The following is a 57,671-nucleotide window of genomic DNA, read 5'->3' as shown; positions in this document are numbered from 1 at the left end:
CGTGGGCGCCAGCAAGCCGTTCAAGCACCGCGAGGCACTGGCTGTGGACAACTTTGGCCACGCCTCGCTGAACACCTTGCTGGAGGGTAATTTTGTCCCGCGTGAACTGCTGCCGGCGTTCGAGTCCGTGGCCCGCGATCTGCTCAAGCGGGTGGAGGACATCTACGCTCGCACACCACACCAGCTCATCCGCCTGCACGGCGACCTGCACCCCGGCAACCTGATGCACCGTGACGACGTGTACCACGTGGTCGACCTCGACGACTGCCGCATGGGCCCAGCGGTGCAAGACCTGTGGATGATGCTGGCCGGCAACCGCGAGGAGCGCCTGGGGCAACTGGCCGAGCTGATCGACGGCTACAACGAGTTCCACGACTTCGACCCGCGCGAACTGGCCCTGATCGAGCCCCTGCGCGCCCTGCGCCAGCTGCACTATAGCGCTTGGCTGGCAAGGCGCTGGGACGACCCCGCGTTCCCGCCCAGCTTCCCTTGGTTTGGCCAGCCACGCTACTGGGGCGATCAGATTCTCGCCTTGCGCGAACAGATGGCGGCGCTGGATGAAGCACCGCTGAAATTGTTCTAGAAGCACGCCCGCCTCTGTCTACAATAGGCGTCGCTTTATTTAGCAACCTAAGCAAGGATTCTGCATGCACGCCGCAAACCCGCGTCGCGGATACATACTGGGCTTGAGCGCCTACATCATCTGGGGCCTTTTCCCCCTCTACTTCAAGGCAATCCAGAGCGTCCCGGCGGTGGAAATCATTGTCCACCGGGTGCTCTGGTCAGCACTGTTCGGCTCGCTGCTGCTACTGGTGTGGAAACACCCCGGCTGGTGGCGGGAACTGCGCAACAACCCGCGCCGGCTGGGCATCCTGGCACTGAGCGGGGCACTGATCGCCGGTAACTGGCTGACCTACGTGTGGTCGGTGAACAACGGCCGTATGCTCGAGGCCAGCCTGGGCTATTACATCAACCCGCTGATCAACGTACTGCTGGGCATGCTGATTCTTGGCGAGCGCCTGCGCCGCCTGCAATGGCTGGCGGTGGGCATGGCTGCCGTGGGTGTGGCGCAGCAGGTGTGGCAAGTGGGCAGCCTGCCGTGGGTGTCACTGGTGCTGGCGTTGAGCTTTGGCTTCTATGGGCTGATCCGTAAGCAGGCGCCGGTGGCGGCACTGCCCGGCCTGGTGGTGGAAACCTGGATGCTGGTGCCGCTGGCCCTTGGCTGGCTGCTGCTGCACCCGGCCGCGATGAGTGCCCAGGGCGCGTTCTATACCAGCAGCGAGGCGCTGTGGCTGATGGCGGCCGGGCCGGTGACGCTGGTGCCGCTGGTATGCTTCAACGCCGCCGCACGGCACTTGCCGTACACCACGCTGGGCTTCCTGCAGTACCTGGCACCGACCTTGGTGCTGTTGCAGGCTGTAGTGCTGTTCGATGAGCATTTGTCGTCGAGCACCCTGGCGGCCTTCATGTTCATCTGGGCAGGTTTGGCGATTTACAGCGTCGATGCATGGCTGAACTTGCGCAAACGTAGCTGATCAGAAAACGATCAAAACTCTGCAGGCCATGTAGCGCCTGGCCTGCAGAGACATCTCCATAGGTTATCCACACCCTCGTCCCCGCGCTTTGTGCACAAGCTGCTGATAATTGGGCATTTTTTGAGCAAAACCGTACAAGGCACGTGATACCTGGGCTGGAGAGGTACACCCCCAGGTTATCCACAGGGCCTTCCCCGTGATATCGGGATAACCGCAGGTGGCCGCTTCGCACCCCATCGCTACACAAGGCCGCCCCGCATTTGTCCGGTGTACGCAGGACCATGTGGGAAGCGGCCTTGTGTCGCGATTGGGCCGCAAAGCGGCCCCGGCAATCTCTGATCAATCCTCTGCCCGCAGCTTCAACTCCACCATCAAGTCATCCGCCAGGCTCTCCAGCCGCTGCTGCAGTTCTTCCAGCGGCAAGGTCAACGGCAACGCCAGCAATGCGTCGGCGTGGAACAACGGTTCACTGCTCATCGGCGCCGGCCGCACTTCTGTGGAAAACCGCTCGACGTTTACCTGCAGCTCAGCCAGCAAGCGAGTAATGTCCCGCACGATCCCCGGCCGGTCGTTACCCACCAGCTCCATGGCAATTGGCTTCCAGGTGCACGACGGCTCGATCCCGCTCTCGGCAATCAGCACGCGAATGTCATACCTGGCCAGCCCCTGCAGCGAGGCCACAAGCTCGGCGTAATTCTCTGCCGGCACCGCCACCCGCAGAATGCCAGCAAACTGCCCGGCCATACGCGACATGCGGCTTTCCAGCCAGTTACCACTGTGGTCGGCGATGCACTGGGCAATACGTTCGACCTGGCCGGCCTTGTCAGGGGCAATTACAGTCAGTACAAGATGATCCACAAGCCCTTCCTCGTGTCGGACCGCGCCGGGCGGCAGAAAATCGGGGGATCGAGTCAGTATAGGCAAGGCGCGGCAACCTGCCGCAGGGCAATCTGCACAGCCAATCGTGTACTGTTTCAAGATTTATCTGGAACAATCCACCTGTTTTTTGCGAACATACCCTCTCCCAGCGTGACCATACGCGACCAACGGGTCGCATAACGGCGCTTTTAGTCTGATTTTGCCCCGCCTACTGCTTCATGTAGTATCCCGTGGCGCGGACTACAAAACGTCGTTTGGATGTCTGCCAAGGCGCCTGTGAAAATACGCACACTGCCCGCCAGCCTGTCTGGCAGGCCGCACCCAGCCGCCCCCGAGCAAAACCGGGAGCATGCACTGGTGCCGTGTTTAGAGAAGCGCTACAGGCTTAATACAGAAGAGCGAAATAGCTGAGCAGAGTGAGGCAAGCAATGACTGGATACGTTCAAGTCGGTGGCCTTCAGGTCGCCAAGGTCCTGTACGACTTCGTGAACAACGAAGCCATCCCCGGGACCGGCATCGTCGCCGAGCAGTTCTGGGCGGGTGCAGAGAAGATCATCAATGACCTCGCTCCAAAGAACAAAGCCCTGCTCGCCAAGCGCGACGAGCTGCAAGCCAAGATCGACGCCTGGCACCAGGCACGCAAAGGCCAGGCCCACGACGCCGCAGCCTACAAAGCATTCCTCCAGGAAATCGGCTACCTGCTGCCACAAGCCGACGATTTCCAGGCCACCACCCAGAACGTGGACGAAGAAATCGCCCACATGGCCGGCCCACAACTGGTCGTGCCGGTGATGAACGCCCGCTTCGCCCTGAACGCCGCCAACGCCCGCTGGGGTTCGCTGTACGACGCCCTTTACGGCACCGACGCCATCAGCGATGAAGGCGGCGCCGAAAAAGGCCAGGGTTACAACAAGGTACGCGGCGACAAGGTCATCGCCTTCGCCCGCGCCTTCCTCGACGAAGCCGCGCCACTGGCCGCCGGCTCGCACGTTGACTCCACGGGCTACCGTATCGAAGGCGGCAAGCTGGTTGTTGCCTTGAAAGGCGGCAGCAACAGCGGCCTGCGCGACGATGCGCAACTGATCGGCTTCCACGGCGACGCCGCCGCGCCGACTGCCGTGTTGCTCAAGCACAACGGCCTGCACTTCGAAATCCAGGTCGATGCCAGCACCCCCGTCGGCAGCACCGACGCCGCTGGCGTCAAAGACATCCTGATGGAGTCGGCACTGACCACCATCATGGACTGCGAAGACTCGGTTGCAGCCGTAGACGCTGACGACAAAGTCATCGTCTACCGCAACTGGCTGGGCTTGATGAAAGGCGACCTGGCCGAAAGCGTGAGCAAGGGTGGCAAAACCTTCACCCGCACCATGAACCCGGACCGCGAGTACGCGGCGCCTAACGGCGGCAGCGTGACCCTGCACGGTCGTTCGTTGCTGTTCGTGCGCAACGTTGGCCACCTGATGACCAACCCGGCGATCCTCGATGCCCAAGGCAACGAAATCCCCGAAGGTATCCAGGATGGGCTGTTCACCAACCTGATCGCCCTGCACAACCTCAACGGCAACACCAGCCGCAAGAATACCCGCAGCGGCAGCGTGTACATCGTCAAGCCGAAGATGCACGGCCCTGAGGAAGTGGCCTTCGCCGCCGAGATCTTCAGCCAGGTCGAAGACCTGCTGGGCATGCCGCGCAACACCGTCAAGGTCGGCATCATGGACGAGGAACGCCGTACCACGGTCAACCTCAAATCCTGCATCAAGGCAGCCGCCGAGCGCGTGGCGTTCATCAACACCGGCTTCCTTGACCGCACTGGCGATGAAATCCACACCTCGATGGAAGCCGGCGCCGTGGTGCGCAAAGGTGCCATGAAGAACGAGAAGTGGATCGGCGCCTACGAAAACAACAACGTCGACGTTGGCCTGGCCACCGGCCTGCAAGGCCGTGCGCAGATCGGCAAAGGCATGTGGGCCATGCCTGACCTGATGGCCGCGATGCTCGAGCAGAAGATCGCCCACCCGCTGGCCGGTGCCAACACCGCCTGGGTACCGTCGCCAACTGCCGCCACCCTGCACGCCCTGCACTACCACAAGGTGGACGTACAGGCGCGTCAGCGTGAACTGGCTTCACGTACCCCGGCGTCGGTGGACGACATTCTGGCCATTCCGCTGGCTGCCGACACCAACTGGTCGGCCGAAGAGATCCGCAACGAGCTGGACAACAATGCCCAGGGCATTCTCGGCTACGTGGTGCGTTGGATCGACCAGGGCGTGGGTTGCTCGAAGGTGCCGGACATCAACAACGTCGGCCTGATGGAAGACCGTGCCACCCTGCGCATCTCTGCCCAGCTGCTGGCCAACTGGCTGCGCCACGGCGTGGTCAGCCAGGAGCAGGTGCTGGAAAGCCTCAAGCGCATGGCCGTGGTGGTCGATCAGCAGAACGCTGGCGACGCCCTGTACCGCCCGATGGCGCCGAACTTCGACGACAACGTGGCGTTCCAGGCGGCTGTAGAACTGGTAGTGGAAGGTGGCAAGCAACCGAACGGTTATACCGAACCGGTACTGCACCGCCGTCGCCGCGAGTTCAAGGCGCGTAACGGGTTGTAAGTAACATCTGCGCCAGGGGGCCGTTTTGCGGCCCCCTCGGCGCATCAACCCATTTTCAGTTCTTTCCTCACCAGCTCCAACAGCTTGACCAAATCCACCGGCTTGAGCAGGAAGTCCACCACCCCCAGGTGCATCACATCCACTGCTTCTTCCACATCGGTGTCACCCGACACCACAATGATCGACAACGCCGCCCGCTCCGACGCGCGAATTGTCCTGATCAAGTCCAGTCCACTTTCAGGCTGCATGCGCAAATCGGTAATCATCAACCCGATACGCTTCTGGTAGTGCAGGTACAACCTGGCTTCCTCGGCCCCATCCGCCCCCACCGCATCAATGCCCCGGCTTTTCAGGTACAGGATCAGCGCCTCACGGTTCACCGCGTTGTCATCCACCACCAGCACCAACGGTCTGGCTGCCACAGGCGCACTTTGGTTTATCACGGCCAAGGCCTCGCGCTCGGCGTCGCTCAGGATGTCGGTGTGCTCGGGCATGCTTTTCTCGTCAAAATAATTCCGCTTCAGCATTAGGACCGCATTACTTGCGTAACCCGTTTCGCCTTTCGTCGGGTCTTTGACAAGGGCGCTCATAGACTTACGTCCAATGGGCACCACCCCGCCGCAAGCCGACCATGGAGGCAGAGAACAACATGGCCGGTACCTATATATAGATATATATAGTTCGGCATAGCGATACGGTCAGTTTCATGAGCAAAAAGGACGCCTACAGCCAGGCGGGCAAGACAGCGGTACTGCAAAACATCCAAGGCACATTGCAGTTCCTGCAGCGCTTTCCGCCGTTCAATCAGATGGAGCACAGCCACCTGGCCTTCTTGGTCGAGCAGTGCCAGCTGCGCTTCTACGCCTGCGGTGAAAGCATCGTCAAACCTGCCGACGGGCCGGTCGAGCACTTCTACATCGTCAAGCAGGGCCGCGTGGTTGGCGAGCGCCAGCACCTGGCCAAACCGGGTGTCGAAACCACGTTCGAGATCACCAGCGGGGAGTGCTTCCCGCTGGCAGCCCTGCTGGGTGAGCGGGCAACCCGCACCGAGCACCTGGCTGGGGAAGACACCTTCTGCCTGCAACTGAACAAGGCCGCATTCATCCGCGTGTTCTCGATGTCTGAAGTGTTTCGGGATTTTGCCCTGCGCGGTGTCAGCAGCCTGCTTGATCAGGTCAATCAGCAAGTACGCCAGCGCGCTGTGGAAACCCTCGGCACCCAATACTCGCTGAACACCCCCCTGGGTGAACTGGCCATGCGTCACCCGGTGGTGTGCAGCGCCCATACGCCCCTGCGCGAAGCCGTGCGGCTGATGCACGAGCAACAGGTGGGCAGCATCGTGGTGGTCGACCCGCAGCGCTACCCCATCGGTATCTTCACCTTGCGCGACCTGCGCCAGGTGGTGGCGACAGTAGATGCCGACCTGGGCGCCGCCATCGACCGGCACATGACCGCCAAACCGTTCTACCTCCCACCCCAGGCCAGCGCCTTCGATGCCGCCATGGCCATGACCGAGCGGCATATTGCCCATGTCTGCCTGGTGGAAAACCGGCGCCTGTGCGGCGTGGTTTCCGAGCGCGACCTGTTCTCCCTGCAACGGGTCGATCTGGTTCACCTGGCGCGCACCATACGCCATGCGCCACGCCTGGATACGTTGGTTTCACTGCGCGGCGAAATCAGCCAGCTTGTAGAACGCATGCTGGCCCATGGCGCATCGTCGACGCAGATCACCCAGATCATTACTTTGCTCAACGACCATACCGTGTGCCGGGTCATCGAACTGGCCCTGGCCGAACGTGGCGACCCGGGCGTGCCGTTCAGCTGGCTGTGCTTTGGCAGCGAAGGGCGACGCGAGCAGACCCTGCACACCGACCAGGACAACGGCATCCTCTTCGAAGCGGTCGACAGCGCCGAGGCCGACGCCATCCGCGCTCGCCTGCTGCCGCTGGCGCAATACATCAACCAATGCCTGGCCCAGTGCGGTTTCACCCTGTGCATGGGTAACGTCATGGCCGGCAACCCCGAACTGTGCCTGTCGCGCAGCGAGTGGGCGCGGCGCTTTGCCGGGTTTGTTCGCGAAGCCAGCCCGGAGAACCTGTTGGGCTCGAGCATCTACTTCGACCTGCGGGTGGTGTGGGGCGACGAGCAAGGCTGCGAGCAGCTGCGCCAAGGCCTGCTGGCACAGGTAGCCGACAACCGCATCTTCCAGCGCATGATGGCTGACAACGCCCTGCGCCAACGCCCGCCGGTGGGCCGGTTGCGCGAGTTCGTGCTGACACGCCAGGGCAACGACAAGGCGGCGACCCTCGACCTCAAGGTCCAGGGCCTGACGCCCTTCGTGGATGGTGCCCGTTTGCTGGCCCTGGCCAATGGCATAGCTGCCTGCAATACCCTGGAGCGCCTACGCCAACTGGTGGCCAAGGGCGTGATCGAGCCGTTGGACGGCGCCGCCTATGAAGAGGCCTACCACTTCATCCAGCAAACCCGCATGCAGCAGCACCAGCGCCAGATACGCGACAACCTGCCTTACTCCAACCGGGTCGACCCGGACAGCCTCAACCACCTGGACCGGCGCATCCTGCGCGAGTCGCTGCGCCAGGCCCAGCGCCTGCAAAGCAGCCTGGCCTTGCGGTATCAGCTATGAGCCTGTTCGCCTGGCTGCGCCCCAGCGCGCCCGAGCTGGACCACGCCAAGCGCCAGCGCCTGGCCCGGTTGCCCAAGCCCGTGCCGCTGGGGGTATGTACCCTGCGTGAGCAGCGCTGGGTGGTGCTGGACCTGGAAACCAGCGGGCTCAACCCCAACCGTGATCAGGTACTGTCGATTGGGGCGGTGGCCATCGAAGACGGTGCCATCGACTTTGCCCAGCAGTTCGAACGCACATTGCACCGGCCTTTGCAGAAGACCAACGCCAGCGTACTGATCCACGGCTTGGGCCCCAGCGCATTGGCCGCCGGTTGCGACCCGGCCGAGGCCTTGCTGGATTTACTCGATTTCATTGGCAACAGCCCGGTGCTGGCGTTTCACGCGCCATTCGACCAGCGCATGCTGGCCCGTGCGCTGAAAGAGACCCTTGGGCATCGCTTGCAGTCGATGTTCCTCGACGTTGCCGAACTGGCACCGATGCTCAACCCAGACACGGTACTGCGCGAGGCCGGGCTGGATGACTGGGTGGCACGGTTTGGCTTGCAGGTTGAAGAACGCCATCATGCCAGTGCCGATGCCCAGGTGACTGCAGAACTGGCGCTGATCCTGTTCAGCCAGGCCCGGCGCCAGCAGCTGGACAGCCCGCTGCAGCTGGAGCAACGGTTGCGCGGGTGGCGACGGCGCAAGATGCAGAGTCATGGTTTGTAGGGCGTGGGATTTGCAGCGCCGGTGAGATCGAGCGCCGCCCGTGCGGCGCATCGCGAGCAAGCTCGATCCCACCGGCGCCACATAACTCAAACCAAGCCCCATGATGGCAATCCGATAAGCGTCCATTGCACCCACCCCCTCCCCTCTGCAACAATCGAGAATAATTATCGTTAGTTAATGCATTCGTTCCGGGGGGACGCTGCTTGTCTTCTGCACAAAGCCCACACGCCGATCTGGTCGGTGCGCTGTACCGCGACCACCGCGGCTGGCTGCTCGCCTGGCTGCAACGCAGCATGGCCTGCCGCCAACGTGCCGAAGACCTGAGCCAGGACACCTTCGTGCGCCTGCTTGGTCGTGAGCAACTGGAAACACCCCGCGAACCCCGCGCGTTTCTGGCCGCCGTGGCCAAGGGGCTGATGTTCGACCACTTCCGTCGCACCGCGCTGGAACAAGCCTACCTGGCCGAACTGGCATTGATCCCTGAAGCCGAACAGCCCTCGCCAGAAATGCAGCACCTGATCCTTGAAGACCTCAAAGCCATCGACCGCCTGCTCGGCAAGCTGTCGAGCAAGGCTCGCGCGGCGTTTCTGCACAGCCGCCTGGACGGCATGGGCCATGCCGAGATTGCCGAGCGCCTTGGCGTTTCGGTGTCGCGGGTGCGCCAGTACATCGCCCAAGGGATGCGCCAGTGCTATGTAGCCCTGTATGGGGAGCCGACGTGAGCAACGTCCCGGTTTCGTCCCGGGTCCTGGAAGCCGCGATTGCCTGGAAACTCAGCCTCGGCGACAGCAGCAACACGCCTGATGAGCGCAATGAATTCATGCGCTGGCATGCCGCCAGCGAAGAGCACGCACGTGCCTGGCGCCAGCTCGGCGCCATGGACCAACGCGTTAGCGCGGCGGCTGGCCCGGCACGCCAAGCGCTGCTGCAATCACGCGCCAGCCTGCGGCGACGCATTGGCAAGGTTGGCGGCGGGCTGGCTGGCACGTTTCTGCTCGGCGCGCTGCTGGCATGGGGCGGCGCCCCGTCGCTGGCACCCAGCTACTGGCTGGCTGACCAGCGCACCGCCACGGGAGAGTTGCGTACCTTGCGCCTGGAAGACGGCACACTGCTGAGCCTGAACACCCACACCGCCGTGGACATCGACTACGCCGGCGCGCAACGGGTGATCGTGCTGCACCAAGGCGAAATCTCGGTCGAAACCGGCCACCAGGACTCGCGCCCGCTGCTGGTACGCACTGAAGACGGTCGCTTGCGGCCACTGGGCACGCGCTTCCTGGTGCGCCGCGAAGCCGGCGGTACGCGCCTGGAAGTGCTGCAAGCCTCGGTTGCCGCCATGCCGCATAACAGCGGCGACGAACAGGTGCTGCGCGAAGGCCAGCAGGTGTTGATGAACGCCAACGGCCTCGGCGAGGTTGGCACGGTGCCTGCCGGTGCCGATGCCTGGACCCGCGGCATGCTGGTGGTCGACAACGTACGCCTGGGCGACCTGCTCGCCACACTGGGCCAGTACCGCAGCGGCTACCTCGGGGTGGATGCCAAGGTCGCCGACCTGCGTGTGACCGGCAGCTTCCCGCTGACCAACACCGACCTGGCGCTGGCCTCGCTGGTGCCGGCGTTGCCGGTGAAGATCGAGCGGCATACGCAGTGGTGGGTGAACGTCACGTCCAAATAGGCCGGGCCTGCTGACCAATTTCCACCCGCCGTTCACCGTTGCCGCCACCACCGTATTCGCGGGTAAACCCGCTCCTACCACGGTGGTGGGCACACATCACGGTCGTCGTAGGAGCGGGTTCACCCGCGAAGAGGCCGGGCCTGCTGACCAATTTCCACCCGCCGTTCACCGTTGCCGCCACCACCGTATTCGCGGGTAAACCCGCTCCTACCACGGTGGTGGACACACATCACGGTCGTCGTAGGAGCGGGTTCACCCGCGAAGAGGCCGGGCCTGCTGGCCAATTTCCACCCGCCGTTCACCGTTGCCGCCACCACCGTATTCGCGGGTAAACCCGCTCCTACCACGGTGGTGGACACACATCACGGTCGTCGTAGGAGCGGGTTCACCCGCGAAGAGGCCGGTGCTGGCAACCCACCTTTTAAATAATTCTCAATATTTTTCAGATTCACCCTGTCACTTTTCAGATCTCGCTCGGCAAGGAAGCAGCAAGCACTTACCCGTCGAGGAACCGCCGCATGTCCCGTGCCGTTGATCATATTCTGCGCCCCAGCCTGATGGCCCTGGCCATCGGCCTGGCTGCCCCGCTGACCAGCCCTGCCTTGTTCGCCGCCGAGCAATCCATGTCGCGCGCCTACAACCTGCCCAGCGCGCCACTGGCCACCACCCTCAACCAGATCGCCAGCCAGGCCGGCATTGCCTTGGCCATCGACCCGGCACTGGTCAGCGGACGCACCTCGGCCCCGGTAAGCGGCCAATACGACGGCCTGGGCGCCCTGCAAGCCGCCCTGAGCGGTACCGGCCTGCAGTTGCAGCAGAGCAGTGCGGGCAGCTACAGCCTGGTGGCCGTGCCGGATGGCACACTGGCCTTGCCGGAAACCACCGTGAATGCCACCAGCGCCAGCGAAAGCGCCTGGGGCCCGGTTGAGGGCTACGTGGCCAAGCGCACTGCTGCTGGCACCAAGACTGACACGGCACTTGTGGAGGTCCCCCGCTCCATCTCTGTGGCCACCCGCGAGCAAATGAAAGACCGCGGTGTACACAGCCTGGATGATGCAGTGCGCTATATGCCAGGTATCGTCTCCGCCAGCTTCGGCAGCGATACGCGGTATGACTGGATGCGCGTGCGCGGCTTCGAACCAACGCAATTCCTCGATGGGCTGCCGCTGCCACGCGGGGTGTATGCCAACCCGAAAGCCGAAACCTGGAACCTCGACCGCCTCGCCCTGCTGCGCGGCCCGGCCTCTTCGATCTACGGCCAGACCCCACCTGGCGGCCTGCTGGACATGGTCAGCCGCCGTCCGCAAGCGGAAAGCGCTCACGAAATCGAGCTTCAATACGGCAGCGACAACCATCGCCAGATCAACTTCGCCAGCACCGGCAAGATCGACGATGAAGGTCGCTTTCTCTATGGCGTCAGTGGCGTTATCCGTGACAGTGGCACCCAGATCGACCACATCGACAACAAGCGCTACAACATTGCCCCAAGCCTGACCTGGAACATTGACGAAGACACGACGCTGACCTTCCTGACCCAGTTCACCCGTGACGATACCGGTGCCACCAGCCAATTCCGGCCCATCCAGGGCACCAAGATCGACATGCCGTTCGGCAAGATCTCGCACCACAAGAACCTGGGTGACCCGGATTACGAGTTCTACGACCGTACTTACTACGCGCTGGGTTACGCCTTCGAACACCGCATCAACGACGTCTGGCAGTTCCGCCAGAACCTGCGCTACACCAAGTCAGACCTGTCGTTCCAGACCATCACCCCTGGCAGTTACTACGAGCCCGGCGGCCCGGTCAAAGACGATGGCACTGTCAGCCGCATGTCTACCAACACCGATGAAGACATCAGCCAGTTCGCGGTGGACAACAACTTCCAGGCGGACTTCGCTACCGGGGACATCAACCACACGCTGTTGATCGGTCTGGACCACCAGCGCATCAACACCAACTACCTGTCGATCTTCGACTTCACCGTGCCGGACAGCAACGTCAACAACCCGGTCTACGGGCTGCCGATCACTCGCCCGGATCGCTCGACCGCGTTTTACGACTACAACCAGAAAACCCGTCAGACCGGCCTGTATGTGCAGGACCAGATGGCGCTTGGTAACTGGCGCCTGACCCTGGGCGGTCGTGAAGACTGGGTGCACACCGGCACCAAGTTCTTCAACCAGGGCGATGCCACCAATACCCAGCGGGACAAGAAGTTCAGCGGCAACGCAGCCATCAGCTACGTGTTCGACTCGGGCTTCGTGCCGTACCTGTCCTATGCCGAGTCGTTCCAGCCGTCCAGCAATGCCAGTGTGTCAGCCTCGGACTCGTTCAAGCCCACCGAAGGCAAACAGTGGGAGCTGGGCGTGAAGTATCAGCCGCCGGGGTCCAACACCCTGTTGTCGGCAGCCGTGTACGACCTGACTCAGAAAAACGTCTCGGTCACCAACACGGTCGGTGGTGTGACCATCACCAGCCAGACCGGTGAAGTGAAAGTCCGCGGCCTTGAGCTGGAAGCGGTTTCCGATGTGACCGACAACCTGAAGGTAATTGCCGCCTACACCCTGGCCAAGTCCGAGGTGCAGGATGGCGATTTCAAAGGTAACCGCCTGCAACTGATGCCTAACCAGCAAGCGTCCATCTGGGGGGACTACACCTGGCACTCAGGCGTACTCGACGGCTTCGGCATCGGCCTGGGCGCGCGTTACACCGGTAATACCTACGGCGACCAAGGCAATACCTACCTGGGCAAGGCCAAGGCCTACACCGTCTTCGACGGGTCGGTGCATTACGACCTGGGTCGCCTGAACGGCAGCCTGAAGGGCGCGTCGGTCGCGGTCACCGCCACCAACCTGCTGAACAAGGACTACCTCTCTACTTGTGATGCGTACTACTGCTACTACGGCGATGAGCGCAGCGTTGTCGCCAGCGCCACTTACAAGTTCTGAGTGAGCTGGGGCCGCCTTGCGGCCCCGGGTTCCAACCGACAACAATCGGTACCGTGATGAAGAGCCCCACCATCCGCCGCTGGTCCTTGATCCACACCTGGAGCAGCCTGGTCTGTACCCTGTTCCTGCTGTTGCTGGCAGTCACCGGCCTGCCGCTGATCTTCCACCACGAACTCGAACACCTGCTAGGCGACGCCCCTGAACTGCGTGAAATGCCGGCAGGCACCCCGCACCTCGACCTGCAGCAACTGGTGCTCAAGGCCGAACAACATCGCCCCGGCGAGGTCATGCAGTACTTCGGCTACGATGAAGACGAGCCCAACGGCGTGGTCGCCATTACCGCCGCCACCGCCGGCACCGACCCCAACCTGTCGCACACCTTCATGCTCGATGCACGCACCGGCGAGGCGGTGGCCATGCCGGCCGCCAACGGCGGTTTCATGATGGTGATGCTGCGCCTGCATGTGGACATGTTCGCAGGCCTGCCGGGCAAGCTGCTGCTGGCCTTCATGGGCGTATTGTTCATTGTCGCGATTGTCTCCGGCACCGTGCTCTATGCGCCGTTCATGCGCCGCCTGGAATTCGGCACCGTACGCCACAAGAAGTCCCGCCGCCTGCGCTGGCTCGACCTGCACAACCTGATCGGCGTGGTCACCCTGGCCTGGGCATTGACGGTGAGCGTGACCGGGGTAATCAGTGCCCTGTCCGACCTGGTCATCGCAGCCTGGCGCAACGACAGCCTGGCTGCGATGGTTACCCCCTACCGCGACGCCCCGCCGCTCGTCGAGCGCGCCCCAGCCACTCGCCTGCTGGACATTGCCGAACAGGCCGCGCCGGGCATGCGCCCGGACTTCATCGCGTTTCCTGGCACGCGTTTCTCCAGCGAGCACCACTATGCGGTGTTCATGAACGGTGCCACCCACCTGAGTTCGCACCTGTTCACGCCAGTACTGATCGATGCTCGCACCCTTGAAGTGACTGCCGTCGGCAACCGTCCCTGGTACATGGATGCCATGGGCCTGTCGCAGCCACTGCATTTCGGCGATTACGGCGGGCGACCGATGCAGATCCTCTGGGCGTTACTGGACGTGCTGACAATCATCGTGCTCGGCAGCGGCCTCTACCTGTGGTGGGGCAAGCAGCGCAAACCCAGGGAGGCACGCGCATGAGCCACAGGTCGCAACCCACTGCACGCCTCTTCGCCTGGCCAGCGTTGATTGCCCTGCTTGGCTTCCTGGGCCTGTTCGCCGCACTGCTCGGCGACGGTGGCTGGGACGTTCTGGCATGGGCCGGCCTGGGCCTGCCGGCCCTGCTGAGCCTGCGCGGGCTGCTCTGGCGTCGGGGGCGCTAGCCCGCTACCACCCCGCAACCGCAGGTATTGCCAAGCATGGGGTTTTCCTCAACCAAGGAACCGCCCCATGCGCCCCCTCGAACAACTGGAACAGATCGACCGACAAATCGGTGACTTGCTCGACGGCCTTCCGACCCTCGACCTTCAACACCCCATCAACCCCGACACGCGCACCTGGCTGCACGGCGAACTGGCCAGCTTCTGGACCACGGCCGATGAGCAAGGCGAAACCCCCAGACAAAAGCTGCTGGCACTGCGCAAGGCGCTGATGTTGGCCGAGGTTGAACTGCGCCTGGGCGACGAGACCTTGGGCTACCGCTCAGCCGATCAACTATGGGCCTGCCTGCAACAGCCACTACCCTCCCAGCGCAGGCATATGCCCCTGGCCAAAAGGCCACAGGTCTACCGCGTTCTGCTGGAAGGCCTACGGCCCAACTGGCGAAGCTACCTGCCAGGCACACTGATCATCGTTGCCGGTACCGCCGAAGGCCCTATGCTCACGCCTCAGGATGCCGCAGGCGCTGCTTTGCTGTGCAGCCTGTCACAAGGCATCGAGGCTTTCGACTCCCTGGGCGCACTGCACCAGGAGCTTTGCGAACGCCTGGAAGACCCACTCCAGAGCAGACCGCTGCTGCATCTGTACACTGACACGCAGGCGGACCGCGCTCGCCGGTCACAGCGCCTGCGCTATGACTGGTACGCCGACAGCCTGCTGGAGGCCCAGATCGACAGTGTGATAGAAGCCCAACGCCAACGCCTGAGTGACACCGGCTTGTGGAGCAACGGCTCACCCGACCAGCACACCCGAATACATAAAGCCCTGGCGCTATGGCCCGAAGTCGGCGCCAAACCCATCCTGCAAACACGCTACTCTCAATTGCTTGAGAAGAATCTGCCCAACTGGCTGCGCAATACATCTGCGCAAGGCCTGAGCCATATGATGCAGGCCATGCAAACGCTGGTGGCAATCGCCGAGCAGGCTGCTGCCCCGGGAGTGCTGAGCCTTAACGACTTCAAACAACGCAATAGCCTGCTGGCCTGGGCCAACGCACGCCTTCGCGAGCACCTGAGCCATGACCTGGGGTACGACACAGATCCTCGCGAGATCAAGATCGTGGTCGTACGCGCCCGCCGCACGGGCGCCATCATGCATCCCTTCGCCCTCTCATCCTATGTCACCTATGTAGGCATGCGACGCGTGGGCCACGAGATGGTGGAGATGGTCGAGGAAATCAACACCCTCGAAGAGATCGCCCTCAAGAACTTGCCGTGGTTCGATACCGACTACTGGCTGACTGCCCGGGTGATCCATGCCCACGGCAAAGTCATGCCCGCCGGGCTCACGCCGCAGTATGTCAAGCACATGGTCCGGGAACTGAACGTGGGTGACAGCTACGCAAAGTACCTGCACACCCAACTGATCAGTTCCAGAGCAGGCAAATGGCGCCTGACTGCGCACAGCAAGGTCAACCATGCACGCATGCACGCTGAAGCCGTGAAGGCGCGCTACGCCGGACACTTTGGCGAAGACCCTTTCGAACATGGCTACAACTGGGTGCGCGCAGTGCTGGACCAACCACACAATGCCTTGCGTGCGCCAGTAGCAGGCTACCCGGTCACTGTTCGGCAGTTGAACATCATGGGCCATACCCTGCAGGGCGTGCTTCTGCTCAACAGCCTCCCCTACAAGTCTCCGGCATGCGTGCTGTACACCCCGGATGCCCCGGACCGCAGGGCCTGGCGCCGTTTTCGCACGACCCGCGAACTGCTTCGCACATTGCGCCAACAGCCCACGTTGAGAGCATACGTAGCCCAGCGCCTGCCATTGCTGCCTGCCGCCACGGTGCAGCGGCTGCTGGAGAAGGGTCGCATGAGCACACATTTGACGACACCCGAGATCAAGGACGACCTGTTCTTCGTCTACTACATGGCCGAAGCCCGGGCGCTGATCGCTCAGGCCGATGCCGAAAGCATGACGACCAGGGAAGTGAATGTGGAGTCGGTCATGGCGCTGAGCTGGCGCTTACTGGACTTCATCAGCCTGCTGCTGCCGAACCGTGCGCTGCTGGTGCTGTCGATCGGCCGCATGGCAATCGATATCTGGGACGGCGCCGAGGCTTTCAAGCAAGAGGATGTCGAAGGGGTGATACGGCATGCCTATCAGGCGCTTAGCCACATCAACGATGCGGGAACCAGTTTTCTGGGTTCCAGAGTGCTACGCCGATCCCTGCGCGGGATCCCCAAACCACCGCCACTGCCGCTGCCCGCACGCCTCCAGGTACAACCGGGCAGCAGCAGCCTGCGCTATCGCATAGACGGTATCTACGGTGAAGGTGTCTACGAGCAAAGCTCGGCGTTTGGTGGGCAATCGCTGTACTTCGTCAAGGACAACGACAACCGCTATTACCGGGTCAGCTTCGACGGCTACCGCTGGCGAGCCATCGACCCTGACCAGCCAGATGCCTATCTGCAGCAACCGCTCAAGCGCAAAGCCGACGGGCAGTGGGTGATCGACTCACCGGTGCTCTGGTACGACGGGCTGCCCGACCTGACGCAACTACTGCAGGACTGCTATCTGCAAGCGCCTGTGGCCGGCCTGCCGGTAAACACCGAACAAGGGCTTTTTCAGGCTGACGATCAGCTGTACCTGGCGCTCAAGGACGGGAAGTTGCCTGTGCGCCGCCACTTGCTGCCGGATCATTACCACTTGCAGCTTGCCGTTGCCAGCAACGCCGGTGTGGTGCCGTGGGCGGTGCTGCGCCACGAAAACGGCCAGTGGCTGATACGCGTTCGCCAGGCAGGGCGCAGCAGTGACTGGCTGACATTGCCAGATCAACCACCGCCGGCCCACTGACAGCCGGAACCGGCGGCCTCAGTCGACCAGTTTTGGCAACAGCCGGTCCAGCCGCTGATGCAAGGCACTGCCATTGGGCCAGTTGCGCAGCAGCCGCGCCCGGTCACGGGCATAGGCCGGAGCGAAGCTGAGCTGGGTGGCGTGCTGGCACATGGCATCGAGGTCGATCAGCGACCACTGGCCGTTGTGCCAGAACAGGTTATGGCCTTTGAAGTCGCCGTGGCTGATGCGTTCGCGAATCAGCTGCTGCATCACGTGCACCAAAGCATCCACCTGCTCCTCGGGCGCATCGCCGCTTTCGACGTAGGGCGCGAAGCATGCCGTCAGGTCCGGGCCGTCGACATACTCGGTGACCAGGTAAGCACGGCTGCGCAGGCCCAGCACCCGCTGCTCCAGCACCGCGAGGGGGCGTGGCGTGGCGATGTCGAGGAATTCCAGGCGGTGGCCTTCAATCCAGGAATGCCAGGCTCGGCTCGGGCGCCAGAAGCGCTTGAACCAATGTGCGGTGTTCTTGATGTTGTAGCGCTTGATCACCAACGGGCGACCATTGACCTCGATGCGCGCCACGCTGGCAGCGCCACCGGTCTTGTACAAATGGCCCTTGTCGATCAGCGCATCGGCCTGCTCCAGTACAGGCTGCATGGCCTGGACCTCACTGCGGCGGATCGCCTGCAAGCCCGAGAGGGTGCGCTGGACGCTGAACAGGCTGCACTCGCGGCCAGCCTTGTCCAGATAGTCCTTCTGCCGCCAGTGGCGCACCTTGTCCACCTGTTTCTGCAGCGCTTCCAGCGGCAACGCATGCTCGGCATTGGCCAGCAGGTAATGCACCAGCAGCTCTTCGATGAACGGCTCCAGGCGCTTGGGCAACTGGGCGAAGAACACCCCGAGGTTTTCCAGCACGCGTGGACGCGACAACTGCTGACCGGGTGTTTCCGCCCTGATGCCCGCACCGTCGATCAGGTACAGCTTGCCGGCATGGCGCAGCAGGTTGTCCAGGTGCAGGTCTTCCTGCCAAAGGCCTTGGGCGTGCATGTGCGCCACAGCCGTGAGCGCTTCGCCCAGTACCAGGTGCTGCTCGTCCGCCAGCACTGGCAGGTTTTCCACTGCGGCCCAGGCATCGGCCAGGCTTTGGGCACCGTCAAGGAACTCGAACAGCAGCCAGCCGCCCTCGCCTTCCTTGAGGCCGTCGGCCAGTAGCGTCGGTGTGGTCAGGCCTTGTTCGGCCAGCAACTTCACACCCTGCAGTTCGCGCTGGAAATGCCGCGCGGCGTTACCACCGACCAGCAGCTTCGCCAGCACCGGTGTGCCACGCCAGACACCAGCGCCCACATAACGCTGGCCCGGCAGCACACGCAGCAGGGTGAGCAGTTGCAAGTCGGCACTGCCGGCGGCATCAACCAACGTGATACTCAGGGGCAGCGTCGGGCTGCGCCCGGCATCCTTCAGTTCAGACAAACGCATCAGCGAGCCTCTTTTTCACGACGGCGTTGCGTCAGCCGTTGCAGCCAGGTGTCGACCAGCGCGCCGTCAGCCGGCTGCCCCAGGTAGGTCGCCAGCAAAGTACGTACATCCTGCACGCGCCAGGCCTGCGCGCGGCGCAGCAGCGGCTCCAGGTCCTTGAGGCGGTCACGCATGCCGAACAGCAGCGGCCGGGTCTTTTCCAGGTCGATCAATTGCGCGTCCCAACCCTCACGGCGTTGACGCAGGAAAATGTGCTTGGGGTAGAAGCAACCATGCACCTGGCCGGCGCTGTGCAGGGTGCGCGCCAGCTGACCGCAGGCCTGCAGGATGCCAGTGCGCTCGGCTTCACCCAACCGCGGCCACTGCGCCAGCAGGCTGTCGAGGTCGGCCCATTCGTCCAGAGCGCGGGTCATCAGGATAGCCCGGTGCTTGCCGCCCTGCTTGCGCTCGCCGTAGAACACCGCCTGCAATGCCGGAATGCGCAGCTTCTGGTAGCGACTGATGTTGCGGAATTCGCGGGCGAAGGTGGGCTCGCCGAACGGCCGGTGCAAGGTACGGGTCAGGTAGTCGCTCTGGCGCTTGAGGTAGTAGCCCTTGCCTTCGAGTTCCAGACGGAAGACGCTGCTCCAGCCACCACGGCCGGTGTTGGGTTCGTCCACAGCATCAAGTTGCAGCGCCCACAGTGCCTCGAAGTTGTCCAGGCCATGGCGCTTGAGCAGCGCGAGGTCCGCGCTGGCCAGGTAATCGGTCATTCCCTTCCCTCGAAAAAGCCCAGTACCCGATGAATGCGCTTCTTGTCACGCACATTCAGCCGGTCGCGGCCACGGTATTGCAGGTAGAAGCGCAGGCGCTGGGTAGCTGACAGGTGGTATTTGGCCACTTTGTCCAGGCATGCCAGGTCCTTGATCATCCGGTGGCGCCACATGAAACCGCGCCAGAAGTCGCCGGTGGGGCAGTCGATGAAGAATAGCGTGCCTTGGTCATCGACCAGCAGGTTGCGCCACTTCAGGTCGTTATGGGCAAAGCGGTGTTGGTGCATGACCCGGGTATGGCGCGCCAGTTGACGGCTGACATGGTCGACCCAGCTGCGGTCGGCCAAGCGCGCATCGTTGTTATCGGCCAGGGCCGACAGGTCTTCGGTGTGCGGCAGCTCACGGGTGATCATAGCGCCACGGCCAAAGGCCAGGCCGTTGCGCTCCAGGCCCCAGGCCACGACTTCGGCAGTGGGAATACCCCATTTGGCGAACTGCTTGAGGTTTTGCCATTCGGCCTTGATGCGTGGCCGCCCCAGGTACCGGCGCATGTGCTTGCCGGCCCCGGTGTAGCGCTTGACGTAGTAGTTGATCCCGTCACGCTCGATGCGTACCACCTCACTGAGCGGGTCGCGGGTCAGCCGTTCGCCCTGGAGGGCGAACACCGCGTCGAGGCTGCCGAAGTCCGCCGCCAGGTGTTCGTACCCCGGCGCCAGTGTCCAACTCGCCATCAGAGTGCGTCCCCATAGCGTTGCTTGCGATCGTAGAGTTTCTGGGCCTTGCGCTCCAACCAGGCGAGCAGTGCGGCTTCGTCCTTCAGCACCTGCCGCAGCGGACGCTGGAAGTAACCGCGCAGGAAGCGCAGCTTGTCGCGTTGGGTCAGGCCAATGTCCAGGGCCGAAAAGTACAGCGCAGCCAGGTCTTTGTCGCGCCAGCGGCGGCTGATTCTGGCACGGGTTTGCGCGCGGTGCAGGTCGATCACCGACAGTTTGAAGTCATCTGCCGTCACCGGTCGGTCGGTGTGCAGCAGAAAATGGCAGATGTAGCAATCGCGGTGGTTGACCCCGGCGCGGTGCATCCCGCCGGTCATCTTCGCCACCTCGGCGATCAGTGCACGCTTCAGGCGCGGCTCAGGCGGCTGCTTGACCCAGTCGATGCTGAAGTCTTCCAGGCTGATGGTCGGCGCCAGCTCTTCAGTGATGATGAACGAGTGCTGCGCGGCCGGGTTGCTGCCACGCTCGCCATAGGCGACTGCGGTCATGGTAGGCACACCCACCTCATGCAGGCGCTGGATGGCCTTCCACTCCTGGCCGGCACCGAGCACCGGCAGCTTGGCGGTGAACAGGTTCTTGAAGATCTCGCCCCAGCCGATGCCACGGTGGATCTTGACGAAAAAGCCCTCGCCAGCCACTTCGGTGCGCAGCGTGCGGCGCCCTTCCAGCTCGCGATAGACCTCGCCTTGCAGCGCCTCCACGGCGTCGAAGGCATCACGCCCGGCCCACAGGCGTTTGAAGGGTTCGGCCAATATCAGCTTCATGCGGTTTTTTGCCCCAGGATCACGTCGGCAGCATGCTGCGGCATGCTGTACAGATCGGCGCTATCAGCAAATGCCAGGCCATTGCGCGACCAGCTGGCACGCGCCTGCGGGTCTTCGAGCATGCGCTGCAGATAGCCGTTGAGCTGATCTTGTTCGAACGGCTCGTCCAGCACCAGGCCGCTGTCGGCCTCGGCAATGTAGTGGGCATAACCGCACACCTTGGACACCAGCACCGGCAAGCCGGCGACCAACGCTTCGAGCAGCACCGTACCGGTATTCTCGTTGTACGCCGGGTGAATCAGCAGGTCGGCGCCCAGCAGGAAGCGCGGGATATCGCTGCGGCCCTTGAGGAACTGCACCTGGTCGCCCAGGCCCAGAGTGGCGCTTTGCAGCTGGAATACCTTGGGGTCGTCCTGGCCGATCACCATCAGCCTGGTGCGTTTGCGCAGGGCCGACGGCAGCGCGGCCAGTGCCTTGAGGCTGCGGTCCACACCTTTGGTCTTGAAGCCTGAGCCAATCTGCACCAGCAGCAGGTCGTCATCCCCAAGATTGAATTCCTTGCGGAACTCGGCGCGGATCTCGGCGGCATTGGCCGGCGCACGGCGATCCTGGGAAATGCCTGGCGGCAGCAGGTGGAAGCGTTCTACCGGGGTGCCGTAATGCTTGATGAACAGCGGCTGCTGCACTTCGGAAATCATCAGCACTTCGGTATGGGCGTCCTTGGCAAACACCGCACGCTCGTACTCGGCAAAGTGCCGGTAGCGGCCCCAGCGGCGGTACAGCCCACCGCGCAGGGTCTGTGCCTTGTCCTCGAAGCAGCCGTCGGCGGCGTAGTACACGTCCAGCCCTGGCATCTTGTTGAAGCCGATCAGGCGGTCGACCGGGCGCTTGGCCAGGTCGGCGGCCATCCAGGCGCTGAGCTTCTCGTTGCGGCGGTGGTTGAAGATCGCCTTCACCGGCGCCACCAGCACCTCGAAGCCCGGCGGAATGTCACCCTCCCAGATCAGCGTATACACACGGATCTGGTGGCCCCGCTTCTGGCATTCCAGGGCAATGCGCATGAAGTCGCGCTGCAGCCCGCCGAAGGGGAAATATTTGTAAAGCACGAAAGCCAGTTGCATCAACGGACATCCTCAGCCAGCAGCAACGCGCTCAAGCGGCTCGCCACATGCTCGGGATTCAGGCGAGTGAAGCACAGTGGCCACTCGCGTTTCAGATCGAACCGGGCCAGGTCATCGGCGCTCGGTTTGTAGGTGCACTTCTTCTGCAGGCAGGGAGCGCAAGGCCAGTCACTGGCCTGGTGAATCTGGGTCCGTCCGTAGGCGCCAGTCAGGCCCGGGTTGGTTGGGCCAAACAGCGAAAGGGTGGGCACATCGAGTGCCGCCGCCAGGTGGCCAAGGCCGGTATCGACCGCCACGCAGGCCTTTGCCGCCGCCAGAACACGAGCGACGCCGGCAAGGTTCAATTTGGGGAGCACCTGGCAGTTGTTCAAGCCTTGGGCAATTCGCTCGGCCCGCGCCTTCTCAGCCGGATTACCCCAGGGCAGGCGCACTTCCAGCTTGCGCCGGCCCATGCGCTCGGCCAGTTCGCGCCAGTAGGCTTCGGGCCAGTGCTTGGTCGCCCAGGTGGTGCCATGCAGGAACACCACATAGGGCGCAGCTGGCGGCAGTTGCAGGCGGTCGAGGTCCAGGCCGTAGTTGCCGATGCCTTCTGGCAGGTCATAAGCCAGGGCCATGGCAAACAGTTGGCGCACCCGCTCCACCGCGTGCTGGCCGGTAGCGACCGACAGAGGCCGGTCGTAGAAGCGGCTGGCCCAGCCTTCGCGCGCCGAGTAGCGGTCCAGGCCGGCTACGGGTGCCTTCACGTAACGGGTCAACCAGGCCGACTTGACCAGGCCCTGGGCGTCGATCACAAGGTCATACTTGCGCTCGCGCACGCGCTGCTTGAACGCCTTCCACTCGCCACTCTTGATGGTTTGCCAGAGGTTCTTGCGCCAGCGACGGATCGCCACCGGGATGACCTGGTCGACCGCGGGGTGCCAACTGGGGATTTCGGCGAAGCCTTCTTCCACCACCCAATCGAAACGGATGCCGGGAATGGCATGGGCGGCATCGGTAAGCGCCGGCAGGGTGTGGATGACATCCCCCAGCGACGAGGTCTTGATGATCAGTACCCGCACTTAGTCGACCTCGGCCACGGTATCGATCAGGTCCGGTCCGCTGAGGCTGTGCAGGGCGGCAATCACTTTGCCCGGTTCCAGCAGACGCAGGCAGTTGTAATGGCCGAAGCGACAGGTGCGGTCAAAGCACGGGCTGCACTCGATACCGGTGCGCACCACTTCCACCTGTTCGGCCAGCGGTGGGGTGAAGCCGGGTGAAGTCGAGCCGTACACCGCCACCAACGGACGGTTCAGCGCAGCGGCCACGTGCATCAGACCGGAATCGTTGGACACCACGGCATGGGCGCAGGACATCAGGTCGATGGCCTCGGCCAGCGAGGTCTCACCGGCCAGGTTGGACGACTCTTCACGGAACCCCGGAATCAGCCGGTCGCGGATCTGCTCACCGACCGGGTGATCGTTCTTCGAGCCGAACAGCCACACTTGCCAGCCTTGGCGAATCATCGCATCGGCCACAGCGGCATAGTGCTCTGCCGGCCAGCGCTTGGCTTCGCCAAACTCGGCGCCAGGGCACAGCGCCAGTACCGGACGGTCCAGTTCCAGGCCGAACTTGGCCAGGGCGGCGTCACGGCTTTGCGCTTCGATCTGCAGGTTGGGGCGCGGGTATGGCTGCGGCAGCTCGGCGCCGGGTGCGTAAGCCAGGGCCATGAAGCGCTCGATCATCAGCGGATAGCGGGCCTTGTCCAGCTTGCGCACATCGTTCAGCAGACCGAAGCGCATTTCACCGCGCCAGCCGGTGCGTTTGGGAATGCCGGCAAAAAAGGGCACCAGCGCCGACTTGAGCGAGTTGGGCAGCAGGATAGCCTGGTCGTACTGGCCGGCCAGGGACTTGCCGATGCGCCGACGTGTGGCCAGCTCCAGCGCGCCGTGACCGAGCGGGAAGCTCAAGGCCTGACGCACTTCAGGCATGCGTTCGAGGATCGGCCGGCTCCATTCAGGGGCCAGCACGTCGATCACGCAGTCGGGGTGCTGCTGTTTCAGGCACTGGAACAGGGTCTGCGCCATCACCATGTCGCCGACCCAGCTGGGGCCAATGATCAGTATTCTCATGCTTAGTCCAGAAACGCTCGGGGAGGCTACAGGCTGCGGTACAGCCTGGCCTCCCCTCTTTATATTCAGGCTATGTGGCGGACAGTGTACCACTCACATGGCCTATTCGCGGGCAAGCCCGCTCCCACAGGGATTGCACACTGCTCAGGGCCTGTGCAGTACCTGTGGGAGCGGGCTTGCCCGCGAATAAGCCAACACGGTATCAGCTTAAACCCAACTCACCCCAGATCCGCCGCACTTCACGGCGTTCATCGGCAAACTGCGCCGCATCGATCACCCCGGCCTCCTTCTGCAGGGCCTGGCGGTGGGAGGCCGAGCGGAACGCCTTGTACACTTCACGCAACAGCACCGCGTCACTGGCCGGCATCAGGTTCGCCTGCTCCAGCTCTTCCAGAATGCGGATGTTATCGGTCCATCGAAGTATGGCCGGATGGTCATGGGACCAGGCCAAAGCGGCGTATTGCACCATAAATTCGATATCGACGATACCGCCGGCATCCTGCTTGATATCGAAGGGTACGCCGGCGTCGAAAGCGTTCGCCGCAGTACCGGCAGCCGTAGCCTTGGTACCGAGGTTGTCACGCATCTTGGCGCGCATTTCACTCACCTCGCCGCGCAGTTTTTCCAGGTCGCGGGCCTGGCCCAGTACCTTGGCACGCACACCTTCGAATGCCGCCCCCACCTGCTTGCAACCCACCAGCACACGGGCCCGTACCAGCGCCTGGTGTTCCCAGGTCCAGGCTTCGTTCTGCTGGTAGCGCTCGAAGGCGCCCAGCGAGCTGACCAGCAGGCCCGAGGCGCCGGACGGGCGCAGGCGCATATCCACGTCGTACAGTTGGCCCGAGTTGGTCTGGGTGGTCAGCAAGTGGATGATGCGCTGCCCCAGACGCGTGAAGAACTGCGCACTGTCGATAGGCTTCGCACCGTCGGTTTCCGCCTGCGGATCGCCGTCATGGATGAAGACCAGGTCCAGGTCCGAACCGTGGCCTAGCTCCAGGCCGCCCATCTTGCCGTAACCGATGATGATGAAACCCGGGTCGCACAGGCTGCCGTCGCTGCGCTTGGGTTGGCCGTGGCGGGCCACGGTCTGGCGCCAGGCCAAGGCCAACACCTGGTCGAGGATGGCTTCCGCCAGCCAGGTCAGGTAGTCGCTGACTTTCATCAACGGCAGGTTGCCGCTGATTTCCGAGGCGGCCACGCGCAGGCTGTGGGCCAGCTTGAAATGGCGCAGCGCCTCCATCTGCTGCTCCAGGTCGTCCTCGGGGATGCGCGTCAGGCGCTCGCGCAGCTCGCTGGCCAGTTCTGGCGCCAAGGGCGGGCTGAACAAGCGGCCCTCATTGAGCAGTTCGTCGAGCAGCAACGGGTAAAGGGCAATCTGCTCGGCAATCCACGGGCTGGCGGCGCACAGCGTCAGCAAACGGCGCAAGGCACCGGGGTTTTCGGTCAGCAGTACCAGGTAGGCAGAACGCCTTGCCACAGCCTCGACCAATGGCAACACCCGCTCAAGTACCAGGTCGGGGTTGTCATGCTCCACCGCCTGGGCAAGCAGCCGTGGGATGAATGCGTCAAGTCGCTCACGGCCGATGCGCTGCATCGAGCGCAACTGCGGGCTGGAACGCAGCCCGGCCAGGCGCCTCAAGGCTTCGGCGGGTTGCTTGAAGCCAGCCTCTTGCAATTGCCGGCCAGCGGCTTCTTCATCCTGCGCCTGCTCCCACAACGGCGACCACTCACCACCCACCACCAGTTCGCCTTCGCCGTCTTCATCATCCGGGTCGGCAATGACCTGGCGGAAATGCCAGTCGATACGGCCTCGCCAGTACATCAGCTGGTCGTGGAAGCTCTGCCAATCGGCAAAACCGAGCACATAGGCCACGCGAGCCTGATCGGTCTCACCTTCCGGTAACATTTGCGTCTGGCGGTCGGCGATGGCCTGGATGGCGTGCTCGGTGTAGCGCAGGAACTCATAGCCCTCGCGCAACTCGGCCACCACTGCTGGCGGCAGGTAGCCTTGGCCTTCCAGGGTGGCCAGCACCTTGAGCAACGGCCGCTGCTGCAGGCTGAGGTCACGCCCGCCGTGGATCAGCTGGAAAGCCTGGGCAATGAATTCCACTTCGCGAATACCACCGGCACCCAGCTTGATGTTCTCGGCCATGCCCTTGCGCCGCACTTCCTGCTGGATCAGCTGCTTCATGGTGCGCAGCGCTTCGATTGCGGAAAAGTCCAGGTAGCGGCGGTACACGAACGGGCGCAGCATCTCCTGCAGCTGCGCGCCGGCCGCCTGGTCGCCGGCCACCACCCGCGCCTTGATCATCGCGTAACGTTCCCAGTCACGGCCCTGGTCCTGGTAGTACTGCTCCAGTGCATTGAAGCTGAGCACCAGGGCACCCGCCGAACCATAGGGACGCAGGCGCATGTCAACGCGGAATACAAAGCCGTCGACGGTAACCGGGTCCAGCGCCTTGATCAGCCTTTGGCCCAGGCGCGTGAAGAACTCCTGGTTATCCAGCGAGCGCTTCACCCCTTCGGTTTCACCGCCCTCGGGGAAACCGAAGATCAGGTCGATGTCCGACGACAGGTTAAGCTCTACCGCTCCCAGCTTGCCCATGCCCAGCACCACCATGTGCTGCGGCTGGCCGCTGCGGTTGCCGATGGGCGTCCCGAATTGCTGGCAATGGCGCGGGTACAGCCATTGGTAGGCTTCGTCGATGGCCGCATCGGCAAGGTCCGACAGGTCGCGGCAGGTTTCGCCAAGTTCCGCCTGACGGGTAATGTCGCGCCAGATAATGCGCAACTGCTGGCGGTTGCGCGCGCGGCGCAGATTGCGCGCCAGCTCGTCCTCGCTCTGTGCCGCCTGGGCTGTTGCGGCGATTTGCCCGCGCAGCTCACCCGGGGCGTATCGCCGCTCCAGCTCGCCACTGGCCAGCAGGGCGAACAGCATGGCGGGCTCGCGCTGGGCCAAACTGAGCACGAATTCACTGGCAGCAGCCACCTGGTCGAACTGCTGCCGGTGCAGCGGGCTCCAGGCCTGCAGGTCGAGTTCGGGGTGGCCGGCCACGGCATCGCTGATGAACTGCTGGTTGCGAGTGACCAGCGGCTGCAAGGTGGCAGGCAGATCGGAGGGCAAAGGTAGGCGCATGGTCTATCCTTGATCGGCGTGAAATAGAGGGGAAAAAGCGGCCAAGGGGAAGCCGGACCACGGTTGGACTGTCGTACAAAAGTTGGAAATAGCTGAAAAAAACGAAAACTTGGCAACAAACATCAAGAACCACCCGTTCGCGACACAATGCCAACCAACATGAACGTTTTTCCTCACAAGCCAAGGTGCGACCAAACGTCGCACAAATGTAGTTTTACTACTACTCGTGTCGTGTAAAAGCATGAAATGCGAAAGCAAATGTAGTAAAACTACAACGCGCCGGAAGACACCCCGGTAATCCAAGAATTCACGACGTCTGCCCATAAGGCCAGTCGCAATCTCAGGCAATCGATTCTGGTTGCCTTTCCGCCCTGGAGCAAGCCATGCAAGACCTCGATCCAATCGAAACCCAGGAATGGCTGGATGCCCTGGAGTCGGTCCTCGACAAAGAAGGCGAAGACCGCGCTCATTACCTGATGACCCGTATGGGCGAGCTGGCCACCCGTAGTGGCTCCCAGCTGCCGTATGCGATCACCACGCCATACCGCAACACCATCCCTGTCACCCACGAAGCACGCATGCCTGGCGACCTGTTCATGGAACGCCGCATTCGCTCGATGGTGCGTTGGAACGCGCTGGCCATGGTCATGCGCACCAACCTGAAAGACTCGGACCTGGGCGGACACATCTCTAGCTTCGCCTCCAGTGCCACCCTGTACGACATCGGCTTCAACTACTTCTTCCAGGCCCCTACCGAAGAACACGGCGGCGACCTGGTCTTCTTCCAGGGCCACGCATCGCCAGGCGTCTACGCCCGTGCCTTCATGGAAGGCCGTATCAGCGAAGACCAGATGAACAACTTCCGTCAGGAAGTGGACGGCAACGGCCTGTCTTCGTACCCGCACCCATGGTTGATGCCTGACTTCTGGCAGTTCCCGACCGTTTCGATGGGTCTGGGCCCAATCCAGGCGATCTACCAGGCACGCTTCATGAAGTACCTGGAAGCCCGTGGCTTCATCCCGGCCGGCAAGCAGAAGGTCTGGTGCTTCATGGGCGACGGTGAGTGCGACGAGCCGGAATCCCTGGGTGCAATCGCCCTGGCCGGCCGCGAGAAGCTGGACAACCTGATCTTCGTCATCAACTGCAACCTGCAGCGCCTCGACGGCCCGGTTCGCGGCAACGGCAAGATCATCCAGGAACTCGAAGGCGTGTTCCGTGGCGGTGGCTGGAACGTCAACAAAGTCGTCTGGGGCCGTTTCTGGGACCCACTGCTGGCCAAGGACACCAACGGCGCCCTGCAGCGCCGCATGGACGAAGTCATCGACGGCGAATACCAGAACTACAAAGCCAAAGACGGCGCGTACGTTCGCGAGCACTTCTTCAACACCCCGGAACTCAAGGCCATGGTCGAAGACCTGTCCGACGAAGAGATCTGGAAGCTCAACCGTGGCGGTCACGACCCGTACAAGGTCTACGCGGCGTATCACCAGGCTGTGAACCACAAAGAGCAGCCGACCGTCATCCTGGCCAAGACCATCAAGGGTTACGGCACCGGTGCTGGCGAAGCCAAGAACACCGCGCACAACACCAAGAAGGTCGACGTCGACAGCCTGCGTCACTTCCGTGACCGCTTCGACATCCCGGTCAAGGATGCCGACCTGGAGAACCTGCCGTTCTTCAAGCCGGAAGAAGGTTCTGCCGAAGCCAAGTACCTGGCCGAGCGCCGCGCAGCCCTGGGTGGCTTCGTACCGCAGCGCCGTGCCAAGAGCTTCAGCGTGCCGACCCCGCCACTGGAAACGCTGAAAGCGATCCTGGACGGCTCGGGCGACCGCGAAATCTCCACCACCATGGCCTTCGTGCGTATTCTGGCGCAGCTGGTCAAGGACAAGGACATCGGCCAGCGCATCGTCCCGATCATCCCGGACGAAGCCCGTACCTTCGGTATGGAAGGCATGTTCCGCCAGTTGGGCATCTACTCGTCGGTCGGCCAGCTCTACGAGCCAGTCGATAAAGACCAGGTGATGTTCTACCGCGAAGACAAGAAGGGCCAGATCCTCGAGGAAGGCATCAACGAAGCCGGCGCCATGTCGTCGTTCATCGCTGCCGGTACCTCGTACAGCTGCCACAACCAGCCGATGCTGCCGTTCTACATCTTCTACTCGATGTTCGGTTTCCAGCGTATTGGCGACCTGGCCTGGGCCGCTGGCGACAGCCGCACCCGTGGCTTCCTGATCGGCGGTACCGCCGGCCGTACCACCCTCAACGGTGAAGGCCTGCAGCACGAAGACGGTCACAGCCACATGATGGCGGGCACCATCCCGAACTGCCGCACCTACGATCCGACCTACGGCTACGAGCTGGCGGTGATCATCCAGGACGGCATGAAGAAGATGACCGAAGAGCAACAGGACATCTTCTACTACATCACCGTGATGAACGAATCCTACCAGCAGCCAGCCATGCCGGCCGGTGTCGAGGAAGGCATCATCAAGGGCATGTACCTGCTGGAAGAGGACACCCGCGAAGCCGCACACCACGTACAGCTGATGGGCTCCGGCACCATCCTGCGCGAAGTCCGCGAAGCCGCGAAGATCCTGCGTGAAGAGTTCAACGTCGGTGCCGACGTGTGGAGCGTCACCAGCTTCAACGAACTGCGCCGTGACGGCCTGGCCGTGGAACGCGCCAACCGCCTGAAGCCTGGCCAGAAGCCAAAGCAGACCTACGTCGAGCAGTGCCTGAACGGTCGCAAAGGCCCGGTTATCGCCTCTACCGACTACATGAAGCTGTTCGCCGAGCAGATTCGCCAGTGGGTACCGAGCAAAGAGTTCAAAGTCCTGGGTACCGACGGTTACGGTCGCAGCGACAGCCGCAAGAAGCTGCGTCACTTCTTCGAAGTCGACCGCCACTTCGTGGTGCTGGCTGCCCTGGAAGCCCTGGCTGACCGTGGCGAGATCGAACCCAAGGTTGTTGCAGACGCTATCGTCAAGTTCGGTATCGACCCGGACAAGCGCAACCCACTGGACTGCTGAGGAGTATTTTTAAGTGAGCGAACTCATTCGCGTACCTGACATCGGCAGCGGTGAAGGTGAAATCATCGAGCTGTTCGTCAAGGTCGGTGATCGTATCGAGGCTGACCAGAGCCTGCTGACCCTGGAGTCCGACAAGGCCTCCATGGAAATTCCGGCGCCCAAGGCCGGCGTCATCAAGGAACTGAAGGTCAAGCTGGGCGACCGCCTGAAAGAAGGCGACGAGCTGCTGGTCCTGGAAGCCGAGGGCGCCGCTGCTGCGGCCCCTGAGGCTCCGGCCGCTGCCGCTGCTCCGGCTGCTGCTCCAGCGCCAGCCGCTGAAGCCGCTCCGGCTGCTCCGGCCGCAGCCCCGGCTGCTGCCAGCGTGCAGGACATCCACGTGCCGGACATTGGTTCGTCGGGCAAGGCCAAGATCATCGAAGTGCTGGTCAAGGTCGGCGACACCGTCGAAGCCGACCAGTCGCTGATTACCCTGGAGTCCGACAAGGCTTCCATGGAAATCCCGTCGCCGGCTGCCGGCGTGGTCGAAGAAGTACTGTGCAAGCTGGAAGACGAAGTCGGCACTGGCGACCTGATCTTCAAGCTCAAGGTTGCTGGCGCTGCGCCTGCTGCGGCAGCGGCTCCAGCTGCTGCTGCCCCGGCCAAGGCTGAGGCTGCTCCGGCTGCCGCACCTGCTCCTGCTGCTGCCCCGGCCGCTGCCGCAGCACCGGTTGCTACCGCACCGGCTGCCGGCAGCAATGCCAAGGTTCACGCAGGCCCGGCGGTTCGCCAGCTGGCCCGTGAATTTGGTGTCGACCTGGGCGCGGTTGCCGCCACCGGTCCGCACGGCCGCATCCTGAAAGAAGACGTGCAGGTGTACGTCAAGGCGATGATGCAGAAGGCCAAGGAAGCACCGGCAGCCGCTGGCGCAACCGGCGGCGCCGGCATCCCGCCGATCCCTGCCGTGGACTTCAGCAAGTTCGGTGAAGTGGAAGAAGTGGCCCTGACCCGCCTGATGCAGGTCGGTGCTGCCAACCTGCACCGCAGCTGGCTCAACGTGCCGCACGTGACCCAGTTCGACTCTGCCGACATCACCGAGCTGGAAGCCTTCCGCGTTGCGCAGAAGGCCGTGGCCGAGAAAGCTGGCGTGAAGCTGACCGTGCTGCCACTGCTGCTCAAGGCCTGCGCCTTCCTGCTCAAGGAACTGCCGGACTTCAACAGCTCGCTGGCGCCAAGCGGCAAGGCCATCATCCGCAAGAAGTACGTGCACATCGGCTTCGCCGTGGACACCCCGGACGGCCTGCTGGTCCCTGTGATCAAGAACGTCGACCAGAAGAGCCTGCTGCAACTGGCTGCCGAAGCCGCTGCACTGGCCGAGAAGGCGCGCACCAAGAAGCTGTCGGCCGACGAGATGCAAGGCGCTTGCTTCACCATCTCCAGCCTCGGCCACATTGGCGGCACCGGCTTCACGCCGATCGTCAACGCGCCGGAAGTGGCTATCCTGGGCGTCTCCAAGGCGACCATGCAGCCAGTCTGGGATGGCAAGGCCTTCCAGCCTAAGCTGATGCTGCCGCTTTCGCTGTCCTACGATCACCGTGTGATCAACGGCGCTGCCGCCGCGCGCTTCACCAAGCGCCTGGGCGACGTGCTGGGCGATATCCGCACCATGCTGCTGTAAGCCAGCACACTGCCCCTCCTTGCGAGGGGCAGTACCCTTTTCGAGCTGCCACGCTCGTACCTCAACCCCGTCGATTGGCGGGGCTTTTTTTGCCTGGAAAAAGCTGGGAGGGCTTCGCCCTCCTTTCGCGACACAAGGCCGCTCCCACAGGCAATCGCAGTCCACATTGTGGGAGTAACTGTCTTGCTCAATTTCTAAAAGCTGGCGCGATCCCTGTGGGAGCGGCCTTGTGTCGCGATGGGCCGCAAAGCGGCCCCAAAATCTCCAGCCAAACTGCAGAATCGGCCACGTCAGCCGATAACCTGTCCACAGCATCAAGCATGGCCGCTTGCCAGCCCTCGGGACATGATGCAACCTTGCCAAATCCGCCGCAGCCACAAGGCAGCGTTCCCTCTTCAAGCGAGTCTTCGATGAAAAGCCAACCCGATGCCGCCAGCCGTGTGGCGGCCGAGGTCGTGACACAGTTACCCGTGCCCTCGCGGCTCGGCATGCTGCGTTTCGAAAGGCTCAACGAAGCCACCTGGGCCATGCTCTACCTTGACCCAGCCTGTGAGCGCCAGTTCGGCCTGAAAACCGGCGAGCTGTGTGCCCTGATTGACGCGCCCTACGCCAGCCTGATGGAACCCGAAGCACGCTACCGGCTGCACGACGAAATCCAGTTGCAACTGGCCCAGCGCGGCTACTATCGCGTGCGCTACACCCTGCACACGCCGAGAACCTCGCTGCGCCTGCTGGAAGCGGGTGAAGCCTACAAGCAACACAACCGCCAACTGTTGCGCGGCTACCTGAGCGTGCTCGACGACCAGCAGGAAGAGACCGGCGAACCCGGCGCCAGCGACCTGGAGTCACGCAACAACCGCCTGCAACTGGCCCTGCAGCTGAACCAGCGCACGCAGCAAGAACAACTGGAGCACCTGGAGCGGGTGCGCGGCCAGCAGGACCTTATCCTGCGCCTCGCCCGCCATCGCTACAGCGCGGGCAACTCGCTGCTCGAAGCGGCCCAGCTGATCACCCAGAGCGCCTGCGAAATCTACAAGGTCGACAGCGCCAGCATCTGGCACCTGGAAGACCAACGCCTGGAACCGATCATCGCCTGGTACCGCGACGCGCAGGAGCACCGCCAGCCCGAAGCCATCGATGCCAGCCGCTTCCCCGACTACCTGGATGCACTGCACGCAAGCCGCGCCATCGACGCTCACAACGCCGGCCACGACCCGCGCACCCGCGCCCTGGCGCAAAGCATGCGCCCGGAAAACAAGGCCATGCTCGACGCCAGCATCCGTGTCGATGGCCAGGTGATCGGCGTGTTGTGCCTGGAGCAAACCGGCCAGCCACGGGCCTGGCAGTCGGACGAGATTGCCTTTGCCGGCGAGCTGGCCGACCAGTTCGCCCAAGTGATCACAAACCACAAACGACGGGCCGCGGCCAGCGCCCTGCACCTGTTCCAGCGTGCGGTCGAGCAGAGCGCCAGCGCCTTTCTGCTGGTGAACCGCGACGGCCGGGTGGAGTACGTCAACCCCAGCTTCACCGCCATCACCCAGTACAGTACCGACGAAGTGCAGGGCCGCCAGCTGGGCGAGCTACCGGCCCTGGAGAACCTCAGCGAACTGCTGTTCGACTCGCCGTCGAGCCTGGCCATGGGCAACAGTTGGCAGGGCGAGTTCAAGAGCCGGCGCAAAAACCTGGAGCCGTACTGGGGCCAGTTGTCGATTTCCAAGGTGTACGGTGACAACCGTGAGCTGACCCACTACATCGGCATCTACGAAGACGTCACCCAGACCAAGCTGGCCCAGCAACGCATCGAACGCCTGGCTTACACCGACAACCTCACCAACCTGGGCAACCGCCCGGCGTTCATCCGCAGCCTGGACGAGCGCTTCGCCCGCGATGGCGAAAGCTCGATGTGCCTGCTGCTGGTGGACATCGACAACTTCAAGCGCATCAACGACAGCCTTGGCCACCAGACCGGCGACAAGCTGCTGATCAGCCTGGCCAGGCGTTTGCGCAACAGCCTGCACAGCGGTGGCATCCTGGCGCGCTTTGCCAGTAACGAGTTCGCCGTGCTGCTCGACGACACCAGCCTTGAAGATGGCCAAGGCGTTGCCCAGCAGTTGTTGTGCACCCTCGACAAGCCGATGTTCGTCGACAACCAGCTGATCAACGTCACCGCCTCGGTAGGCCTGGCCTGTGCACCGTTGCACGGCGTCGACCCGGCCAGCCTGATGAAGAATGCCGGCCTTGCATTGCACAAGGCCAAGGCCAACGGTAAACACCAGGTACAGGTGTTTACCGAAGTGCTCAACGCCGAAGCCAGCTACAAGCTGTTCGTAGAGAACAACCTGCGTCGTGCCCTGACCCAGAATGAGCTGGACGTGTTCTACCAGCCCAAACTGTGCCTGCGCAGCGGTCGCCTGCTGGGCCTGGAAGCGCTGCTGCGCTGGAACCACCCCGAACGCGGCATGATCCGCCCGGACCAGTTCATCAGCGTGGCCGAGGAAACCGGCCTGATCATCCCTATCGGCAAATGGGTGGTGCGCCAGGCGTGCTGCATGAGCCAGCAACTGCGCAAGGCCGGCCTGGGCAACTTGCATGTAGCCATCAACCTGTCGCCCAAACAGTTCTCCGACCCGGACCTGGTGGCGTCGATCAGCACCATCCTCAAGGAAGAAGCCCTGCCCCCGCACCTGCTGGAGCTGGAATTGACCGAAGGCCTGCTGCTGGAAGCCAGCGAAGACACCCACCGCCAGCTGGACGAGCTGAAGGCCCTGGGCCTGACCTTGGCCATGGACGACTTCGGCACCGGTTACTCGTCGCTGAGCTACTTGAAGAAGTTTCCGATCGACATCCTCAAGATCGATCGCAGCTTCATCAACGAAATCCCCGACAACCAGGACGACATGGAAATCACCTCGGCGGTGGTGGCCATGGCCCACAACCTGAAGCTGAAGGTGGTGGCCGAAGGGATCGAGACGCCGGAGCAGCTGGCATTCCTGCGCCGTCACCGCTGCGACGTGGGCCAGGGTTACCTGTTCGACCGGCCGATTCCCGGGCGCGAGCTGGCCGAGCGGCTGAAGCGCTATCCGCGTGGCCCGGTGGCCTGACAGCTGCGTAATCCTCGGGCACTATAGAAGCCATTCGGGCCCTTTCGCGGGCACGCCCGCTCCCACAGAAACACCACAACCTTTGAAACCTGTGCTGTACCTGTGGGAGCGGGCATGCCCGCGAAGGCCCAAACCCCTACCCCACTGAATAAACACAGAGGAACGGCCATGGTCCTGCGTTCGGAAATCCTGGTGAACAAAAACGTCATGCCAACTGCGGAACAGGCCCTGCCTGGCCGCGACACGCCAATGAGCCTGCCCGAGTTCCACTATGTCTTCAAAGACACCCCGCTGCTCGGCCCGTTCTTCGAAGGCGCCATCGACTTCGCCATCTTCGGCCTGGGTTGCTTCTGGGGCGCGGAGCGCCGCTTCTGGCAGCGTGAAGGTGTGGTCAGCACCGTGGTCGGCTACGCCGGCGGCTTCACCCCGCACCCTACCTACGAAGAAGTCTGCTCGGGCCTGACCGGCCACACCGAAGTGGTGCTGGTGGTGTTCGACAAGGACAAGGTCAGCTACCGCGAACTGCTGGCAATGTTCTGGGAGCTGCACAACCCGACCCAAGGCATGCGCCAAGGCAACGACATCGGCACCCAGTACCGCTCGGCCATCTACTGCACCAGCCCGGAACAGCTGGAACAGGCCAAGGCCAGCCGCGACGCCTTCCAGGCCGAGCTGAGCAAGGCCGGCTTCGGTGAGATCACCACCGAAATCGACCAGGCACCGACCGTCTATTTCGCCGAGGCCTACCACCAGCAGTACCTGGCCAAGAACCCGGACGGCTACTGCGGCATCGGCGGCACCGGCGTGTGCCTGCCACCCAGCCTGCAAGGTAACTGAAGCATGAGCACGATGACCCTGTTCCACTCGCCGTTGTCGCCTTTCGTGCGCAAGGTCATGGTGGTGTTGCACGAGACCGGCCAGCTTGAGCGTGTGCAGCTGCAGCCGGTGAACATCAGCCCGGTGAGCGGCGACCCGCAGCTCAACCAGGACAACCCGATCGGCAAAATCCCGGCCCTGCGCCTGGAAGACGGCACCGTGCTGCACGACAGCCGGGTGATCTGCGAGTACCTCGACCTGCAGCACGTTGGCCTGCCGCTGCTGCCGCGTGAAGGTTCGGCGCGCTGGCGGCGCATGACCTTGGTATCACAGGCCGATGCGATCATGGATGCGGCGGTGTCGAGCCGGTATGAGAGCTTCCTGCGGCCAGAAGACAAGCGCTGGGATGGCTGGCTGCAAGCGCAGGGTGACAAGATCCGCCGTAGCCTGGCCAACCTGGAGCAGGAGCACTTGCCGGAGCTGATCTCCGGCTTCGACCTGGCGGCGATTGGTGTGGCCTGTGCGCTGGGCTATCTGGATTTGCGTCAGCCCGGGTTTGGCTGGCGTGAGCGCCAGCCTGGGTTGGCGGCGTGGTATGCCGAGGTGGTCAAGCGGCCATCGATGGTCGCTACAGCGCCAGTGGCCTGAGGGCCCCTTCGCGGGTAAACCCGCTCCTACAAGGTTTTCCACAGTGTGCGCTATCTGTGGTGGGCTTGTGGGAGCGGGCGTGCCCGCGAAGGCCTCACCTCGGTATCACAGGAAACAACAGCCCGATCCTGAGCGCCAACCAGCGCCCGATCTCTCTATCCTCCCTCATGCCGCCCTCCCCACACGCGCCCAGTCCAGCCGCCGGGTCAGCACCATGAACACCCCAAGCAAGCCGAAACACAACAGCGACCCCATCAGCAGCGCATAGTCTTCGGCACTCAGCAGCCCGAAGAGCAGCGCGTACAACGCCGCCAAACCCGCTGCAAAACCCACCCCTCGCACCAGGCTGCGCAACACATGGCTCAGGTAGAAGCCGATCAGCAGCACACAGGCTGAAGCCGACAGCCCATACGCCAGACCAAAGCCGATGTGCTCGGACAACGACAGCAGCAGCAGATAGAAGAACGCCAGCGCCACGCCCACCAGGATGTACTGCACGGGGTGCACGCTCAGGTTCTTCATTACCTCGAACAGGAAGAAGCCGGCAAAGGTCAGGGCAATGAACAACAACGCGTATTTGATTGCCCGCTCGCTTTTCAGGTACTGGTCCACCGGGTCTATAAAACTCACGCCAAAGCTACGCTCACTGAAATCCGTACACTGCCCGGCGTTAGCGCACTGGCGTATGGCATCCTCAAGGTTGGTGGCAAAGAACGAGGTTTGCCAATGGGCACTGAAGCCTTGAGCATCGATTTCGCGGCGGTTGGGCAAGTAGTTGCCGACGAAGCTCGGGTGCGGCCAGTTGGCGCGCATGTCCACGCTGCTGGTACGGCCCACGGGGACCACGTGCAACTGGCCGGTACCTTGCAGCGCCAGGTCAAAGCCATAACTGAACGCTCGCGCCTGTAGCCCGTCCAGCCCCGGCAGGCTGGCGTGTACGCCGCCGCGCATCCAGTCGAGCTGGGTGCCGGGCTCGAACGGCACTTTTTGATCGTCCATGCTCAGCTCCAGAGCACTTTCGATACCACGGATATCACTGATGCCCACCACCAGGAACGGCGTGTCGAAGCGGTAGTCGTCAAAGTCCTTGTCGATGCCCCAATGCGCCGGGAGCTTGAAGCGGCCGCTGATACGGCCTTTGGTGTGAAACAACCGCGCCTGGTAGATGCCTCGGGCGCGCAGTTCGGTGTCCACACCCAGGTCGGCGTCGAAGGTTTCCGGCAGGAAGTACAGGTGGCCGGCGATGGTGCTGGTTTCCTGGGTACGCTCACCGTCCTTTTCGATCCAGCGGCGCTGGTACTTGCGGTACGGCACCACCAGCAGCGGGCCGCTGAGTTGCTGGTCGAAGCTGGTGCTCTGGGCAATATCGCGCAACACGCCGTCGCGCATGGCCTGGCGTTCGTCGATCAGGCCGTTGATCAGCAGTAGCGGGATGAGCAGCAGCAACATCAGCATGGCGATCATGCCGAGTTTGAAACCGAGGGTCTTGTTCATGTGGCCTCCTGTGGCAGTGGGCGCAGTGTCTGCGCCTTGCGTGGAGGCTTTGTGGAGCGCGTGTGTGATTTACGTGTATTTGGGGCTGCTGTGCAGCCCCGGCTGTCTCAGCTGATGCGCCGCACCGGCAGCCACAACCGCACCCGCACCCCGCCATCGACGTTGTCCACCGCCAAGGCTCCGCCATGCAGCTGCATCACCTCGGCCACGAAGTTCAGCCCCAGCCCGGTACTCTTGCGCCCGCTCCCGGGCCGCGGCAGCGAGTAGAACCGCTCGCTGACCCGCCCGATGGCGTAGGCCGGTATCGCTTGCCCCTGGTTGAACAAGCTCAACGCCACCCGTTCGCCATCGCGCTCCAGGTCGAACAGCAGCGTGCCCCCTTCCGGGGTGAAGTCCAGTGCGTTGTCGAGCAGATTGGCCAACGCCTGGCGCATCAGAAACGGATCGCAGAGCAAGCGCAAAGTGGCAGGCACCCGCTGACGTACCTGCAAACGGGCGCCTTCGATACGCGCCGCATGGGCCAGCAGCAACTCATCGACCAACGCCGCCAGCGCCACCTGCTGCTCGTCCTCCAGCGCCTGCATCTGCTCGACCCTGGCCAGGTTGAGCAGCCGCTCGATCATCTGTTGCAACCGCTCGCTCTCGCGCTCGATATTGCCGGCAAAGCGTGCCCGCTGATCAGCGGGCATATCCTCGCCCTGCAACAGCTCGGAAGCACCACGGATGGCCGCCAGCGGGCTTTTCAGCTCGTGAGTCAGGGTGTGCACGTAGCGCTCGACATAGGCCTTGCCTTCCAGCTGGGTGCGCATGCGCTCCACTGCCTGTGCCAGGTTCGCCAGCTCGCCGCCCTTGTAATGGGGAAGCTCCGCACGTTCCCCTTCGCTGACCGCCTGCGCATAACCTGCCAACTTGCGCAGCGAGCGCGCAAGCCACCACGACAGAGCCGCGCCGATCAGCAAGCCCAGGCCGATCAGCCCTAGCCCCAGGGTGAGCAGGCGCCGCTCGGAGCGGTCGATGTAGGGTTGCAATGAGCTATTGGGCTTGGCGACGGTGACAACGCCGATGATCTTGCCGTTGTCGATGATCGGCGCGCCAACGTGCATCACCGAGGTGCTTTCGTCGTTGGGGTCGCTGCGGGTGGAGCGGGCGCCATACTGGCCACGCAGGGTCAGCAGCACGTCATTCCACCGCGAGTAATCCTTGCCCAGGGCCTCGCCACTGGAGTCCAGCAACACGATGCCCTTGGCGTCAGTGACGTAGATGCGGTGGCTGACCTGGTTCTTGGCCAGCCCCCAGATCTGTGCACCCGGGCTGCGCGAGCCGTAGGCCTCGAGCACCTCAGGCAGGCGGCCCTGGTTCAGGGTGCCGGCCTTGACGTCATCACGCAGGATTTCTGCCAGCAGGTTGGCAGTGTCTACCAAGGTTTCTTCGGAGGATTGGCGCACTACCGGGCGAATCTGTTCACGTACGGTATTGAGCAAGAAGTAACCGGCCAAACCGACGAACAGGAAGTACACCAGAAAGATGCGAATACCCAAGCGCATCAGGCGTGCTCCGGGCTATAGCTGTAACCGAGGCCGCGATGGGTCTGGATCGGCTCGGCGTCACCCGCTACCTGGCGCAGCTTGGCGCGCAGGCTCTTGATATGGCTGTCGATGGTGCGCTCATAGCCCACGTCGGAGGCCACGCCCAAAGCGTCGAGCAGCTGTTCGCGGCTGAACACCCGCTGCGGTTGTTCGAGCAGGCATTGCAGCAAGCGGAACTCATGCCGGGTGAGAGTGAGCGGCTGGCTGCGGTAGGTAATCTGCATGCGCAAGGTGTCGAGCTGGAACAAGCTGGTTTCGCCGACAACCTCGGCCCTCGGGGCCATGCGTTTGAGGATCGCCCGAACGCGCGCTGCCACTTCACGAGGGCTGAAAGGTTTTACCACGTAGTCGTCGGCACCGATTTCCAGGCCCACGACGCGGTCGATTTCACCGTCCCGGGCGCTGAGAAACATCACCGGCACCTCGGTGAACCGGCGCAGCTGGCGACAGGTTTCGAAGCCACTGATGTCGGGCAGGCCGATGTCGAGGATGACCAGATCGGCCGGGCGCTGGCGCTGCTGGTCGAGGGCGGCACTGCCCAGGGTTACCCACTCGGTGCTGTGACCGTCGGCCTGCAGGGCGTAGACCAGGGTGTCGGCGATGGCGGCTTCGTCTTCGACGATGAGGATATGAGGCATGGCGTCCGGCCTTGCGGTTTTGAAGGTTGGCACATCTCAGTGTAGGAGCGGGCTTGCCCGCGAACACCGGCGAAGCCGGTGCCTGACACCCCATTATGTGTGTTCGCGGGCAAGCCCGCTCCTACATTGTATGGCGCACGCTTCAGATCAGCAGCCTGGCTTGCCAGCAGTGAACTTCTTCGCCGGGTTGACCGCCGCCTTGAACTCGCGCAGCGCCTTGGAACCCACCAGCAGCGGGTAGTTGAAGTTGCTGCGGTCCACCAGATTCACCTCAACGGTGCGCTTCACATCCCCCAGGCACAACTCCAGGTCGACCACCGGGCGCTTGGAGACCTCTGGCGCATCCCCTTCGTCCTCTTCATCGGCACGGCCCTTGATCTTGCTGATGCGCGAGACCTTGTGCTCGTACACCTTGCCGTCCGATTCCTTGGTCGCCAGGCGGAAGCGCACCCACTCGTCCCCATCGCGGGTGAACAGCTCGATATCCTTGGCCGACAGCGACGCGGTGAAGGCGCCAGTGTCCATCTTGGCTTTCAGGGTTTCGCCCAGTTCAGGCAGGGCAATATTCTCGTAACGGCCGTAGATAGTGGGTTCGGCGGCCATCACCGGCAGCGCCAACAGCGACAACATGGCTAAAAGAGATTTCACAAGCAGGCTTCCTTGAGAGGGTCAATGCTTAGACTGCACTGGGCAGATAGGTTCGCTGTCACGAGCCTAACCAACATAATGTGAAACATTTGTCCCCACCGTCGGGCATTGGACATTTGGCGTAGGCCACCGCCCTGCTTATCATTGCCAACCGTTTATCTCCCACAACAAGAGTCTCTTTATGCGTCGCCTGCTGACCGGCATTCTCACTACCACCCTGCTGCTGCTCAACACCGTGGTGTTGATCTGCCCGCTGCTGGTCTTCGCCCTGCTCAAGCTGGTGCTGCCAGGCCGTGGGCGTGACTATGCCTCGTGGGCAGTGATGTGGGTGGCCGAAACCTGGTCGGAAATCGACAAAGCCATCTTCGCCCTGTGCATCCCTACTCAGTGGGACATCCGCGGTGTGGAAAACCTGCGCAAGGACACCTCGTACCTGGCCGTGAGCAACCACCAGACCTGGGTCGACATCCCGGCGCTGATCGAAAGCCTCAACCGCCGTACACCGTTCTTCAAGTTCTTCCTGAAAAAGGAACTGATCTGGGTACCGTTGCTGGGCCTGGCCTGGTGGGGGCTGGATTACCCGTTCATGAAGCGCTACAGCAAGGCGTTTCTGGAAAAGCACCCGGAGCTCAAGGGCAAGGACCTGGAAATCACCAAGGCGGCCTGCGAGCTGTTCAAGCGCCAGCCGGTGACCGTGGTCAATTACCTGGAGGGCACCCGGTTTACCGAAGCCAAGCGCCAGGAGCAGCAGTCGCCGTATCGCTACCTGCTCAAGCCCAAGGCGGGTGGTGTAGCGTTTGTGCTCGCGGCATTGGGCGAACAGCTGGATGCCCTGCTGGATGTGACCATCGTGTACCCCGGTAATAAGGCGCCGGGGTTCTGGGACCTGCTCAATGGCAGCATTAGCCGGGTGATTATCGACATTCAGGTGCGGGAGCTGGACCCGGCGTTGTGGGCGGGGGATTACGAGAATGATCCCGAGTTTCGTCAGGCGGTGCAGGCTTGGGTGAACCAGCTGTGGGTGGCGAAGGACCAGCGGATCGAGCAGCTACGGCAGGAAATGAGCTGATAATTTTCAAGTGTCTGCCCGGGCCTCTTCGCGGGCACCCTGCGAAGAGGCCCGGGCAGACTGCGCAAGAATCCTCACCCGACCTTCAGACCGAGGGCTGAGCCAATGGCGCCGGTGTGGTCCACAAACTCCCCAGATTCTGCAACAACGCCCCGGCAACCCCCTGCTGCCCCAGATACTGCAGCAGCAACGGCGCAAACTGCCCGATCATCCCGGTATCCATGCCTAGCGCCTTGAACGCATTGTCCAGGTCGCTACGGTTTTCCACGTTGTTGCCCAGTGCGTTGCTCAATGCCGACTGGCTCTCGCTGTTCTTGCCCAGCAAATCACCCAACCCACTTAACCCGCCCAGCGCATTTGTACCGGCCAGCAGGTCCAGCCCTGGCACCGCCTTGGTCAGTTGCCCATAGTCATCGCTGCTAAGGTTGTTGCGTGCCAGCCCCAGCATGGCACCTGCTCCGCCTACCGCCTGTTCGGGGGTGATGTTCAGCTGGCTGCCCAGGGTGTTGAGCAGATTGGCCTGCGCTTCCGGTGCCTGTACCTGGCCTTGCTGTTGCTGGTTCTGCATGGCGGACACGGCGTTGGCGGCGTCGCTGAGGTTGAAGGCGAACACCGGGCTTGCGGCCAGGGTCATCAGGGTTGCCAGGGTGAAAGCTTTCATTGGAAGAAGACCTCATAGGCCGGGATGGCCCGCGAAAGTAAACTTTAGACCCGACGTTCGAGACTTGGTTCCAGCGGGCGATACCTGACAAAATTGCTAGTTGTCACTGCCTTTAGGGAAGAGCACAGTAACAGCACATTATCCAAATACCAGGATATCGCAAGTGCCCTCTCTTTTCGAATGAATACGTTACTAGAACTAAGCAGTCGTAGGCGAGACGTCGCCACTGATGTCCCACGCCAGTTAAACGTTTCCTGTAACATGCCCATAATAAACTTTCATCGCCCTTACCACCCTAGCCCACTCAGGGAACGCGAGATTTCAGATCGACGAGGCCAACTCAATGAGAAGAATTAGAGCATTTACTTATTCCCCCTACGGCCAGTCTGCGACGTTAATATCGGGGCGACCATCGATCGGCTTCAACGGCGAGTTCTTTGACGCTGTGACCACCACCTATCCGCTAGGCAATGGACATCGCTTGTACAGCCCAAAGCTTATGCGATTCCTTTCACCAGACGAGTTAAGCCCATTCTCAGAGGGTGGTATCAACACATACATGTACTGTAACGGCGACCCCATAGGGAAAATTGATCCTTCAGGGCGAATTCCTATCCTCATTATCATCAAGCCACTTAATAGCCTATACAAAGGCATTAAGAATCGATTTTTTGGCCGCACACCAAAATCTAAACGCCCCCCACAACCCCCTCGAGGAACGCCAACTAAAAGCAAAAACATACAGGACGGAAACTCCAACAACAATCCGTTCATTCGTGCATACGAACAAAAGCAAGCCAGCAGTGACAGATGGTGGCTATACAATGAGCATTTATCTGACATTGAAAAAGCCAAAAACACTGACCTAACCAAAGTTCCCCAAGATGTACTTGATCGCGCGATTAATAACTTCAATCACAGACAAGCAGAGATCGATAGGCTCACCCGAGAGTATAATCTACCACCTTTCCGACGGCACGCTCCTCATTCTTCCCCAGACCTGTCGAGCAATGCCGTCGCCCCCATTCGAAGTAGGCCGTAGCATACCGCAAGCAGTTGCTACCCATCAAAATGGAGCGGGTGAGGCTGTGGAAGATTTTGGTCGCACTCATCGAGCCACACTATCCAAAGCGATCGCCCGAACTATACATTGACCTGAAACTTATAAGCAAAATACCCCAGAATGGATAATGTATAAATGAGAGAATATTTTTACCAAAATCGACAGCTACACACCCTAAAATCAGCTCTCGATATCCGTAGCATCTTTCGTGCTGCCGGCCTGTCACTTGCGGAGCATAGTGACAAGGCCGCTAACCTGCTAGAGACGGATAAGAGCGGAACCGTGATAGGAGCTTTGAGCTTATCCGACCAAAGCGTATACGCATATATGAGCTATGGACACTGCCTCAAGATACCTTCCGACCATTCGATGGTCGGTTTCGACGGCCAGTTAATCGACCCCGTCTTACGGGCCTATCTTTTGGGTAACGGATATCGTGCATTCTCTCCCATTTTTATGCGTTTCTCTTCTCCCGACTCACATAGTCCATTTGGAACTGGCGGCATTAATAGCTACTGTTATTGTCTAGACGACCCCATTAATAGAACCGACACCTCGGGACACGCCTCAACGAAATTTGCCATGCTACCAAGATCCATAAACAAGGCATGGCGCAAGGCTAGAGAAAACGGTTGGGAAAGTATATTAACTAACCCAAACATCATTTCAAAGATTCAACCCACCCTACCCAGCAAAGATGTTGTAAGCCTCGCGCACGCATCAAAAAAAATACACACCGCCGTCAGCATAGAATCTAACAAAATAGCCAACAGCAAAATCTCGATTGATAATGTACTACAAACTAGAGATATGCAATTCGAAGGCACACTACCGAGTTCAGTATCGACGCGACGAAATGATGTTATCCTGCACGCAATCAACCAAACTGAAACCTTGCAAGACGATTTTTTGAGATTGAATGAAGCGCCCACAGACTTGGGCACCGGACGTAGGCATGCAATCGTAGTCCGCCCTGGCCGGCGCAGGCCAACTTTGTCTAGCCATAGCAGCACCGACAGCATTTTTGATGAAAACGGAGATATTCGCGGCAACCCTAGAAACTAACTTAGCTATGTGCATTACTACAAACCATTTTCTGCAGTAAGGTAGCCCCTGCGACTATACAGAATGGATAGCAGCGCACCTCTTTCACCCATCGCACGTAACCTCACCCACCGGAACAACGGAACTTGCTCGGCTCTAGGTTGGAGCTTCGTGGGCTTTGAGATCAGTTATTCAGCCTTGAAAGAGCCCCTCAAATTGAGGGGCTCTTGTCAGGCAACTGCTTTTTACGCCGCGCCCCACATCTTGTGCGGGTCGATCACAAACTTCTTCGGCACACCCGCATCAAACTCGCCATACCCTTCCGGCGCCTGATCCAGGTTGATCACCTGCACACCCACCACTTCAGCAATGTTGATGCGGTCCCACATGATCGCCTGCATCAGCTGGCGGTTGTATTTCATGGTCGGGGTCTGGCCGGTGTGGAAGCTGTGCGATTTTGCCCAGCCCAAGCCAAAGCGGATGCTCAGTGCGCCGATCTTGGCTGCAGCATCCACCGCGCCTGGGTCTTCGGTCACGTACAGGCCCGGGATACCGATGTTGCCGGCCACGCGGGTCACTTGCATCAGCGAGTTCAGCACGGTGGCCGGGGCCTCGTGCTTGGCACCTTCGTGGCCATGGCCACGGGCCTCGAAGCCGACGGCGTCGACGGCGCAGTCCACTTCCGGCTCGCCGAGGATGTCGACGATCTGCTCGTGCAGCGGGGTGTCCTTGGACAGGTCGACCACTTCGAAGCCTTGCGACTTGGCATGGGCCAGACGGGCCGGGTTGAGGTCACCGACGATCACGCAGGCGGCGCCCAGCAGGCGCGCCGAGGCCGCGGCGGCCAGGCCGACCGGGCCGGCACCAGCAACGTAGACAGTGCTGCCTGGGCCCACGCCAGCGGTTACGGCGCCGTGGTAGCCGGTGGGCAGGATGTCGGACAGGCAGGTCAGGTCACGGATCTTTTCCATGGCCTTGTCGCGCTCAGGCAGCTTCAGCAGGTTGAAGTCGGCGTAGGGCACCAGCACGTATTCGGCCTGGCCGCCGGTCCAGTCGCCCATGTCGACGTAGCCGTAGGCACCGCCGGCGCGCGCCGGGTTGACGGTGAGGCAGACACCGGTGTGCATCTCTTTGCAGGAGCGGCAGCGACCGCAGGCGACGTTGAACGGGACCGATACCAGGTCGCCGATCTGCATGCGCTCGACATCGCGGCCCTTCTCGACGATTTCACCGGTGATTTCGTGGCCCAGGACCAGGCCGACCTGGGCAGTGGTGCGGCCACGGACCATGTGCTGGTCAGAACCGCAGATGTTGGTGGAGACCACCTTCAGGATGACGCCGTGTTCGATTTTCTTGCCGCGCGGGTCCTGCATTTTCGGGTAGTCGATGTGTTGCACTTCGACCTTGCCGGCGCCGAGATATACCACTCCACGATTGCCAGACATTGCTTGTACCTCGCTTGATTATTATTTATGCAGCGTTGGTTGAAGCGCCGCCATCCGTGGGCGGCATGTACTACTGGAATGCAGGGAATTGTGGGCCGGATGGGGCCGGACGCACTGACTGGAAGCGACAGGGAGATGCCTTTTAGCGGCAGGGGTGTCGCTGGGGAGTATGGGCAAACAGAGAGGCGGCCTGTGCTGGCCTCTTCGCGGCTAAAGCCGCTCCTACGGGGGACCGCACCAACCCGAGGGCTGTGCTGTACCTGTAGGAGCGGCTTTAGCCGCGAAGAGGCCGGTACCGGTTATTACAGAACGACAGTCCGGTTGGCGTTCAGGAACACCCGCCGCTCGATGTGATAACCCACCGCCCGCGCCAATGTCAGGCATTCGATATCCCGCCCTTTGGCAATCAGGTCTTCGGGATAGTGACTGTGATCCACCACCTCGACACCCTGGGCAATGATCGGCCCTTCATCCAGGTCGTTGTTGATGTAGTGCGCCGTGGCACCGACCATTTTCACGCCCTTGTTGTAGGCCTGGTGATAAGGCTTGGCGCCTTTGAAACCCGGCAACAGCGAGTGGTGAATATTGATCGCCCAACCATCCAGACGGCGGCAAAGCTCGGGCGACAGTACCTGCATGTAGCGGGCAAGGATGACCAGCTCAGCACCGGTCTCCTCGATCACCTGCAGCACCTTGCGCTCTTGCCCAGGCTTGTCCTTGGGGTCGAGGGCAAAGTGGTAATAAGGAATCTTGTGCCAATGCGCCAAGGGTTCGAGGTCCGGGTGGTTCGACACCACGGCCACCACATCCATGCCCAGTTGGCCAATGCGCTGGCGATACAGCAGATCATTCAGGCAATGGTCAGCCTTGGACACCATGATCACCACCTTGGGGCGGTGGTTGGGTGCGGTCAGCTCGAAAGCCATGCCGAACGCTTCGCTGCGCTCGGCGAGGCCGGCCCGGAAGCCCGCCTCGTCGAAATCGTCCGGCTGACGGAACTCGACGCGAATGAAGAAGCGTCCCGACTGCCGGTCATCGAAGGAGTGGTGCTCCGTCACGTAGCAGCGCTGCTCGAAGAGGTAACGCGTCACCACGTCGACGGTGCCGAGCATGCTCGGGCAGTCGGCGGTGAGAATCCAGGTATCCGGTGCCCGACTCATGTTCTTGCTCCTTAGGCTTCGATGCTCAGGCCGTATTCGGCAGAAGCGTCCTGCAGCCACAGCCACCAGTAATCGGCGAAGCTGCGGCGAATTACCAACTCCCAGGTGTCTTCTGCAGTGCGGCGGATCACCAGTTGCGACTTGGCGAACACGGTGCCCACGGCCTTGCCCACCGGGAAGTTGTTCGGGTGAACATCATAGCTGGTGGACTTCATCAGCACGTCGCGCACGTTCGGGCCACGCAGTTCCAGCAGGCTTTGCCCGCCACTGACATTGACGACCTGAATATGCTGGCCTTCAAGGGCCGCGCGCAGCTTTTGCTCGACTGCCAGCTCCTGACCGCCGGGTACGATCAGCAACCACTCGTCGGGGCCGACCCATTGCAGCGACATGTCCTTGTTGGCGACCACAGTCAGCGCCACGGGCAGCTCCAGGCCAAGGGCCTTGTGCACGCCGGCGGCGAATTCCGGGTTGTGGCCATCACCACGCAGGGTGAGGTGACCGAGGAACTTACGTTCACGCAGGGTCACGCCTGCGTTCTTGCGGCCTTTGCCTACCAGGCTGGCCAGGTCGGCATGGTGCAGTGGCGACTGGGCTTTGGCCTCGGCGCCGGGGTTTTGCTGGAAGACGTTGATAGCGCTCATTTCTTACCTGCCTTGAATTCTGGATTCGACCACGATGCCTGCGGGAGACGGCCATCCTGTGGGAGCGGGCATGCCCGCGAATGCGATGTTGAATTCACCGCCCTCTTCGCGGGCACGCCCGCTCCCACAGAGACCTCATTCCACGCTTGGCACCGGTTGGACCGGGGGCCTTAGACGTTCTGCCGCTCACCCTTCGGATCGAAGAACACCGAAGACACGATCTCCGCCTCGATCACGCTGCCATCTGCCTGCGGCGAGTAGACACGCTCGCCCATGCGCTTGAGGCCGCCTTTGACCACACCCATGGCGAACGAGTAGCCCAGGGAGTTGGAGGCGTAGCTGGAGGTGACGTGGCCGACCATGTCCATCGGGATCGGCTGTTTCGGGTCGAACACCAACTGGGCGCCTTCCGGCAGCCACTTGGTCGGGTCGACCGGCTTCAGGCCCACCAGCTGCTTGCGGTTCTCACGTACGCAGTCTTCGCGGTTCATGCCACGCAGGCCGATCCACGAGAACGGCTTGTTGCGGCCAACGCACCAGCTCATGTTCAGGTCGTCCGGGTTCATCGAACCATCGGTGTCCTGGCCAACGATGATGAAGCCCTTCTCTGCACGCAGTACGTGCATGGTCTCGGTGCCGTACGGGGTCAGGTTGTATTTCTTACCGGCCTCGATGATCTGTTCCAGCACGCCCATGGCGTAGTTGGCCTGCACGTTCACTTCGTACGACAGCTCGCCGGTGAACGAGATACGGAACACGCGGGCCGGCACGCCACCGACGTTGCCTTCCTTCCAGGTCATGAACGGGAAGGCTTCCTTGTCCATGTCGATGTCGGTCAGCTCGCTCAGCAGCTTGCGGCTGTTAGGGCCGGACAGGGTCATGGTGGCCCAGTGGTCGGTGACCGAAGTGAAGTACACCTTCAGCTCTGGCCATTCGGTCTGGTGATACAGCTCCATCCACTGCAGCACGCGGGCAGCGCCGCCGGTGGTGGTGGTCATGATGAAGTGGTTGTCGCCGACGCAGGCGGTTACGCCGTCGTCGAAGACCATGCCGTCTTCCTTGCACATCAGGCCGTAGCGGGCCTTGCCCACGTCGAGCTTGGTCCAGGCGTTGGTGTAGATGCGGTTGAGGAATTCGCGCGCGTCCGGGCCCTGGATGTCGATCTTGCCCAGGGTCGAGGCGTCCAGCAGGCCCACGCTGTCGCGCACGGCCTTGCATTCACGCGTGACGGCAGCATGGATGTCTTCGCCGGCTTTCGGGAAGTACCACGGGCGCTTCCACTGGCCGACGTCTTCGAACTCGGCGCCGTTCTTCACGTGCCAGGCATGCAGGGCAGTGAAGCGCACGGGCTCGAACAGGTGACCACAGTGACGGCCCGCTACCGCGCCGAAAGTAACCGGCGTGTAGTTGGGGCGGAACATGGTGGTACCCATTTCCGGGATGGTGATGCCGATCGAACGGGCGGCGATGGCCAGGCCGTTGATGTTGCCCAGTTTGCCCTGGTCGGTACCGAAGCCCAGCGCGGTGTAGCGCTTGACGTGCTCGACCGACTCGAAGCCTTCACGGGTGGCCAGCTCGATACCGGCTGCGGTCACGTCGTTCTGCTGGTCGACGAACTGCTTCGGCCCCTTGGTGCCTTTGTCGTGCGGTACCAGGAACAGTGCCACGGTGGCCTCTTCCTTGCGCGCCACGGTTTTTGGCAGGGTGCCGACAGTGGCCTTGAAACCAGCCTCGCTGGCTGCGCGAACGCCGCCTTCGAAGCCATCGGCAATCACATCGCCCAAGGCATACACGCCGTTGACACCACCGACGCACTCGCGCTTCTGCGGGGCATCGCCGGGCACGAAGCCAAGGATATCGTCACGCCATACCGGGCGACCGCCCAGGTGCGAAGCCAGGTGCACGATCGGGCTGTAACCACCCGAGGACGCGACCAGGTCGCACTCGAGGATTTCGCCTGGGCTGGTGACTTTGTGCGCCTGCACATCGATCGCCGCCACACGGGCGCCGGTGACGTGCTTGCTGCCTTTGGCCTCGATCACGGCGCTGGAGGTGAGGATGCGAATGCCTTTGGCACGCGCTTCTTCAACCAGCGAGCCACGTGGGTTGTGACGGGCGTCGGCGATGGCGACCACTTGCAGGCCTGCGTCGTGCCAGTCCAGCGCGGCGCGATAGGCGTGGTCGTTGTTGGTCGACAGTACCAGCTTGCGACCCGGCGCCACGCCATAGCGGCGAACATAGGTGGAAACAGCACCGGCCAGCATGTTGCCCGGCACGTCGTTGTTGCCATACACCAGCGGGCGCTCGTGGGCGCCAGCAGCCAGTACCACGCGCTTGGCGCGGACGCGGTGCACGCGGTGGCGAACCTGGCCAATCGGGGCACGGTCGCCGAGGTGGTCGGTGAGGCGCTCGTGAATGGTCAGGAAGTTATGGTCGTGGTAGCCGTTGACCGTGGCACGTGGCAGCAGGGTCACTTCCGGCAGGCCTTCCAGCTCTTTGACCACGGCGTTGACCCACTCGGCAGCAGGCTTGCCGTCAAGGGTTTCGCGGGTGTCGAGCAGGCTGCCGCCGAACTCTTCCTGCTCGTCAGCCAGGATCACGCGGGCACCGCTGCGCGCAGCGGCCAGTGCGGCAGCCAGGCCAGCAGGGCCGGCGCCGACGATCAGCACGTCGCAGTGCCGGTTCATGTAGTCGTAGCTGTCAGGGTCGTTCTGCAGCGGCGCACGGCCCAGGCCGGCGGCTTTACGGATGTACTTCTCGTAAGTCATCCAGAACGATTTGGGGTACATGAAGGTTTTGTAGTAGAAGCCCGGCGGCATCATGCTGCCGCCAACCTTGCCGAGGATGCCCATGACGTCGTTGTTGACGTTCGGCCAGCCGTTGGTGCTGGTGGCGACAAGGCCCGCGTACAGTGCCTGCTGGGTAGCGCGCACGTTGGGGATCTGGGTAGCTTCGCTGGAGCCGATCTGCAGGATGGCGTTCGGCTCTTCGGTACCGGCGGCGATGATGCCGCGCGGGCGCGAGTACTTGAAGCTACGGCCGACAATGTCGACGCCGTTGGCCAGCAACGCGGCGGCCAGGCTGTCACCGGCATAACCCTGGTAGGTCTTGCCGTTGAAGGTGAAGTTCAGGACCTTGCTGCGGTCGATACGGCCGCCGCTGGCGAGGCGATAGGTCTGGCTCATACTTTTTCCCCTTGGCCTTTGACGGTCGACGCAGCGCTGGTGGCTTTGCCGTTGGCGGTCACTTGCGGCTTCTCGCCAATCTTGTAGGTTTCCAGAATTTCGTAGGTCACGGTGTCACGGGTGACGTTGAAGTACTGGCGGCAGCCGGCAACGTGGTCCCACAGTTCATGGTGAATACCGCGCGGGTTGTCACGGTAGAACATGTAGGTACCCCACTCCTCGTCGGAGCAGGCGTTAGGGTCCAGCGGGCGGGCGATGTGCGCCTGGCCAGAGGCGTGGAACTCTTCTTCGGAGCGCAGCTCGCCGCAGTGGGGACAGAAAATATGCAACATGACGGTGTCTCCGGTTAGTGGGCGACGGCGGCGGCGCCGTGTTCGTCGATCAGTGCGCCGTTGTAGAAACGGTCCATGGAGAACGGCGCGGCCAGTGGGTGCATTTCGCCCTTGGCCAGGCTCGCGGCGAAGACGTTGCCCGAACCGGGGGTCGCCTTGAAGCCGCCAGTACCCCAACCGCAGTTGAAGAACATGTTCTTGACCGGGGTTTTGGTGATGATCGGGCAGGCGTCCGGCGAGGTGTCTACGATGCCGCCCCACTGGCGGTTCATGCGAACACGCGAAAGGTTGGGGAACATCTCGACGATGGCCTGCAGGGTGTGCTCGATCACCGGGTACGAACCGCGCTGGCCGTAGCCGACCCAGCCGTCGATACCGGCACCGATCACCAGGTCGCCTTTGTCGGACTGGCTGATGTAGCCGTGCACGGCGTTGGACATGATCACGCTGTCGATGATCGGCTTGATCGGCTCGGATACCAGCGCTTGCAGCGGGTGCGATTCCAGCGGCAGGCGGAAGCCGGCCAGCTTGGCCATGTGCCCGGAGTTACCGGCGGTGACCACGCCGACGCGCTTGGCGCCGATGAAGCCTTTGTTGGTTTCCACACCGATGACCGCGCCGTTTTCCTTGCGGAAGCCGATCACTTCGGTTTGCTGGATCAGGTCGACGCCCAGGGCGTCGGCAGCGCGGGCGAAGCCCCAGGCCACGGCATCGTGACGGGCAACGCCGCCACGGCGCTGTACGGTGGCGCCGAGGATCGGGTAGCGGGTGTTCTTCGAGCAGTCCAGGTACGGGATTTCGGCCGCAACCTGGGCAGTGTTCAGCAGCTCGCCATCCACGCCGTTGAGGCGGTTGGCGCTGACCCGACGCTCGGAGTCACGCATGTCCTGCAGGGTGTGGCACAGGTTGTAAACGCCGCGCTGGGAGAACATCACGTTGTAGTTCAGGTCCTGGGACAGGCCCTCCCACAGCTTCATGGCGTGCTCGTACAGGTGCGCCGACTCGTCCCACAGGTAGTTGGAACGCACGATGGTGGTGTTACGGGCGGTGTTGCCGCCGCCCAGGTAGCCCTTCTCGATCACGGCGACGTTGGTGATGCCGTGCTCTTTGGCCAGGTAGTAGGCCGTGGCCAGGCCATGACCGCCACCGCCGACAATGACCACGTCGTAAACCTTTTTAGGGGTTGGCGTGCGCCACATGCGCTGCCAGTTTTCGTGGTGGCTGAGGGAGTGCTTGAAAAGGCCGAAGCCCGAGTAACGTTGCATGGTGTGTGACTCCACTCAGCGGTAGACAGGGAAATCTGCGCACAGGGCCGCGACGTTCTTCGCCACATCGGCTTCGACGTCTGCGTCACCGAGGTTGTCGAGGATGTCGCAAATCCAGCCAGCCAGGGCCACGCACTGGGCGACCTTGAAGCCGCGGGTGGTGACGGCCGGGGTGCCGATACGCAGGCCCGACGTGACGAACGGCGACTGCGGGTCGTTCGGCACGGCGTTCTTGTTGACGGTGATATGCGCACGACCCAGGGCGGCGTCGGCGTCTTTGCCAGTCAGGCCCTGACGGATCAGGCTGACCAGGAACAGGTGGTTGTCGGTGCCACCGGAAACCACATCGTAGCCACGGTCGATGAACACCTGGGCCATGGCCTGGGCGTTTTCGATCACTTGCTGCTGGTAGGCCTTGAATCCAGGCTCCAGCGCTTCCTTGAAGCACACCGCCTTGGCAGCGATCACGTGCATCAGCGGGCCACCCTGGGCACCCGGGAATACAGCGGCGTTCAGCTTTTTCTCGATCTCTTCGTTCGACTTGGCCAGGATCAGGCCGCCACGCGGACCGCGCAGGGTCTTGTGGGTGGTGGTGGTGACCACATCAGCGAACGGGATCGGGTTCGGGTACAGGCCAGCGGCAACCAGGCCGGCAACGTGGGCCATGTCGACGAACAGCAGTGCGCCCACTTTGTCGGCGATGGCGCGGAAGCGCGGGAAGTCGAGGGTCTTGGAGTAAGCCGAGAAACCGGCAACGATCATTTTCGGCTTGTGCTCGACCGCCAGGCGCTCGACTTCGTCATAGTCGATCAGGCCGGTGTTGGTGTCGATGCCGTACTGGACAGCGTTGTACAGCTTGCCCGAGGACGACACTTTGGCGCCGTGGGTCAGGTGGCCACCGTGGGCCAGGCTCATGCCCAGGATGGTGTCACCGGCTTGCAGCAGGGCCAGGTAGACGGCGCCGTTGGCCGACGAGCCGGAGTGTGGCTGGACGTTTGCGTAGTCGGCACCGAACAGCTGCTTGGCGCGCTCGATGGCCAGGGCTTCTACCTTGTCTACGTGCTCGCAGCCACCGTAGTAACGCTTGCCAGGGTAGCCTTCAGCGTACTTGTTGGTCAGGCCGCTGCCTTGGGCCTGCATGACGCGCTTGCTGGTGTAGTTCTCCGAGGCGATCAGCTCGATGTGATCTTCCTGGCGCTGTTCTTCGGCATTCATCGCCGCCAGCAGTGCATCGTCGTAACCCTGGATCTGGTCTTGCTTGCTGAACATTGTGTATCTCCCGGCAGCGATCGTTTTTTGTCGTGGGGCACTGTGGCCCTTTGTGGCGATGTTATGACTGGCGGGGCCGGGTCAGATGCCTGCGCACGCCTTGCAATGGCGCGTTTACGACATTCGCTGTTGTGCTGTTTGTGCTGGCCCTTTCGCGGGTGAACCCGCTCCTACAGGTACGGCGGCGCTCTGAAGGCTTGCGGCGCCCTGTGGGAGCGGGTTCACCCGCGAAAGGGCCAGCCCGGACAACACAGAAATCAGCCGATGCACGGGTTGTATAGGCAAGTGCTGAATCGATGGTTTAGAGTGCTGATCTGCGTCGTTCACAGGACCGTGCCATGACAGACAAGAGCCAACAATTCGCCAGCGACAACTATTCCGGCATCTGCCCCGAAGCCTGGGCGGCGATGGAAAAAGCCAACCACGGCCACGACCGCGCCTACGGCGACGACCAGTGGACCGAGCGTGCATCGGAGTACTTCCGCAAGCTGTTCGAAACCGACTGCGAAGTGTTCTTCGCTTTCAACGGCACCGCTGCCAACTCCCTGGCCCTGGCGTCGCTGTGCCAGAGCTATCACAGCGTGATCTGCTCCGAGACCGCCCACGTCGAAACCGACGAATGCGGTGCGCCGGAGTTTTTCTCCAACGGCTCCAAGCTGCTGACAGCGGCCAGCGTCAACGGCAAGCTGACGCCACAGTCTATTCGTGAAGTGGCGCTCAAACGCCAGGATATCCACTACCCCAAGCCGCGCGTGGTGACCATTACCCAGGCCACCGAAGTCGGCACGGTGTACCGCCCCGACGAGCTGAAGGCGATCAGCGCCACCTGCAAGGAGCTGGGCCTGAACCTGCACATGGACGGCGCACGCTTTACCAACGCCTGTGCTTTCCTGGGCTGCAGCCCGGCCGAACTGACCTGGAAGGCCGGTGTGGATGTGCTGTGCTTTGGCGGCACCAAGAACGGTATGGCGGTGGGCGAGGCGATTCTGTTCTTCAACCGCCAGCTGGCCGAAGACTTCGATTATCGCTGCAAGCAGGCCGGGCAACTGGCGTCGAAAATGCGCTTCTTGTCGGCGCCATGGGTCGGGCTGCTGGAAGGTGGCGCCTGGTTACGCCATGGCAACCACGCCAATCATTGCGCGCAGTTGCTGGCATCGTTGGTCAGTGACCTGCCGGGGGTAGAGCTGATGTTCCCGGTGGAGGCCAACGGGGTGTTCCTGCAGATGCCGGAGCACGCCATCGAGGCGCTGCGGGGCAAGGGCTGGCGCTTCTATACCTTTATCGGCAGCGGTGGCGCGCGCTTCATGTGCTCGTGGGATACCGAAGAAGTGCGGGTGCGTGAGCTGGCGGCGGATATCCGCGCGATCATTGGTGGCTGAGCGAGAGCCGGGGCCGCCTTGCGGCCCCCGCGATCTAAAGCCTGAACCCACCCATCTGCCGCGCCAGGTCATCAGCCAACCCACGCAACGCCTGGCACTCATCGCGGCACCCTTGCACCTCCGCCGCTGTCTCACGCGCCAAATCGGAAATCCCCTGCACCGTCCGGTTGATTTCCTCGGTCACCGCCGACTGCTCCTCGGTAGCCGTGGCCACCTGGTGGTTCATGTCACTGATGTGCTCTACCTGGTCGGTAATCGCGCTCAGCGATGCCCCGGTGCGCTGGCTCGATTCCACGCCACTGCCGGTCGCCTGCTGCCCTGCCTGCATTGAACTCACCGCCGAACCTGCACCCAGCTTCAGGCGCTGGATCATCTGCTGCACTTCGTCGGTGGACAGCTGTGTGCGCCGGGCCAGCGTACGTACTTCATCGGCCACCACAGCGAACCCGCGCCCCATCTCCCCTGCCCGCGCGGCCTCGATGGCAGCGTTCAACGCGAGCAGGTTGGTCTGCTCTGAAATGCTGCGGATTACCGCGAGCACTTCATCGACCGAGGCGACTTCGTCGGCCAGCTGGCTGACCGCATCGGCCGCCTTGCCGATGTCGCCCGACATGCCCTCGATGCCACGAATGGATCGTTGCACCACCTCGCGGGCCTGCAACGCCTCGTCTCGTGCCGACTGCGACGCCTGGGCCGCATCGCCGGCATTGCGGGCGATGTCCTGCACGGTCAGGCCCATCTCGTGTACAGCAGTGGCGACCATCTCGGTCATCTCCTGCTGGCGCCCGGAGCGCTCAGCGGTATTGTCCACCACCTGGGTTACCTGCTCCACGGCCCGCCGCAGCCGCTCGGAGGTACTCAACACCTCGCCGATCAGGCTGCGCTGGCTGTCCAGGAAGCGGTTGAAACCACGGGCCAGGTCACCCAGCTCATCCTGACGCGAATCGTCCAGACGATGGCTGAGATCACCCGCTCCCCCGCCAATCTGAACCAATGCGGCGGTAACGCGGCGGATCGGCCGCACCAGGCCACGCGCCAGCAGTACCACCAACAGCAGCGACACCAACGCGACGGCGCCACCGATCAGGCTGGTCAGCCAGACGGCCTGATGCATTTGCGCGTAAATTTCCGACTCTGGCACTTCGGCCACAAGGGTCCAGTTGAGGTCGCGCAGCGGCAGGCCCAGCGCCAGGTAGCGCTCACCGTCACGGCTGAAGCGGCTGCTACGCAGGCTCTCGCCTCCGGTCATGACGCCTTTGGCTGCGTCCGCGCCAAGCTGTTCGGCAAGCTGGCGCTTGCCACTGAAGGCAGCATCGGGATGCACCTGGATCAGGCCATCGTTGCGCACCAGGAACACCTTGCCGTGCTCGCCAAAGCTGAAGTCGTGGATCAGCTTCGATAATTCGGTCATGCGCAAGCCCATGCCGGCCACACCCACGAGCTTGCCTTCCTTTTCCACGCGATAGTCGATGAACAGAGCCAGTTCGCCGGTGGCACCATCGATGTCGATGTTGATGAAACGCTCGGCGCCGCTGTCGATGTAACCGTAAAACCACTTGTCCTTGGGGTTGCTGCGGCTGAGGGTGCGGTCCAGGCCGTTCTCGTTGTAGTAGTGGCCGGTTTCAGTCGAGGCGAACAGCGTAGTAAAGGCGTGGTTGCGCTGTTTGGCGGCGGTCAGGTATTCGATGAATTGGGGCGCCTGCGCAGGATCTTCACCGGCAGCAAGCCAGTCGCGCAGCAGGGTGTTACCGGCAATGTCCGCGGCAGCGACCAACGGTTGGCCCAGCATGCGCTCGATGTCGTTGCGGATGGCTTCGATGCTGGCTGGCAGGGCAGTGTCGACCAGGTAGCGGTCGGTGAGGCGGTTGAGCGCCACGGTGAAGATAATGACCACCACCAGGATGCTCGCCAGCAAGGCAGCGCCCATGCTGGTGATCAATTGCAACTGGATGCTCTTACGCCAGATACGCATGCCCCTACTCCCCGCACATTATTGTTTTGCGGAAAGTGTATACACTTGCGTATCCAGTTAATCCAGTGATCTGAAGCAATCAGATGCACCCTGTAGGAGCGGGTTTACCCGCGAATGCGGTGTTGAAGCCTCTGACGCTTTCGCGGGTGAACCCGCTCCTACGGGGGGGACGGTATACGGCCTTATTGCTCAGCGATGGTCCGCACCGTGGCGTCGATCTGCGCTTGAGTTCGCGCAAGGGTCTGCTGATGC

The 57,671-nt window shown here is 62.4% G+C and carries 43 protein-coding genes and 2 pseudogenes (1 of these 45 running past the window's edge); 20 read left to right on the top strand and 25 right to left on the bottom strand.

Going from position 1 to position 57,671, the window contains the following annotated elements; genetic code table 11:
• On the top strand, positions 1-583 hold the 3' portion of the coding sequence (locus ACK59Z_RS12425) for a serine/threonine protein kinase (protein ID WP_003255617.1). It extends 392 nt beyond the left edge of the window; the window shows 583 of its 975 coding nt (coding positions 393-975); its start codon lies beyond the left edge, outside the window; the stop codon is at positions 581-583.
• 64 nt (positions 584-647) lie between these two features.
• Complete coding sequence (rarD, locus tag ACK59Z_RS12420) at positions 648-1,535, top strand: EamA family transporter RarD (protein ID WP_003255619.1); 888 nt, start codon at positions 648-650, stop codon at positions 1,533-1,535.
• A gap of 339 nt (positions 1,536-1,874) precedes the next feature.
• Here rarD and ACK59Z_RS12415 read toward each other — a convergent pair whose 3' ends face one another.
• Complete coding sequence (locus tag ACK59Z_RS12415) at positions 1,875-2,393, bottom strand: glycine cleavage system protein R (protein ID WP_010951709.1); 519 nt, start codon at positions 2,391-2,393, stop codon at positions 1,875-1,877.
• A 449-nt stretch (positions 2,394-2,842) separates the two neighbouring features.
• Between ACK59Z_RS12415 and ACK59Z_RS12410 the strand changes: the two genes are divergently transcribed.
• On the top strand, positions 2,843-5,020 hold the full coding sequence (locus tag ACK59Z_RS12410; RefSeq protein WP_003255621.1) for a malate synthase G: 2,178 nt from the start codon (positions 2,843-2,845) through the stop codon (positions 5,018-5,020).
• Positions 5,021-5,064: 44 nt separating this feature from the next.
• Here the strand turns inward: ACK59Z_RS12410 and ACK59Z_RS12405 are convergent, their stop codons facing one another.
• Positions 5,065-5,610, bottom strand: coding sequence for a response regulator (locus ACK59Z_RS12405; protein WP_108191832.1), 546 nt, complete (start codon positions 5,608-5,610; stop codon positions 5,065-5,067).
• A 116-nt stretch (positions 5,611-5,726) separates the two neighbouring features.
• On the opposite strand from ACK59Z_RS12405, the gene ACK59Z_RS12400 reads away from it, so the two are divergent.
• From ACK59Z_RS12400 to ACK59Z_RS12365, 8 genes are all read left to right on the top strand, one after another.
• Positions 5,727-7,664, top strand: coding sequence for a putative nucleotidyltransferase substrate binding domain-containing protein (locus tag ACK59Z_RS12400; protein WP_108191833.1), 1,938 nt, complete (start codon positions 5,727-5,729; stop codon positions 7,662-7,664).
• Positions 7,661-8,371 (top strand): PolC-type DNA polymerase III, encoded by a 711-nt coding sequence (locus ACK59Z_RS12395; RefSeq protein WP_011953275.1) that lies wholly within the window; start codon positions 7,661-7,663, stop codon positions 8,369-8,371. The genes ACK59Z_RS12400 and ACK59Z_RS12395 overlap by 4 nt, the downstream gene beginning before the upstream one ends.
• A 203-nt stretch (positions 8,372-8,574) precedes the next feature.
• Entirely contained in the window at positions 8,575-9,093 is a 519-nt protein-coding gene (locus tag ACK59Z_RS12390; RefSeq protein WP_003255629.1) for an RNA polymerase sigma factor, read from the top strand.
• On the top strand, positions 9,090-10,046 hold the full coding sequence (locus ACK59Z_RS12385) for a FecR domain-containing protein (protein ID WP_108191834.1): 957 nt from the start codon (positions 9,090-9,092) through the stop codon (positions 10,044-10,046). The genes ACK59Z_RS12390 and ACK59Z_RS12385 overlap by 4 nt, the downstream gene beginning before the upstream one ends.
• Before the next feature lie 518 nt (positions 10,047-10,564).
• Complete coding sequence (locus ACK59Z_RS12380; protein ID WP_003255632.1) at positions 10,565-12,997, top strand: TonB-dependent siderophore receptor; 2,433 nt, start codon at positions 10,565-10,567, stop codon at positions 12,995-12,997.
• Positions 12,998-13,053: 56 nt separating this feature from the next.
• Positions 13,054-14,166 (top strand): PepSY-associated TM helix domain-containing protein, encoded by a 1,113-nt coding sequence (locus tag ACK59Z_RS12375; protein ID WP_409293093.1) that lies wholly within the window; start codon positions 13,054-13,056, stop codon positions 14,164-14,166.
• Positions 14,163-14,348 (top strand): hypothetical protein, encoded by a 186-nt coding sequence (locus tag ACK59Z_RS12370; RefSeq protein WP_014860432.1) that lies wholly within the window; start codon positions 14,163-14,165, stop codon positions 14,346-14,348. Before ACK59Z_RS12375 ends, ACK59Z_RS12370 begins: the two co-directional genes overlap by 4 nt.
• 67 nt (positions 14,349-14,415) lie before the next feature.
• Positions 14,416-17,202, top strand: a complete 2,787-nt coding sequence (locus tag ACK59Z_RS12365; RefSeq protein ID WP_108191836.1) for a dermonecrotic toxin domain-containing protein — start codon at positions 14,416-14,418, stop codon at positions 17,200-17,202.
• A gap of 18 nt (positions 17,203-17,220) precedes the next feature.
• On the opposite strand, the gene ACK59Z_RS12360 is transcribed toward ACK59Z_RS12365, so the two are convergent.
• The 8 genes from ACK59Z_RS12360 to glnE form a co-directional block, all read right to left on the bottom strand.
• Complete coding sequence (locus ACK59Z_RS12360; RefSeq protein ID WP_019750251.1) at positions 17,221-18,663, bottom strand: lipopolysaccharide kinase InaA family protein; 1,443 nt, start codon at positions 18,661-18,663, stop codon at positions 17,221-17,223.
• Positions 18,663-19,415: a lipopolysaccharide kinase InaA family protein gene (locus tag ACK59Z_RS12355; RefSeq protein ID WP_003255640.1), complete on the bottom strand. Its 753-nt coding sequence runs from the start codon at positions 19,413-19,415 to the stop codon at positions 18,663-18,665. The genes ACK59Z_RS12360 and ACK59Z_RS12355 overlap by 1 nt, the downstream gene beginning before the upstream one ends.
• Positions 19,412-20,146 carry a lipopolysaccharide kinase InaA family protein gene (locus tag ACK59Z_RS12350; RefSeq protein ID WP_003255642.1) on the bottom strand — a complete coding sequence of 245 codons (735 nt, stop codon included), beginning with the start codon at positions 20,144-20,146 and terminating at the stop codon, positions 19,412-19,414. The genes ACK59Z_RS12355 and ACK59Z_RS12350 overlap by 4 nt, the downstream gene beginning before the upstream one ends.
• The gene (gene rfaP / locus ACK59Z_RS12345; protein ID WP_003255644.1) at positions 20,146-20,952 is read right to left on the bottom strand and encodes a lipopolysaccharide core heptose(I) kinase RfaP; all 807 of its coding nucleotides are present in this window, start codon (positions 20,950-20,952) and stop codon (positions 20,146-20,148) included. The genes ACK59Z_RS12350 and rfaP overlap by 1 nt, the downstream gene beginning before the upstream one ends.
• Positions 20,949-22,073, bottom strand: a complete 1,125-nt coding sequence (locus ACK59Z_RS12340; protein WP_003255647.1) for a glycosyltransferase family 4 protein — start codon at positions 22,071-22,073, stop codon at positions 20,949-20,951. The genes rfaP and ACK59Z_RS12340 overlap by 4 nt, the downstream gene beginning before the upstream one ends.
• On the bottom strand, positions 22,073-23,131 hold the full coding sequence (waaC, locus tag ACK59Z_RS12335) for a lipopolysaccharide heptosyltransferase I (RefSeq protein ID WP_003255648.1): 1,059 nt from the start codon (positions 23,129-23,131) through the stop codon (positions 22,073-22,075). The genes ACK59Z_RS12340 and waaC overlap by 1 nt, the downstream gene beginning before the upstream one ends.
• Positions 23,132-24,181: a lipopolysaccharide heptosyltransferase II gene (gene waaF / locus ACK59Z_RS12330; RefSeq protein WP_003255649.1), complete on the bottom strand. Its 1,050-nt coding sequence runs from the start codon at positions 24,179-24,181 to the stop codon at positions 23,132-23,134.
• Between the two features lie 202 nt (positions 24,182-24,383).
• Complete coding sequence (gene glnE, locus ACK59Z_RS12325; protein ID WP_010951694.1) at positions 24,384-27,317, bottom strand: bifunctional [glutamate--ammonia ligase]-adenylyl-L-tyrosine phosphorylase/[glutamate--ammonia-ligase] adenylyltransferase; 2,934 nt, start codon at positions 27,315-27,317, stop codon at positions 24,384-24,386.
• A 383-nt stretch (positions 27,318-27,700) separates the two neighbouring features.
• Between glnE and aceE the strand changes: the two genes are divergently transcribed.
• From aceE to ACK59Z_RS12300, 5 genes are all read left to right on the top strand, one after another.
• Positions 27,701-30,346: a pyruvate dehydrogenase (acetyl-transferring), homodimeric type gene (aceE, locus tag ACK59Z_RS12320; RefSeq protein ID WP_108191838.1), complete on the top strand. Its 2,646-nt coding sequence runs from the start codon at positions 27,701-27,703 to the stop codon at positions 30,344-30,346.
• A 13-nt stretch (positions 30,347-30,359) separates the two neighbouring features.
• Positions 30,360-32,000: a dihydrolipoyllysine-residue acetyltransferase gene (gene aceF / locus ACK59Z_RS12315; RefSeq protein WP_108191839.1), complete on the top strand. Its 1,641-nt coding sequence runs from the start codon at positions 30,360-30,362 to the stop codon at positions 31,998-32,000.
• 410 nt (positions 32,001-32,410) lie between these two features.
• The gene (locus tag ACK59Z_RS12310; protein ID WP_108191840.1) at positions 32,411-35,101 is read left to right on the top strand and encodes a bifunctional diguanylate cyclase/phosphodiesterase; all 2,691 of its coding nucleotides are present in this window, start codon (positions 32,411-32,413) and stop codon (positions 35,099-35,101) included.
• A 168-nt stretch (positions 35,102-35,269) separates the two neighbouring features.
• A complete protein-coding gene (gene msrA / locus ACK59Z_RS12305; protein WP_010951691.1) occupies positions 35,270-35,938 on the top strand; it encodes a peptide-methionine (S)-S-oxide reductase MsrA in 669 nt (222 codons plus the stop codon).
• 3 nt (positions 35,939-35,941) lie between these two features.
• Positions 35,942-36,565, top strand: a complete 624-nt coding sequence (locus tag ACK59Z_RS12300) for a glutathione S-transferase (protein ID WP_003255655.1) — start codon at positions 35,942-35,944, stop codon at positions 36,563-36,565.
• Between the two features lie 165 nt (positions 36,566-36,730).
• Here the strand turns inward: ACK59Z_RS12300 and creD are convergent, their stop codons facing one another.
• The 4 genes from creD to ACK59Z_RS12280 form a co-directional block, all read right to left on the bottom strand.
• On the bottom strand, positions 36,731-38,059 hold the full coding sequence (creD, locus tag ACK59Z_RS12295) for a cell envelope integrity protein CreD (RefSeq protein ID WP_108191841.1): 1,329 nt from the start codon (positions 38,057-38,059) through the stop codon (positions 36,731-36,733).
• Between the two features lie 107 nt (positions 38,060-38,166).
• Entirely contained in the window at positions 38,167-39,603 is a 1,437-nt protein-coding gene (creC, locus tag ACK59Z_RS12290; RefSeq protein ID WP_108191842.1) for a two-component system sensor histidine kinase CreC, read from the bottom strand.
• Positions 39,603-40,283, bottom strand: a complete 681-nt coding sequence (creB, locus tag ACK59Z_RS12285) for a two-component system response regulator CreB (protein WP_108191843.1) — start codon at positions 40,281-40,283, stop codon at positions 39,603-39,605. Before creB ends, creC begins: the two co-directional genes overlap by 1 nt.
• 147 nt (positions 40,284-40,430) lie before the next feature.
• Positions 40,431-40,931, bottom strand: a complete 501-nt coding sequence (locus ACK59Z_RS12280) for an ATP-dependent zinc protease (protein WP_010951688.1) — start codon at positions 40,929-40,931, stop codon at positions 40,431-40,433.
• Positions 40,932-41,112: 181 nt separating this feature from the next.
• Between ACK59Z_RS12280 and ACK59Z_RS12275 the strand changes: the two genes are divergently transcribed.
• Positions 41,113-42,000 carry an acyltransferase gene (locus tag ACK59Z_RS12275; protein WP_108191844.1) on the top strand — a complete coding sequence of 296 codons (888 nt, stop codon included), beginning with the start codon at positions 41,113-41,115 and terminating at the stop codon, positions 41,998-42,000.
• An 85-nt stretch (positions 42,001-42,085) separates the two neighbouring features.
• Here the strand turns inward: ACK59Z_RS12275 and ACK59Z_RS12270 are convergent, their stop codons facing one another.
• Entirely contained in the window at positions 42,086-42,661 is a 576-nt protein-coding gene (locus ACK59Z_RS12270) for a DUF2780 domain-containing protein (RefSeq protein WP_108191845.1), read from the bottom strand.
• A 343-nt stretch (positions 42,662-43,004) separates the two neighbouring features.
• Between ACK59Z_RS12270 and ACK59Z_RS12265 the strand changes: the two genes are divergently transcribed.
• Together ACK59Z_RS12265 and ACK59Z_RS12260 are read left to right on the top strand one after the other, a co-directional pair.
• Entirely contained in the window at positions 43,005-43,703 is a 699-nt protein-coding gene (locus ACK59Z_RS12265) for an RHS repeat-associated core domain-containing protein (RefSeq protein ID WP_108191846.1), read from the top strand.
• Between the two features lie 156 nt (positions 43,704-43,859).
• A complete protein-coding gene (locus ACK59Z_RS12260) occupies positions 43,860-44,789 on the top strand; it encodes an RHS repeat-associated core domain-containing protein (RefSeq protein ID WP_108191847.1) in 930 nt (309 codons plus the stop codon).
• A gap of 224 nt (positions 44,790-45,013) precedes the next feature.
• Here ACK59Z_RS12260 and fdhA read toward each other — a convergent pair whose 3' ends face one another.
• The 7 genes from fdhA to ACK59Z_RS12225 all read right to left on the bottom strand — a co-directional run bounded on the left by fdhA (position 45,014) and on the right by ACK59Z_RS12225 (position 54,068).
• Positions 45,014-46,213, bottom strand: coding sequence for a formaldehyde dehydrogenase, glutathione-independent (fdhA, locus tag ACK59Z_RS12255; protein ID WP_011953256.1), 1,200 nt, complete (start codon positions 46,211-46,213; stop codon positions 45,014-45,016).
• Positions 46,214-46,515: 302 nt separating this feature from the next.
• Positions 46,516-47,373 (bottom strand): formyltetrahydrofolate deformylase, encoded by an 858-nt coding sequence (purU, locus tag ACK59Z_RS12250; RefSeq protein ID WP_003255675.1) that lies wholly within the window; start codon positions 47,371-47,373, stop codon positions 46,516-46,518.
• An 11-nt stretch (positions 47,374-47,384) separates the two neighbouring features.
• A complete protein-coding gene (locus tag ACK59Z_RS12245; protein ID WP_014589391.1) occupies positions 47,385-48,017 on the bottom strand; it encodes a sarcosine oxidase subunit gamma in 633 nt (210 codons plus the stop codon).
• 170 nt (positions 48,018-48,187) lie between these two features.
• Positions 48,188-51,202 carry a sarcosine oxidase subunit alpha gene (locus ACK59Z_RS12240; protein WP_108191848.1) on the bottom strand — a complete coding sequence of 1,005 codons (3,015 nt, stop codon included), beginning with the start codon at positions 51,200-51,202 and terminating at the stop codon, positions 48,188-48,190.
• Positions 51,199-51,534: a sarcosine oxidase subunit delta gene (locus tag ACK59Z_RS12235; RefSeq protein WP_108191849.1), complete on the bottom strand. Its 336-nt coding sequence runs from the start codon at positions 51,532-51,534 to the stop codon at positions 51,199-51,201. Before ACK59Z_RS12235 ends, ACK59Z_RS12240 begins: the two co-directional genes overlap by 4 nt.
• A gap of 14 nt (positions 51,535-51,548) precedes the next feature.
• Positions 51,549-52,799: a sarcosine oxidase subunit beta family protein gene (locus tag ACK59Z_RS12230; protein ID WP_003255680.1), complete on the bottom strand. Its 1,251-nt coding sequence runs from the start codon at positions 52,797-52,799 to the stop codon at positions 51,549-51,551.
• Positions 52,800-52,814: 15 nt separating this feature from the next.
• On the bottom strand, positions 52,815-54,068 hold the full coding sequence (locus ACK59Z_RS12225; protein ID WP_003255681.1) for a serine hydroxymethyltransferase: 1,254 nt from the start codon (positions 54,066-54,068) through the stop codon (positions 52,815-52,817).
• Positions 54,069-54,406: 338 nt separating this feature from the next.
• Between ACK59Z_RS12225 and ACK59Z_RS12220 the strand changes: the two genes are divergently transcribed.
• A complete protein-coding gene (locus ACK59Z_RS12220; RefSeq protein WP_409293084.1) occupies positions 54,407-55,447 on the top strand; it encodes a threonine aldolase family protein in 1,041 nt (346 codons plus the stop codon).
• Positions 55,448-55,481: 34 nt separating this feature from the next.
• On the opposite strand, the gene ACK59Z_RS12215 is transcribed toward ACK59Z_RS12220, so the two are convergent.
• From ACK59Z_RS12215 to ACK59Z_RS12205, 3 genes and pseudogenes are all read right to left on the bottom strand, one after another.
• Complete coding sequence (locus ACK59Z_RS12215) at positions 55,482-56,210, bottom strand: methyl-accepting chemotaxis protein (protein ID WP_409293108.1); 729 nt, start codon at positions 56,208-56,210, stop codon at positions 55,482-55,484.
• Between the two features lie 135 nt (positions 56,211-56,345).
• Positions 56,346-57,374, bottom strand: a pseudogene (mcpH, locus tag ACK59Z_RS12210) (methyl-accepting chemotaxis protein McpH); the annotation flags it as partial.
• 227 nt (positions 57,375-57,601) lie between these two features.
• Positions 57,602-57,671: pseudogene (locus ACK59Z_RS12205) on the bottom strand (cell division protein ZapA); the annotation flags it as partial.

Source organism: Pseudomonas sp. KCJK9058 (assembly GCF_046230975.1).
Taxonomy (GTDB): domain Bacteria; phylum Pseudomonadota; class Gammaproteobacteria; order Pseudomonadales; family Pseudomonadaceae; genus Aquipseudomonas; species Aquipseudomonas alloputida.
This window is presented reverse-complemented; position numbering and strand designations above follow the sequence as displayed.

Bases quoted from the DNA above. Each gene is read 5' to 3' on its own strand.
- rarD (WP_003255619.1), top strand. From the start codon at position 648: ATGCACGCCGCAAACCCGCGTCGCGGATACATACTGGGCTTGAGCGCC.
- ACK59Z_RS12410 (WP_003255621.1), top strand. From the start codon at position 2,843: ATGACTGGATACGTTCAAGTCGGTGGCCTTCAGGTCGCCAAGGTCCTG.
- ACK59Z_RS12405 (WP_108191832.1), bottom strand. From the start codon at position 5,610: ATGAGCGCCCTTGTCAAAGACCCGACGAAAGGCGAAACGGGTTACGCA.
- ACK59Z_RS12400 (WP_108191833.1), top strand. From the start codon at position 5,727: ATGAGCAAAAAGGACGCCTACAGCCAGGCGGGCAAGACAGCGGTACTG.
- ACK59Z_RS12395 (WP_011953275.1), top strand. From the start codon at position 7,661: ATGAGCCTGTTCGCCTGGCTGCGCCCCAGCGCGCCCGAGCTGGACCAC.
- ACK59Z_RS12380 (WP_003255632.1), top strand. From the start codon at position 10,565: ATGTCCCGTGCCGTTGATCATATTCTGCGCCCCAGCCTGATGGCCCTG.
- ACK59Z_RS12375 (WP_409293093.1), top strand. From the start codon at position 13,054: ATGAAGAGCCCCACCATCCGCCGCTGGTCCTTGATCCACACCTGGAGC.
- ACK59Z_RS12370 (WP_014860432.1), top strand. From the start codon at position 14,163: ATGAGCCACAGGTCGCAACCCACTGCACGCCTCTTCGCCTGGCCAGCG.
- ACK59Z_RS12365 (WP_108191836.1), top strand. From the start codon at position 14,416: ATGCGCCCCCTCGAACAACTGGAACAGATCGACCGACAAATCGGTGAC.
- ACK59Z_RS12360 (WP_019750251.1), bottom strand. From the start codon at position 18,663: ATGCGTTTGTCTGAACTGAAGGATGCCGGGCGCAGCCCGACGCTGCCC.
- ACK59Z_RS12355 (WP_003255640.1), bottom strand. From the start codon at position 19,415: ATGACCGATTACCTGGCCAGCGCGGACCTCGCGCTGCTCAAGCGCCAT.
- ACK59Z_RS12350 (WP_003255642.1), bottom strand. From the start codon at position 20,146: ATGGCGAGTTGGACACTGGCGCCGGGGTACGAACACCTGGCGGCGGAC.
- rfaP (WP_003255644.1), bottom strand. From the start codon at position 20,952: ATGAAGCTGATATTGGCCGAACCCTTCAAACGCCTGTGGGCCGGGCGT.
- ACK59Z_RS12340 (WP_003255647.1), bottom strand. From the start codon at position 22,073: ATGCAACTGGCTTTCGTGCTTTACAAATATTTCCCCTTCGGCGGGCTG.
- waaF (WP_003255649.1), bottom strand. From the start codon at position 24,181: ATGAGAATACTGATCATTGGCCCCAGCTGGGTCGGCGACATGGTGATG.
- glnE (WP_010951694.1), bottom strand. From the start codon at position 27,317: ATGCGCCTACCTTTGCCCTCCGATCTGCCTGCCACCTTGCAGCCGCTG.
- aceE (WP_108191838.1), top strand. From the start codon at position 27,701: ATGCAAGACCTCGATCCAATCGAAACCCAGGAATGGCTGGATGCCCTG.
- ACK59Z_RS12310 (WP_108191840.1), top strand. From the start codon at position 32,411: ATGAAAAGCCAACCCGATGCCGCCAGCCGTGTGGCGGCCGAGGTCGTG.
- msrA (WP_010951691.1), top strand. From the start codon at position 35,270: ATGGTCCTGCGTTCGGAAATCCTGGTGAACAAAAACGTCATGCCAACT.
- ACK59Z_RS12300 (WP_003255655.1), top strand. From the start codon at position 35,942: ATGAGCACGATGACCCTGTTCCACTCGCCGTTGTCGCCTTTCGTGCGC.
- creD (WP_108191841.1), bottom strand. From the start codon at position 38,059: ATGAACAAGACCCTCGGTTTCAAACTCGGCATGATCGCCATGCTGATG.
- creC (WP_108191842.1), bottom strand. From the start codon at position 39,603: ATGCGCTTGGGTATTCGCATCTTTCTGGTGTACTTCCTGTTCGTCGGT.
- creB (WP_108191843.1), bottom strand. From the start codon at position 40,283: ATGCCTCATATCCTCATCGTCGAAGACGAAGCCGCCATCGCCGACACC.
- ACK59Z_RS12275 (WP_108191844.1), top strand. From the start codon at position 41,113: ATGCGTCGCCTGCTGACCGGCATTCTCACTACCACCCTGCTGCTGCTC.
- ACK59Z_RS12270 (WP_108191845.1), bottom strand. From the start codon at position 42,661: ATGAAAGCTTTCACCCTGGCAACCCTGATGACCCTGGCCGCAAGCCCG.
- ACK59Z_RS12265 (WP_108191846.1), top strand. From the start codon at position 43,005: ATGAGAAGAATTAGAGCATTTACTTATTCCCCCTACGGCCAGTCTGCG.
- ACK59Z_RS12260 (WP_108191847.1), top strand. From the start codon at position 43,860: ATGAGAGAATATTTTTACCAAAATCGACAGCTACACACCCTAAAATCA.
- fdhA (WP_011953256.1), bottom strand. From the start codon at position 46,213: ATGTCTGGCAATCGTGGAGTGGTATATCTCGGCGCCGGCAAGGTCGAA.
- purU (WP_003255675.1), bottom strand. From the start codon at position 47,373: ATGAGTCGGGCACCGGATACCTGGATTCTCACCGCCGACTGCCCGAGC.
- ACK59Z_RS12245 (WP_014589391.1), bottom strand. From the start codon at position 48,017: ATGAGCGCTATCAACGTCTTCCAGCAAAACCCCGGCGCCGAGGCCAAA.
- ACK59Z_RS12240 (WP_108191848.1), bottom strand. From the start codon at position 51,202: ATGAGCCAGACCTATCGCCTCGCCAGCGGCGGCCGTATCGACCGCAGC.
- ACK59Z_RS12235 (WP_108191849.1), bottom strand. From the start codon at position 51,534: ATGTTGCATATTTTCTGTCCCCACTGCGGCGAGCTGCGCTCCGAAGAA.
- ACK59Z_RS12230 (WP_003255680.1), bottom strand. From the start codon at position 52,799: ATGCAACGTTACTCGGGCTTCGGCCTTTTCAAGCACTCCCTCAGCCAC.
- ACK59Z_RS12225 (WP_003255681.1), bottom strand. From the start codon at position 54,068: ATGTTCAGCAAGCAAGACCAGATCCAGGGTTACGACGATGCACTGCTG.
- ACK59Z_RS12220 (WP_409293084.1), top strand. From the start codon at position 54,407: ATGACAGACAAGAGCCAACAATTCGCCAGCGACAACTATTCCGGCATC.
- ACK59Z_RS12215 (WP_409293108.1), bottom strand. From the start codon at position 56,210: ATGGTCGCCACTGCTGTACACGAGATGGGCCTGACCGTGCAGGACATC.